46 protein-coding genes, 1 tRNA gene, 2 rRNA genes and 1 riboswitch (2 of these 50 cut by a window edge) are annotated in these 51675 nt (G+C 66.5%); of the genes, 22 read left to right on the top strand and 27 right to left on the bottom strand.

What is annotated here, in order from left to right:
• From D3877_RS22560 to D3877_RS22550, 3 genes are all read left to right on the top strand, one after another.
• Positions 1 to 1518, top strand: a 23S ribosomal RNA gene (locus D3877_RS22560) (it extends 1226 nt beyond the left edge of the window).
• A 208-nt stretch (positions 1519 to 1726) separates the two neighbouring features.
• Positions 1727 to 1842, top strand: a 5S ribosomal RNA gene (gene rrf, locus D3877_RS22555).
• 96 nt (positions 1843 to 1938) lie between these two features.
• Positions 1939 to 2015: transfer RNA gene (locus D3877_RS22550), tRNA-Met, on the top strand.
• Positions 2016 to 2385: 370 nt separating this feature from the next.
• Here D3877_RS22550 and D3877_RS22545 read toward each other — a convergent pair.
• Genes D3877_RS22545 through D3877_RS22530 form a run of 4 tightly spaced genes read right to left on the bottom strand, consistent with a single transcriptional unit; the run spans position 2386 to position 5945 of the window.
• Positions 2386 to 3081, bottom strand: a complete 696-nt coding sequence (locus D3877_RS22545; protein ID WP_199720894.1) for an ABC transporter ATP-binding protein — start codon at positions 3079 to 3081, stop codon at positions 2386 to 2388.
• On the bottom strand, positions 3074 to 4243 hold the full coding sequence (locus tag D3877_RS22540; protein WP_211100295.1) for an ABC transporter permease: 1170 nt from the start codon (positions 4241 to 4243) through the stop codon (positions 3074 to 3076). Before D3877_RS22540 ends, D3877_RS22545 begins: the two co-directional genes overlap by 8 nt.
• 56 nt (positions 4244 to 4299) lie before the next feature.
• Entirely contained in the window at positions 4300 to 5532 is a 1233-nt protein-coding gene (locus D3877_RS22535; RefSeq protein ID WP_119832999.1) for an efflux RND transporter periplasmic adaptor subunit, read from the bottom strand.
• Positions 5533 to 5567: 35 nt separating this feature from the next.
• Positions 5568 to 5945: a hypothetical protein gene (locus tag D3877_RS22530; protein WP_147395257.1), complete on the bottom strand. Its 378-nt coding sequence runs from the start codon at positions 5943 to 5945 to the stop codon at positions 5568 to 5570.
• A 307-nt stretch (positions 5946 to 6252) separates the two neighbouring features.
• Here D3877_RS22530 and D3877_RS22525 point away from each other — a divergent pair, with 307 nt between their 5' ends.
• A complete protein-coding gene (locus tag D3877_RS22525; protein ID WP_119832997.1) occupies positions 6253 to 7440 on the top strand; it encodes a cytochrome-c peroxidase in 1188 nt (395 codons plus the stop codon).
• An 82-nt stretch (positions 7441 to 7522) separates the two neighbouring features.
• Here the strand turns inward: D3877_RS22525 and D3877_RS22520 are convergent, their stop codons facing one another.
• The gene (locus tag D3877_RS22520) at positions 7523 to 8179 is read right to left on the bottom strand and encodes an energy-coupling factor ABC transporter permease (RefSeq protein ID WP_119832996.1); all 657 of its coding nucleotides are present in this window, start codon (positions 8177 to 8179) and stop codon (positions 7523 to 7525) included.
• 131 nt (positions 8180 to 8310) lie between these two features.
• A riboswitch (cobalamin riboswitch) is annotated at positions 8311 to 8519 on the bottom strand.
• A gap of 158 nt (positions 8520 to 8677) precedes the next feature.
• On the opposite strand from D3877_RS22520, the gene D3877_RS22515 reads away from it, so the two are divergent.
• The 9 genes from D3877_RS22515 to mbnM all read left to right on the top strand — a co-directional run bounded on the left by D3877_RS22515 (position 8678) and on the right by mbnM (position 17116).
• Positions 8678 to 9109, top strand: coding sequence for a DUF2946 domain-containing protein (locus D3877_RS22515; protein ID WP_119832995.1), 432 nt, complete (start codon positions 8678 to 8680; stop codon positions 9107 to 9109).
• Positions 9110 to 9182: 73 nt separating this feature from the next.
• Positions 9183 to 9761 (top strand): DUF2244 domain-containing protein, encoded by a 579-nt coding sequence (locus tag D3877_RS22510; RefSeq protein ID WP_119832994.1) that lies wholly within the window; start codon positions 9183 to 9185, stop codon positions 9759 to 9761.
• A 55-nt stretch (positions 9762 to 9816) separates the two neighbouring features.
• The gene (locus tag D3877_RS22505; RefSeq protein WP_238475031.1) at positions 9817 to 11901 is read left to right on the top strand and encodes a TonB-dependent hemoglobin/transferrin/lactoferrin family receptor; all 2085 of its coding nucleotides are present in this window, start codon (positions 9817 to 9819) and stop codon (positions 11899 to 11901) included.
• 47 nt (positions 11902 to 11948) lie between these two features.
• Positions 11949 to 12836 (top strand): MbnP family copper-binding protein, encoded by an 888-nt coding sequence (locus D3877_RS22500; protein ID WP_119832992.1) that lies wholly within the window; start codon positions 11949 to 11951, stop codon positions 12834 to 12836.
• The gene (locus D3877_RS22495) at positions 12833 to 14005 is read left to right on the top strand and encodes a methanobactin export MATE transporter MbnM (RefSeq protein WP_238475030.1); all 1173 of its coding nucleotides are present in this window, start codon (positions 12833 to 12835) and stop codon (positions 14003 to 14005) included. The genes D3877_RS22500 and D3877_RS22495 overlap by 4 nt, the downstream gene beginning before the upstream one ends.
• 201 nt (positions 14006 to 14206) lie before the next feature.
• Positions 14207 to 14302 carry a methanobactin gene (mbnA, locus tag D3877_RS22490; protein WP_119832990.1) on the top strand — a complete coding sequence of 32 codons (96 nt, stop codon included), beginning with the start codon at positions 14207 to 14209 and terminating at the stop codon, positions 14300 to 14302.
• A gap of 64 nt (positions 14303 to 14366) precedes the next feature.
• Complete coding sequence (mbnB, locus tag D3877_RS22485; RefSeq protein ID WP_119832989.1) at positions 14367 to 15218, top strand: methanobactin biosynthesis protein MbnB; 852 nt, start codon at positions 14367 to 14369, stop codon at positions 15216 to 15218.
• On the top strand, positions 15187 to 15765 hold the full coding sequence (gene mbnC / locus D3877_RS22480) for a methanobactin biosynthesis protein MbnC (RefSeq protein ID WP_119832988.1): 579 nt from the start codon (positions 15187 to 15189) through the stop codon (positions 15763 to 15765). The genes mbnB and mbnC overlap by 32 nt, the downstream gene beginning before the upstream one ends.
• 22 nt (positions 15766 to 15787) lie before the next feature.
• Positions 15788 to 17116, top strand: coding sequence for a multi antimicrobial extrusion protein MatE (gene mbnM / locus D3877_RS22475; protein ID WP_119832987.1), 1329 nt, complete (start codon positions 15788 to 15790; stop codon positions 17114 to 17116).
• 178 nt (positions 17117 to 17294) lie between these two features.
• On the opposite strand, the gene D3877_RS22470 is transcribed toward mbnM, so the two are convergent.
• The 15 genes from D3877_RS22470 to D3877_RS22405 all read right to left on the bottom strand — a co-directional run bounded on the left by D3877_RS22470 (position 17295) and on the right by D3877_RS22405 (position 34425).
• Positions 17295 to 19073 carry a hypothetical protein gene (locus D3877_RS22470; RefSeq protein WP_119832986.1) on the bottom strand — a complete coding sequence of 593 codons (1779 nt, stop codon included), beginning with the start codon at positions 19071 to 19073 and terminating at the stop codon, positions 17295 to 17297.
• Positions 19074 to 19098: 25 nt separating this feature from the next.
• Positions 19099 to 20214 carry a protein-glutamate methylesterase/protein-glutamine glutaminase gene (locus D3877_RS22465; protein ID WP_119832985.1) on the bottom strand — a complete coding sequence of 372 codons (1116 nt, stop codon included), beginning with the start codon at positions 20212 to 20214 and terminating at the stop codon, positions 19099 to 19101.
• Between the two features lie 3 nt (positions 20215 to 20217).
• Positions 20218 to 21081 (bottom strand): CheR family methyltransferase, encoded by an 864-nt coding sequence (locus D3877_RS22460; RefSeq protein ID WP_119832984.1) that lies wholly within the window; start codon positions 21079 to 21081, stop codon positions 20218 to 20220.
• Positions 21078 to 21572, bottom strand: a complete 495-nt coding sequence (locus tag D3877_RS22455) for a chemotaxis protein CheW (protein WP_119832983.1) — start codon at positions 21570 to 21572, stop codon at positions 21078 to 21080. Before D3877_RS22455 ends, D3877_RS22460 begins: the two co-directional genes overlap by 4 nt.
• A 109-nt stretch (positions 21573 to 21681) precedes the next feature.
• The gene (locus D3877_RS22450) at positions 21682 to 23934 is read right to left on the bottom strand and encodes a HAMP domain-containing methyl-accepting chemotaxis protein (protein WP_119832982.1); all 2253 of its coding nucleotides are present in this window, start codon (positions 23932 to 23934) and stop codon (positions 21682 to 21684) included.
• Between the two features lie 41 nt (positions 23935 to 23975).
• Positions 23976 to 24428, bottom strand: coding sequence for a chemotaxis protein CheW (locus D3877_RS22445; protein WP_119832981.1), 453 nt, complete (start codon positions 24426 to 24428; stop codon positions 23976 to 23978).
• A 21-nt stretch (positions 24429 to 24449) separates the two neighbouring features.
• Entirely contained in the window at positions 24450 to 26513 is a 2064-nt protein-coding gene (locus tag D3877_RS22440) for a chemotaxis protein CheA (protein WP_119832980.1), read from the bottom strand.
• A complete protein-coding gene (locus D3877_RS22435; protein ID WP_119832979.1) occupies positions 26510 to 26878 on the bottom strand; it encodes a response regulator in 369 nt (122 codons plus the stop codon). Before D3877_RS22435 ends, D3877_RS22440 begins: the two co-directional genes overlap by 4 nt.
• Positions 26879 to 26882: 4 nt before the next feature.
• Positions 26883 to 27194: an STAS domain-containing protein gene (locus D3877_RS22430; protein WP_119832978.1), complete on the bottom strand. Its 312-nt coding sequence runs from the start codon at positions 27192 to 27194 to the stop codon at positions 26883 to 26885.
• A gap of 225 nt (positions 27195 to 27419) precedes the next feature.
• Complete coding sequence (locus tag D3877_RS22425) at positions 27420 to 28451, bottom strand: HD-GYP domain-containing protein (RefSeq protein WP_119832977.1); 1032 nt, start codon at positions 28449 to 28451, stop codon at positions 27420 to 27422.
• Between the two features lie 424 nt (positions 28452 to 28875).
• Positions 28876 to 28968, bottom strand: coding sequence for a hypothetical protein (locus D3877_RS31060; protein ID WP_420796912.1), 93 nt, complete (start codon positions 28966 to 28968; stop codon positions 28876 to 28878).
• 78 nt (positions 28969 to 29046) lie between these two features.
• A complete protein-coding gene (locus tag D3877_RS22420; protein WP_119832976.1) occupies positions 29047 to 30195 on the bottom strand; it encodes an acyl-CoA dehydrogenase family protein in 1149 nt (382 codons plus the stop codon).
• Complete coding sequence (ssuD, locus tag D3877_RS22415; protein WP_119832975.1) at positions 30195 to 31325, bottom strand: FMNH2-dependent alkanesulfonate monooxygenase; 1131 nt, start codon at positions 31323 to 31325, stop codon at positions 30195 to 30197. Before ssuD ends, D3877_RS22420 begins: the two co-directional genes overlap by 1 nt.
• A 34-nt stretch (positions 31326 to 31359) precedes the next feature.
• The gene (locus D3877_RS22410) at positions 31360 to 32214 is read right to left on the bottom strand and encodes an amidohydrolase family protein (RefSeq protein WP_119833170.1); all 855 of its coding nucleotides are present in this window, start codon (positions 32212 to 32214) and stop codon (positions 31360 to 31362) included.
• 156 nt (positions 32215 to 32370) lie between these two features.
• Positions 32371 to 34425, bottom strand: coding sequence for a sigma-54-dependent Fis family transcriptional regulator (locus tag D3877_RS22405; RefSeq protein ID WP_238475029.1), 2055 nt, complete (start codon positions 34423 to 34425; stop codon positions 32371 to 32373).
• A 271-nt stretch (positions 34426 to 34696) separates the two neighbouring features.
• On the opposite strand from D3877_RS22405, the gene msuE reads away from it, so the two are divergent.
• From msuE to D3877_RS22365, 8 genes are all read left to right on the top strand, one after another.
• The gene (gene msuE, locus D3877_RS22400; protein WP_119833169.1) at positions 34697 to 35278 is read left to right on the top strand and encodes an FMN reductase; all 582 of its coding nucleotides are present in this window, start codon (positions 34697 to 34699) and stop codon (positions 35276 to 35278) included.
• 54 nt (positions 35279 to 35332) lie between these two features.
• Positions 35333 to 36433: a dimethylsulfone monooxygenase SfnG gene (sfnG, locus tag D3877_RS22395; protein WP_119832973.1), complete on the top strand. Its 1101-nt coding sequence runs from the start codon at positions 35333 to 35335 to the stop codon at positions 36431 to 36433.
• A 178-nt stretch (positions 36434 to 36611) separates the two neighbouring features.
• Positions 36612 to 37436, top strand: a complete 825-nt coding sequence (locus tag D3877_RS22390; protein WP_119832972.1) for an ABC transporter ATP-binding protein — start codon at positions 36612 to 36614, stop codon at positions 37434 to 37436.
• A gap of 3 nt (positions 37437 to 37439) precedes the next feature.
• The gene (locus D3877_RS22385; protein ID WP_119832971.1) at positions 37440 to 38327 is read left to right on the top strand and encodes a branched-chain amino acid ABC transporter permease; all 888 of its coding nucleotides are present in this window, start codon (positions 37440 to 37442) and stop codon (positions 38325 to 38327) included.
• A 4-nt stretch (positions 38328 to 38331) separates the two neighbouring features.
• Complete coding sequence (locus tag D3877_RS22380; protein WP_119832970.1) at positions 38332 to 39393, top strand: branched-chain amino acid ABC transporter permease; 1062 nt, start codon at positions 38332 to 38334, stop codon at positions 39391 to 39393.
• A gap of 47 nt (positions 39394 to 39440) precedes the next feature.
• Complete coding sequence (locus tag D3877_RS22375) at positions 39441 to 40778, top strand: ABC transporter substrate-binding protein (RefSeq protein WP_119832969.1); 1338 nt, start codon at positions 39441 to 39443, stop codon at positions 40776 to 40778.
• A 185-nt stretch (positions 40779 to 40963) separates the two neighbouring features.
• Complete coding sequence (locus D3877_RS22370; protein ID WP_119832968.1) at positions 40964 to 41728, top strand: ABC transporter ATP-binding protein; 765 nt, start codon at positions 40964 to 40966, stop codon at positions 41726 to 41728.
• Between the two features lie 48 nt (positions 41729 to 41776).
• The gene (locus D3877_RS22365) at positions 41777 to 43048 is read left to right on the top strand and encodes an SfnB family sulfur acquisition oxidoreductase (protein WP_119832967.1); all 1272 of its coding nucleotides are present in this window, start codon (positions 41777 to 41779) and stop codon (positions 43046 to 43048) included.
• A 94-nt stretch (positions 43049 to 43142) separates the two neighbouring features.
• Here the strand turns inward: D3877_RS22365 and D3877_RS22360 are convergent, their stop codons facing one another.
• The 4 genes from D3877_RS22360 to cobA all read right to left on the bottom strand — a co-directional run bounded on the left by D3877_RS22360 (position 43143) and on the right by cobA (position 48337).
• Positions 43143 to 45176, bottom strand: a complete 2034-nt coding sequence (locus D3877_RS22360) for a putative bifunctional diguanylate cyclase/phosphodiesterase (RefSeq protein ID WP_119832966.1) — start codon at positions 45174 to 45176, stop codon at positions 43143 to 43145.
• A gap of 328 nt (positions 45177 to 45504) precedes the next feature.
• A complete protein-coding gene (bluB, locus tag D3877_RS22355) occupies positions 45505 to 46173 on the bottom strand; it encodes a 5,6-dimethylbenzimidazole synthase (protein ID WP_119832965.1) in 669 nt (222 codons plus the stop codon).
• A 3-nt stretch (positions 46174 to 46176) separates the two neighbouring features.
• Positions 46177 to 47511, bottom strand: coding sequence for a cobyrinic acid a,c-diamide synthase CobB (locus D3877_RS22350; protein ID WP_119832964.1), 1335 nt, complete (start codon positions 47509 to 47511; stop codon positions 46177 to 46179).
• Entirely contained in the window at positions 47504 to 48337 is an 834-nt protein-coding gene (cobA, locus tag D3877_RS22345; RefSeq protein ID WP_119832963.1) for a uroporphyrinogen-III C-methyltransferase, read from the bottom strand. The genes D3877_RS22350 and cobA overlap by 8 nt, the downstream gene beginning before the upstream one ends.
• On the opposite strand from cobA, the gene D3877_RS22340 reads away from it, so the two are divergent.
• Entirely contained in the window at positions 48336 to 49502 is a 1167-nt protein-coding gene (locus D3877_RS22340; protein WP_119832962.1) for a cobalt-precorrin-5B (C(1))-methyltransferase, read from the top strand. The genes cobA and D3877_RS22340 overlap by 2 nt on opposite strands.
• Before the next feature lie 146 nt (positions 49503 to 49648).
• Here D3877_RS22340 and cobM read toward each other — a convergent pair whose 3' ends face one another.
• The 3 genes in view from cobM to cbiE are tightly spaced (each overlapping or abutting the next) and all read right to left on the bottom strand, a layout consistent with a single transcriptional unit that may run on beyond the window.
• Positions 49649 to 50410, bottom strand: coding sequence for a precorrin-4 C(11)-methyltransferase (gene cobM, locus D3877_RS22330; protein ID WP_119832961.1), 762 nt, complete (start codon positions 50408 to 50410; stop codon positions 49649 to 49651).
• On the bottom strand, positions 50407 to 50799 hold the full coding sequence (locus D3877_RS22325) for a cobalamin biosynthesis protein (protein ID WP_119832960.1): 393 nt from the start codon (positions 50797 to 50799) through the stop codon (positions 50407 to 50409). The genes cobM and D3877_RS22325 overlap by 4 nt, the downstream gene beginning before the upstream one ends.
• Positions 50796 to 51675 carry the 3' portion of a precorrin-6y C5,15-methyltransferase (decarboxylating) subunit CbiE gene (gene cbiE / locus D3877_RS22320; protein WP_119832959.1) on the bottom strand. It continues 344 nt past the right edge of the window, so only the last 880 of its 1224 coding nucleotides appear in the window; its start codon lies beyond the right edge, outside the window; it ends in the stop codon at positions 50796 to 50798. The genes D3877_RS22325 and cbiE overlap by 4 nt, the downstream gene beginning before the upstream one ends.

Raw genomic sequence — 51675 nt, 5'->3', positions numbered from 1 at the left:
TCGGAAGTGAGAATGCTGACATGAGTAGCGACAAAGAGTGTGAGAAACACTCTCGCCGAAAGTCCAAGGGTTCCTGCGCAAGGTTAATCCACGCAGGGTGAGCCGGCCCCTAAGGCGAGGCCGAAAGGCGTAGTCGATGGGAACCACGTTAATAATCGTGGGCCAGCGGGTGGTGACGGATGGGAAAGCGTGTAGGCTCTTATCGGATTGAGCCTGCTGTGGACCCGTTCCAGGAAATAGCCCCCGCGTTAGACCGTACCCCAAACCGACACAGGTGGACAGGTAGAGTATACCCAGGCGCTTGAGAGAATGGTGTTGAAGGAACTCGGCAAATTGCCCTCGTAACTTCGGAAGAAGAGGGCCCCGTTCATGCGCAAGCGTGGGCGGGGGGCACAGACCAGGGGGTAGCGACTGTTTACTAAAAACACAGGGCTCTGCGAAGCCACACAAGGCGACGTATAGGGTCTGACGCCTGCCCGGTGCCGGAAGGTTAAGAGGAGGGGTGCAAGCTCTGAATTGAAGCCCCGGTAAACGGCGGCCGTAACTATAACGGTCCTAAGGTAGCGAAATTCCTTGTCGGGTAAGTTCCGACCTGCACGAATGGCGTAACGACTTCCCCGCTGTCTCCAACACCAACTCAGCGAAATTGAACTCTCCGTGAAGATGCGGAGTTCCCGCGGTCAGACGGAAAGACCCCGTGCACCTTTACTACAGCTTTGCAGTGGTGCTAGGGATCTCATGTGTAGGATAGGTGGGAGGCTTGGAAACATGGGCGCCAGCTCGTGTGGAGCCAACCTTGAAATACCACCCTTGAGATCTCTGGCATCTAACCGCGCTCCGTCATCCGGGGCCGGGACCCTGCATGGCGGGTAGTTTGACTGGGGCGGTCGCCTCCCAAAGTGTAACGGAGGCGCGCGATGGTGGGCTCAGAGCGGTCGGAAATCGCTCGTCGAGTGCAATGGCATAAGCCCGCCTGACTGCAAGACTGACAAGTCGAGCAGAGACGAAAGTCGGCCATAGTGATCCGGTGGTTCCATGTGGACGGGCCATCGCTCAACGGATAAAAGGTACGCCGGGGATAACAGGCTGATGACTCCCAAGAGTCCATATCGACGGAGTCGTTTGGCACCTCGATGTCGGCTCATCACATCCTGGGGCTGGAGCAGGTCCCAAGGGTTCGGCTGTTCGCCGATTAAAGTGGTACGTGAGCTGGGTTTAGAACGTCGTGAGACAGTTCGGTCCCTATCTGCCGTGGGTGTAGGAGTTTTGCGAGGATCTGTCCCTAGTACGAGAGGACCGGGATGGACATACCTCTGGTGCACCGGTTGTCACGCCAGTGGCATGGCCGGGTAGCTAAGTATGGACGGGATAACCGCTGAAAGCATCTAAGCGGGAAACCCACCTCTAAACAAGAGCTCCCTTGAGAGCCGTGATAGACCATCACGTCGATAGGAGGCGTGTGGAAGGGCAGCAATGCCTGAAGCTAAGCCTTACTAATCGCTCGATCGGCTTGATCTCACACAACGAGACGCGCCGCGCGCAGCGGCAAGCCTGTTCAACGCACAGCCAACGTCAGTCAAAACAATGACTTGACACAATCCGCCGGTTCAGATACAAACATCCTCCGATCACTTGCACACAAAACAGCGCGAAACATTGTTGGTTCGGCTGCCCTCTCTGGAAACAGAAAAAGCAGCAGTTGGTTGTCGGTCTTGTGCCTGAGTGACCTGGTGGTCATGGCGAGGCGCCAAACACCCGATCCCATCCCGAACTCGGCCGTGAAAAGCCTCTGCGCCGATGGTACTGCGTCTTAAGGCGTGGGAGAGTAGGTCGCCGCCAGGTCGCTCAGGCACAAGAGACATCAACACCGTCCAACAAAACACGCGCCTTCATCTCACAACTCCATCTCCACACAGCACGCCACGCACAAAAGACACTCGCGGGGTGGAGCAGCCCGGTAGCTCGTCAGGCTCATAACCTGAAGGCCGCAGGTTCAAATCCTGCCCCCGCAACCACCGATGCTTGCGATCCTTGATCGCAGATAAGCCCAGTCTCCCCACGGAGGCCGGGCTTTTTCGTGTTTGCGGCGAAACTCAACATCGCCGCCAGATCGCCAGCCCTTTGCCTTGCGCCTTGCGCGTTTCCATCGACTCCATCTCCGCCTTCATCGACGGTACATACATGCCGTCCTTGATCGCGCTGATGATCTCCCGAATCTGCTTCTCGATCTTGGGCAGTTCGCGGCGCCATGCGTCCTGGTCGGTCCGCTGCTCAGCGCATTTGGTTCATCTCGCGCATGGCCGAGGCTTTGAGCAATCCGTGACATCACGCGTGATTGCTTCGCGCGGTTGAGAACGCGACCGCGCCTGCGTTTCACCAACATCCTTACGGCGGCGTCACGATCCGACCATCGACGACCTCGATGATGCGGTCGCAGCGGCGCGCAAGATCGTTGTTGTGGGTCACGATCAAAAAGCTGGCGCCGTTGTCGGCGTTGATCTTGCGCATCATGTCGAACACGGTGTCGGCGGATTTGGTGTCGAGATTGCCGGTCGGCTCGTCGGCCAGGATCAGCGGCGGGTTCATGGCGAGCGCGCGCGCGATGGCGACCCGCTGCTGCTGCCCCCCCGACAGGTTGTTGGCCAGATTGTTCTCCCATTTGGCGAGGCCCATCTCCGACAGCAGGGCGTGCGCGCGCTCCCGCATGGCCTCATTGGGGAATTCCCGGTCGGCCAGCATCGGCATCATCACGTTTTCCAGCGCCGTGAAGGCGGACAGCAGATAGTGATGCTGAAACACGAAGCCGATGCTGTGGCCCCGCAGCCGGGTCAGTTCCGCATCGCCATAAGCGCTGGTTTCGCGATTGTCGATGAACAGCTTGCCGGTGGTGGGCCGATCAAGCAGGCCGACGATGTTGAGCAAGGTGCTTTTGCCCGACCCCGAAGGCCCGGTCAACGCCACGAATTCGCGCCGTTGCAGAATCAGATCAATGCCGTGCAGAACCTCGACCGCCGCCGCCGTGTCGGCGTTGTAGGTCTTGGTCACGCCTTCAAGGCGCAAGACGGGAACGGTTTCAGCCACGGATCGCCACCACCGGATCGAGTTTTGCCGCGCGGATCGCCGGAACCGCCGCCGCCACGACGCCGGTGACGGAGGCCAGGGCGACGGCGGCGACGAACAAGGACGGCTCGAGGATCAACGGAAACAGCTCGCTGCCGTCGGCCTGACGCAGGAAACTGTGCAGGAACACCAACGACTGGCGCCCGACCAGGGAGCCGACCAGCGACCCCAAAAACCCAAGCAAGGCGCCCTGCAACAGAAAGATCCGCAGAATTTGGTTCTGCGAGGCGCCCATGGCGCGCAGAATGCCGATGTCCTTGGATCGCTGAATCACCGAGACCACCAGGACGCTGGCGATGCCGAAGGCGACCGAAAGGCCGACGAAGCCACGGATCGCCGTGTTGGATATTTTTTGCGCGTTCACGGCGGTGAAGAACTGAGCGTTGGTCTTGATCCAACTGTCGACCTGCATCCCGACCTCGGCCTGCACCGACGCCGCGATGGTGTCGGCGGCGTAGACGTCCTGAATGGTGATGTCGATCGAGGTGACGCCGCCGACCAGATTCGACAATGCCTGGGCGGTCCTGAGCGCGACGAAGGTTGAACGCTCGTTGGCGCCCTTGTTGCCAAGGTCGAAGATGGCGCTGATGGTGAGCGCGCGCAGGGCGCCGCTGGCGGCGGTCACATTCACCTTGTCGCCCACAGAAACCCCAAGATCCTTGGCCAGTTCGGCGCCGATGATGATGTCTTCGCTGGTGACGCGGGGCTGACCGAGGATGATGTAGTCCGGCAGCTTGACGATGTTGAAATAGACCTCCGGATCAATGCCGGTCAGGGTGATCGAGCGGCTGGCGTCGCCACGAACCGCCAGAGCGGACGCCGTGACCGTCGGCGAGACGTTGGTGATGTCGGCTCGCCGCAGCAATTGCGTTCGGATCATCTGCCATTGGTCGATTGAGCGCAGCCTTTGGGCCGGGCGCTGGACAATTGACGCCACCACGACCCCGGACGGCGCGACGCGCAGCGGGCGGGCGACCTCGTCGGGGGCGATGATCTGGATGTGCGGCTGCGAGGTCAGCACCCGCCGGATGAAATTCGCCTGGAGAGACGACAACAGCCCGGACATGAACACGATGACGCCGACGCCGATCGCCACGCCCGCCAGAATGAACAGGGTCTGCATGCGGCCTTCCTTGAAGAACCGGATTGCGGCGATCCATTCGAACGGTGTCCAACGGTTCATGGTCCCCCATCACCGGATGGGCGCGGACGGATCGGGCCGCCATCGGTCAGGGGGCCTGCCGAGGCGCTCACCACGCGGTCGCCGACCTCCAGCCCGGACAAAATCTCCGCCTTGCCGGAACTGACGAGGCCGACCGAAACCGCCTGACGCCGGGCATGGCCGTCAATGGCTTTCAGCACCCAGGGATGGGCGCTGTTGATGTCCTTGATGTCGGCGGCGGCGACGATCAACGCCTGAGGGCGGCGGGCGACCTCGATGTCGACGGACACCGTCATGTCCTGACTGAGGTAAGCGGGCGGATCGGGAACGTCGAGCTTGACCTCGACGGACGCCCGCTGAAGGTCGACGCCGGGGTTGATGTAGACGATCTTGGCCGGGAACGTCTCCTTGGCGTAGGCGTCTGCGGAGGCGAGCGCCGACAGGCCAAGGGCGATCAGTCTGAGATTCCGTTCGTCAATCTGGACGATGATCTGCGCGTCGCCGCTCGGCGACACCAGCATCAACTGTTTGCCGGGCTGCACGACGTTGCCGACCTCGACGTCCCGCGCGATCAGAATCCCGTCCCTCGGCGTCTTGATCCTGTAGTCGCTCAGTCGGGACCGCGCGACGGCAAGCGTCGCCTGCGCTTGGGAAAGCTGCGACTCGGCAAGAACATAGTCGCTGCCGCCGACGCGATTCGTGAAAACCTGCAATTCCGCGCTGCGGAGCTGGGCGCGCGCCACGCGGAGATTCTTGGTCGCCTCCTCCAGCGCCGCCCGGCTGCCATTGCCGTTCGCCGTCAATGTTTTCTGTCGTTCATAGGCCTGCTGGACGCTCAATAGGGTTGCGGTCGCTTCGACCAGCGACTGCTCGGCCGATGGCAAGGTCAATTCGCGAATCTGGCGGATCCGGGCCTCCGCCTGCGCCACCTGTCCCTCCGCCTGCACGGTCGTCGCGCGGGCTTCGCTGTCGTCGAGCGTGAGCAGCGTGTCACCGGCCTGAACCCGCTGTCCTTCGGCCACCTGAATGCTGGCGACGACGCCGGTGATCTGGCTGCCGATGGTGACGCGGAACGGCGTTTCGACATGCCCGCTGGCGACCAACGTTTGCACGAAGTCGGCCCGCAGCACCGGCGTCACGGCAACCACGGGGCCAAAAACCAACGGCGCCCCGAAAATCCAAGCCAACGCGGCGACGCTGATCGCCGCCAACCCCGCCCAAATCCACGGTGATTTCCGACCTGGGATCATTGCCGGAACATCCTAGGCACTTTGCGCATACCTAACTATACAGGATCATGCGGAGTTTTGATCTCGCTCGTCAATGCTCCGTTCCGCTCGAACGCGCTCAAACTGGCAGCGTCGTTTCGGCGATGTCTTTGAACGCTTCCTCGGTCAGAAACCCGCTCGTAGACATCGATGTTCGCGCCAGGGGGTTGACCGGCTTTCAACGCCGCGATCAGAGCGTCGGTGTCGATCAGGCCACAACGCGCCCGAACCACACGCAGACCAATCCGTTCGGCGGCGACGATGACCGCGTCGGCTCCATGAGCGAGGTTCGCGGTGTCGAGGCTAAGCCGGGCGCGCACGAACGTGATGTCGTGGCTAAGGGCTTTGTTCGCAAGGGTGAAGGACTCTTCGTCGAATTCGTGCGTGCTGAACATGACCGATTTCATTGAGAACCCTTAGTTTTTGAGACACGGCGTCTTGGCCATTGGACGCGGCCATTGGGCGCAGCGACGGATTTCGGAACGACGCTAACGCGCGGTCAAGCGTCGGGGCAGCGTCGGGAAACACCCATCCCATGGTTCGCCCCGCCGTGACGGGACCGCTCAAATCCAAATCCGCAGACGCGGCGCAGGGGGCGACTTTTCGCCTCAGGTGAATGATATTGATTTTCATTAGCGATTGATCGTTGACTCGCGCCGAGACGCCGACCCGTCCGGGCTGGCGGTTGCCAGGAGCATCATCATGTTTGCGAATCGTCCGTTGGCCGTCCGCTGCGCTGCGGCCCTTGCCGTGCTGTTGGCTGCGGGCGCCGTGTCTCCCGCCGTCGCGTCCGCCGCCGACCTGCCGACCAAGGAAAAGCTGGGCGAGGCGTTGTTTTTTGACGTCGATCTGTCGGCCAACCGCAGCCAGTCTTGCGCCAACTGCCACAGCCCGCTCAACGGCTTTGCTGACCCGCGCACCGACGGGGCGGGTGGGGCGGTGTCGGTTGGCGACAACGGTCATTCGGTCGGCGACCGCAACGCGCCGACGGCGAGCTACGCGGCGTTCACCCCGGTCTTCCACATCAGGGCCGACGGCAAGGCGGTTGGGGGCCAGTTTCTCGACGGGCGGGCGGCGACGCTGAAGGAGCAGGCGGGCGGACCGCCGCTCAATCCGGCGGAGATGGGGTTGTCCTCCAAGGAGCAGGCGCGGGCGCGGCTGGCCGAGAATCCCGACTACGCGCGGGCTTTCGTGGCGCTCTATGGGGCGGGCGCGCTGGACAACGCCGACCGCGCCTATGACGCGATGACGGACAGCTTGGCCGCTTTCGAGAAAACCGCCGTCTTCGCGCCCTTCGATTCCAAATACGACCGCTCGCTGCGGGGTGAGTACAAGATGACGCCGGAGGAGGATTTGGGCATGACCCTGTTCTTTTCCACCCAGTTCACCAATTGCAACCAGTGCCACAAGCTGAAGGCGATGCCGGCGGCGCCGGGTGAGACCTTCACCAATTACGAACATCACAACATCGGCGTGCCGCCAAACCCGGCCCTTCGCGCCGCCACCGGCAAACCCGGATTTGTCGATCACGGCTTGCGCGACAACCCCGCCGCCGCCAAACCCATCCATGACGGGTTGTTCAAGACGCCAACCCTGCGCAACGTCGCCGTGACCGGCCCCTACATGCACAACGGCGTGTTCAAGGATTTGGAAACCGTCATCCGTTTCTACGATCACTTCAACAACCGGACGGCGGCGGCGGCGATCAACCCGGAAACCGGCCAGCCCTGGGGGGCGCCGGAGGTCGCGGCCAATCGGTCGATGAAGGAACTTGAATCGGCTCCCGCCCTGGACACGCGCCGCGTCAAGGCGCTGGTCGCTTTTCTCAAGACGCTGACAGACGCGCGCTATGAGCCGCTGCTGAAAGAGCGCTTTCCCGCAACTCCATGACGTCCGTGACGAAGATGGCCCCGCCTTCTGGTTCAGAAAGCGGGGCCATCGCGTCATCGGTTCCTCAATCGCCGATCTGCGCTCAGGCGAGCGCCAAACGGTCCAGCGCGGTGACGCGGCGCAGCGGGTTGTCGGCGGTCAGACGGTCAACGCCCTTCAGCGCCACCCAGGTGAAGATCGGCTCGCACAGAACCAGCGGCAGGTAGGAGGCGGCGAACAGCGCCCAATCGGCCAGCGGCGTCGCCTCTTCGCCCAGGAACAGCCAGAAGCCGACCATGGCGACCACGCCGGAATAATAAGCGGCGTCGAAGGCCATGATGCGTCGCCAGGTGACGGTGGCCTTGGCCGCGCCCTCGGCGAAGAAACGCTTGCCCACCGTTTCGTGGACGGCGACCAGCGGCACGATCAGCGACAGGCTGTTGACGCCCAGATGCAGCAGATCCTGCGGCTCGAACAGCGCGCCTTGCAGCAGCAGGCCGATGGCGAAGCCGAACAAAGTGGGCAGGAAGCCGAAGGTGAAATAGACGGCCGACGCGCCGATGAAATGCAGCTCCGACGGGCCGACCGGCAGATGGAAGATTTCCATGAAGACGGAGAAGAACAGCGCCGCGAAGGCGGTTTTGACCAGTTCCACCGGCTGGCGGACCAGCGCCGGGCTGTAGGCGGCCAGCGTGGCGAGCGCGGCGCCGTTGGCGGCGGTGACTTTGACGGCGTCGAGGATGCCGGGTTCGATGTGCATGTGCGGATGTCCTGAGCGATGAAAACGGAAATGCGGGCGGTTGCCGTCCAGACGCGCCGGACGGATTCAAGGCTCAGCCCGATGGATAAAACGTCATCGCCACCTCCCGGCCGTCCCACCGACGGCCTGCTGGGGTTGTTGGAACGGTGGCAGGTCTCCTGGCTTGCGGCGTTGCGCGTCGGGTCGCCTTCCCGGCTGGTTGGCCAGTGGCGTCGTGACCCGGCGCTTGCCGTTTACAGTTGCGGGGGCAGCCCCGGATTTGGCCCTGACGGGCCGCACCGGATTCCCTTTTCACGCGGCCATTCTTGGAACGCCACGCACCACCGAGACGCAGCGTAGCCCGGCGGTCTTTCCCGTTCCAAGTCTTTTTCCCGGCGCCGCCGGTGTTTGGCGATGGCCCACCCCTGCGTGAAAATGTCGCTCGTGTCGGGCGTGGCGCTTGGGGTAGTGTGTCGCGTTGCGTGTGACGCGCAACTTTTGGCGCAGCGATGGATCGGCATGATCGGGAACCGGGACAAGACGCGACGGACGCGACGGGGCAGCCTTTTGGCTGGCGCGGTCGCGTTGCTGTTGCAGATCGTCGCCTGGGCCTGGATGCCCGCCATGGCCGCGCCGACCAACGATTCTGGAAGCAACCGGATCGTTATTTGCACGCCCGACGGCTTCAAAACCGTGCTGCTCGATGATCGTGGCGCGCCGGTCGATCCTGATGGCGGTCAAACCGAAAGTGGTCAAACCGACGCGGCGATGTCCGGCGGCTCTTGCCCGCTCTGCCCGTTGATTGGCGGTTTGGCAATGCCGCCGCCCGTCACGCTGGTCATGCCCATCGACGCCGTGCGTCATGGGCCGGAAGCCTTGCCCGGCGACCGCATCGCCGCCGGTTGGTTCCTCTCCACCCTTCAGGCGCGCGCTCCCCCCTCCCTCGGCTGATCCCGTTCGCGACCGCGTTGGAGCAATCCCTCCGCGCGGTCTTGCCCCGTGATTGCCCGTGTGGAGTCTCCCCATGCCCGGAATCCATCCGATTCCTGCGGCTTCGGCCTTGTCCGACGCCGATCCGCTGTTTGACGCTCTTCTCACCCCAAACGACAGCGGCACCCGCCATGGCCGCGTGATTTTCGCGGCGGTTCTGGTCGCCTACGCCGCGATCACCCTGACCGCCTGGCTGTGGCTGGGGGCGTGGCCGATGGCGGCCTATGGGCTGTTGGTCGCCGCCTTCGTCGGCTGGTCGCTAATCGGCGATTCCCGCCGCCGTCGGATGAGCGAGCGAATCCGCGTCTGGCCCGACCGCACGCGGGTGGAGCAGACCGACAGCGCCGGTCGGCGCTCGGTCAGCGATTGGCAAACCAGTTGGCTGCGCGTCGCGGTCGAGGCGGACGGCTCCGCCGGTCCCCGGCTGACGCTGGGCAGCCATGGCCGCCGGATCAGCGTCGGCGGTTTTCTGACCGCCGACGAGCGGCTGGAGTTGGCCACCGCGCTGAAAGCGGAACTGGCGAAGGCGTCCAACCGACTGAACGGCGTTTGGACGCCTACTCCGGTCGCGCCCGTGGCCCACGCCGCCGCCCTGCCAGCGTCCGAGCGCTGAGCGTTCCCGCGCGTTCGCTTTTCATCATTCCATTGTTTCCAAAGGATTGTCCGACGTGACTCGTCTTTCGACGCGCCTGCGCGCCTCCTGGCTCGCCATCCCCGGTTTGCTGCTGTCGTCGGCGGCCCCCGCTTTTGCCCAACAGGTCGCCGCCCAAACCGGCGATTCCCGCGCGGCCTCGCCCATCTTTCAGTTGGAGGCCGTGACGGTCACGGCGACGCGCACCGCCAACAGCGGTTTTGACGTTCCGGCCTCGGTCTCCACCGTGGGGCGGGAGCAGTTGGACGACGCCCAGGCGAACACGCTGTCCACCGTGCTGCGCACCCTGCCCAACGTGAATTTCGGCGGCGGGCCGCGCCCGGCCTCGCAAAGCCCGGCGATTCGCGGCCTGCTCGGCCCGCGCGTGATCCTGTCGGTCGATGGCGCGCGCCGCAACAACGACGGCGGGGTGAACACGCCGCTGCTGCTCGATCCCGATTTCATCAAGCAGGTGGACGTCGTGCGCGGCCCGGTGTCGGCGGCCTATGGCAGCGGCGGCCTGGGCGGCGTCATGGCCTTTGAAACCATCGGGGTGGAGGATGTCCTCGCCCCCGGCAAGACGGTCGGCGGACGGATCAAGGCGGGTTACCGCAGCGCCAACGGCGAAGCCTCCACCAACCTGACCGGCGCGGCGCGGACGCAGGGCGTCGATCTGTTGGCCAGCGTGACCTACCGCGATTACAACACCATTCACACTGGGGCGGGCCACACCGGCACGGGCGGTTCCGGCTCGACCCTGCCGAACGACGGCCAGTTGAAAAGCGCGCTGGTCAAAAGCACGATCACGCCGAACGAACAGAACAGGTTCCAACTCGGCTACCAGAAATTCGCCGACGATCTGACCGGGCCGAACAACCCCGGCGGCAACACGCTGTTCCCCTTCTCGCAAAAGCTCAAGCGGCGGCAGGAGCAGTACAACGCCGCCTGGGCCTTCCAGGACGCCGACAAGCGCCTGTTGGACGGCAAGCTGTCGGCCTATTACACCAAGTTTAAGCTCGACAGCGAAAGCCGCGTGGTTCCGGCGCTGGATCCGACCTCGGCGATGACGGCGACCTTCGGGGCCAGCCTTCAGAACAGCACGTCGTTTGAAACGGCGTCCTGGATGAAGCACCGCGTCACCTACGGGCTGGATTTTTACCGCGACACCGCCAAGAACCAATCGGCGGGCAGCCCGAACAGCGTGTTGCCCGACGGCGCGTTGCAGGCGTTCGGCGGCTTTATCCAGGATGAAATCCGCATCCTGAACGACTGGACGCTGACCGGCGCGCTGCGCCAGGACAGCTACCGCCTGTCGCCGTCCGGCCAAGCGTCGTCCAGCAACGACCGTCTGTCGCCGAAGATCGCCCTGAAGTATCAGCCCTGGAGCTTCCTGGGCGTTTACGCCAGCTATGGCGAGGCGTTCCGCGCGCCGACCCTGACCGAGATGTTCGGCAATCTGAACACCACCCGCGCGCTGTTCAACTTCCGGCCCAACCCGTCGCTGAAGCCGGAAACCAGCAAGACCAAGGAAGCGGGCCTGACGCTGGCCTTCGACGATCTGCTCGCCAAGGGCGACAGCCTGCGCGCCAAGGCGACCATCTTCACCGAGGACGTCAAGGATCTCATCAGCCAGCAGACCATTGGAACCTACCGCCGCGTCGCCCCCTTCTCCGGCACTGGGCTGATCTTCCAACAGCGCAACGTCGCCAACGCCGAACGCTGGGGCGGGGAGGCGGAAATCGCCTACACGCTGGATGATCTGACGCTGGGGCTGGCCTATTCGCGGCTGCGGGCGAAGGATTCCGCCACCGGGGCCAACCTCTACGCCCCGCCGGACAAGGCGTCGTTGGGCGTGCAGTACCGGCTGGGCGACAATTGGACCCTGCGCTATGTCGGGCAGGCCGCCGCCGCCCAGCATTATGATTCGACCGCGCTGCGCCGCCGCGACGCCTATGTGACCCACGACGTCGGCGTCGCCTATGACCGCGACTGGTATCGCGTCGATCTGGGCGTCACCAACCTGTTCGACAAGGCTTACGTCACCTACCAGCAATCGCAGGCCGACACCTACAGCTACGAGGAAGGGCGCAGCGTGAACATGACCTTCACCGCCCGCTTCTGACCGTCCGCTTTTGACTGTTGACCGAATCCGCTTCTCAGGAGGACCGCATGCGCCTGTTTTCCACCCTCGTTACGCTGGCTGCCGCCGCTGGATTGGCGGGCTGCGCCAGCACGGCGCCGGAGGTGGCGACCCAGCCGGTCGCCATCAACTTCGCCCTGACCGCCAACGGCAAGGCGGCCCGTTGCGGCGTTCCGCTGGGGCCGTTGGGCGTCGGCAAGACGGCGGCGATTCTGCGCGACGCCCGTTTCTACGTGCAGGACGTCGCCCTGATCGACGCGGCGGGCAAGCCGGTTCCGCTGACCCTGACCGTCAACGACTGGCAGACGGCCAACGTCGCCCTGCTGGATTTTGAGGATGGCAGCGGCGGTTGCGTCGGCGGGACCAAGGCGACCAACGTCACGGTGACGGGCGCGGTTCCGGCGGGAACCGCCTACGCCGGGCTGTCCTTCACCGTCGGCGTGCCGCCCGCCCTCAACCACAGCAGCACGGAAAAGGCCCCGCCGCCGCTGGACATCGCGGCGCTGGGCTGGAGCTGGCAGGCCGGGCGCAAGTTTGTGAAGGTGGAGGTCGATCCGGCGGGCGGCGTCGCCAAGCCGGACGGCGGCAAAGCGCCAAGCTGGTACGTGCATCTCGGCTCCACCGGCTGTTCGGGCAACCCGGCGACCGGCGAAAACGTCGTCTGCACCCGGTCCAACCGCGTGCCGGTGACGCTTGCCGCCTTTGACCCGCGCGCCCAAGCGGTGGCGCTGGATCTGTCGTCGCTGTTCCAGGGCAGCGCCCTGAACAAGGACCAGGGCGGGGCGGTCGGCTGCATGAGCGGCCCGACCGACGCCGATTGCGGGCCGATCTTCGCCCGGCTGGGCCTGTCGCTCAGCGACGGCAAGCCGGTGGAGTCCGGTCGTTCTCCCGCCTTCGCCCTGGTGGCGAAGCCGTGAGCGGGCGGGCGTCGGCTGTGTCCGGGGTGCGTCTTCGGGCCATGATCGTCGGCCTGTCCGCGTTGGTTTCCGCGTTGGTTTTGGCGCCCCCGTCGGTTCTGGCCGACGGGTGGGCGTGGGGTTTGCCGTCCCACGTCCCCGAACCGCGCGTTCCCGCCGACAACCCGATGTCGGAGACCAAGGTCGAGCTTGGCCGACGCCTGTTCTACGACGCCCGTTTGTCGGGCAACGGCACGATCACCTGCGCGTCGTGCCATCTCCAATCCCGCGCCTTCACCGACGGGCGGTCGCGGTCGCCGGGGTCCACCGGCGGCCTGACCCACCGCAGCGCGCAACCTTTGGCGAACAGCGCCTGGAACGCCACCTACACTTGGGCGAATCCGGCGCTGGTGTCGCTGGAGCGGCAAATGGAGGTGCCGCTGTTCGGCGACGATCCGGTGGAAATGGGCGTCACCGACGCCAACCGGCCTGTCATTTTGGAACGGTTGCGCGCGGAACCGCTCTACCCGCCGCTGTTCCGCGCGGCGTTCCCGGACGAGGCCGAGCCGCTGACCATGGCGACCGTCATCAAGGCCATCGCCGCCTTTCAGCGCGGCATTGTGTCGGTGGACAGCCGCTATGACCGCTATCTTCAAGGCAAAACCAGTCTGACCGAGCCGGAAACGCGCGGCATGGCGCTGTTTTTCGGCGAACGGGCGGAATGCCACCATTGCCACGGCAGCTTCAATTTCAACGATCAGGTCGTCCACGCCGGCAGCCGCGAGGTGGAGACGCCGTTCCACAACACCGGCCTTTACAACATCGACGGCGCGGGCGGCTTTCCCTTTCCCAACCGGGGCCTGTTCGAGTTCACCGCCAACCTCGCCGACATGGGAGCGTTCCGCGCGCCCAGCCTGCGCAACGTCGCCGTCACCGCGCCTTACATGCATGATGGCGGCGTCGCCACCCTGGCCGAGGTGATCGACCTCTATTCCGACGGCGGGCGGCGGGTGACGACCGGACCGCACAAGGGCGACGGGCGGCTGAACCCGCACAAGAGCGGCTTGATCGCCCGCATCGGCCTGACGCCGACGGAAAAGCGCGATCTGTTGGCCTTCCTTGGCGCGTTGACCGACGACGGCTTGTTGACCAACCCGCGCTGGTCCAACCCATGGGCGGCGGCGCGGTGAGGGCAGCAAATCATGCGGGCGCGTGCAAGACGCAGAAAATAGTCGCGCAATAGAATGAATCATTTTGGACTCTCGAAGCATTGTATGATACAAACTCGCTCACATCAGCGAAAAATCAAAGTAATATCCTAGAATATTTCCGGGATTTACTTTTGTGCGCGCGATGTGTTTTCAGAAAATCATCCCAATCAGGAGCATCTCATGAGCATCAAGATTGCGAAGAAGCAGGTCATGACCATCGCTGGCCGCGCCGGTGTCTGCTGTGGTTCGTGCTGCGCCCCGGTCGGCGTGAACTGAGTCGGCGGCCGTCCCCGCGCCTGCGGGCGTGGGGACGGCTTCCCAGGGTGGAAAGGGCGCGGCCATGCGCATCGGGTTCAATTTTACGCTGGGGGACACCGCGCCCCTGGTGCGGCGGCTGTTGGCGGCGGGCCGGATCGACTATGTGGAATTGCTGATCGACAATTTTCTGGCGGTTCCGCCCGACGATCTGGCCGACGAGTTGGCCGGGCATTTCACGGTCCCGGTCGGCTTCCACATCATGTTTTCCAAATTCATCGAGACTGACGAGGCGGCGCTGGACAGCCTGGCCCGGCGTTTGCGCGGCTTGATCGACCGGCTGAAACCGCTCTACGTCTCCGACCATGTGGCGCGCTTCACCCATGACGGGCGGCAGCTCTACCATCTGGCCGAAATTGATTACGCCAGCGATTACGACCGGGTGCGCCGCCGGGTGGATGGGTGGCAGGACCGTTTGGGCCAGCGGCTGTTTCTGGAAAATTACCCGTCGATCATGGATGGCGGTCACGACGCTCCGGCTTTTTACGAGCGGCTGGTCCGCGACACCGGCTGCGGCGTGCTGTTCGACGCGTCCAACGCGGTTTGCGCCCATCTGAATTGCGGCGTTCCGTTGGAAGCGTGGGAGGGCGTGATCGCGGCGACCCCACATTTCCACACCGCCGGTTACAATTTGTCGATCCTGCAACCGCATCTGGTGCTCGACACCCACGACCGCGCGCTGTCGGAGGCGACGATGGCGTTTCTGGAACGCTGCCGCGACCGCTTCGACAAGCCCGGCGCCACCATGACCTACGAGCGCGACGACAATTTCGACGAGGACGACATCGTCGCCGATCTCGACCGGCTGCGCGCCGTTTTCGCCCCCCGGATACAGGACAGGGACCATGGCCGCATCGCTTGCCTTGCCCAGAATTGACGCCGACCTGCTCGACGCGCTGACCGTTCCGGCGCGCCAGGGCGATTACCCGCGCGACTCCCGCGCCTTTGTCCGAATCGACACCAGCCTGCGCATCTATTGGCACACGCTGTTCGACATCTGCCCCGGCCTGCTCGACCTGTCGGGGCCGGACGGGTTGGCGATCTTCCGCCCCTTTATGGCCTGGGCGGCGGCGGAAAAGCTCTCCCTGAACTGGACCTATTATCTGTGGGTAGACGTCTGGCTGGCCCAATCGGCCTTTCGCGACCGGGTGACGCCGGAACTGCGCCTGTCGCTGATGGGGGCGTCGGCGGCGCGCTGGGCCACCGGCGACCGATCGGAAGCGGGCGGAATCGCGCTGGGCTGCGCCGGTCTGCCCGATCTGGTCTGCGGCTGGAAAACCCGCTCGATCCTGAGCGGGCGGCGGATTGAGCAATTCACGTTGGAGGAGCCGTTGCCGCCGCCCGATGGGCCGTTCGGCTTTTTCACCATCGCGGGGGATGATCTGCCCGACGGTTTCCCCGGCTGGACTCCGATTCCCCGATGATTTTTTCACCGGCCAACGGGCCATGACGGCGGGCGGCGACGCGTCCGGCCAGCGGGTGGACCGCGCGTTTTGGCGCGGCTTTCCGGCGCTGCTGCTGGCCTTCGCGGTGGCGCAGCTCATGCAGCAGATCGACGTCGGCATGCTGGCGCGGATCGATCCGCAGGCCCCCGCCGCTTATGTGCTGTTGCTGCGGATCGCCGTCGCCGATCTGGTGGCGATGATGGCCTTCGGCGCGGTGGCGTCCGTCACCGTCGCTCAAGCGACGCGCGACGGCGATCCGGGGCCGACGATCCGCCGGGCGTTGGGGCTGGCCGCGCTGCTTGGCGCGGGGCTGGGCGGGCTTGGCCTTGTCCTTTATGGACCGGCGGCGCGGGCCATCGTTGGAACCGACGGCCCCGCCGCGCTGGTTGCCGCCGCCGTTCCCTGGTTCGCCGCCGCCGCTCCGCTCCGTCTGGTCAACGCCTGCGCCGCCTTCGCCCTGCACGCGACCGGGGCCGGGGGCGTGGTCGTGCGCTGGAAGCTGGGCGAGTTGGCCGGAAAGGCCGCGCTCAACGGCCTGTTCCTGTTTGTGCTGGACGGCGGGTTTGTCGGTTGCTTCGTTGCTGGGCTGCTTTTGAACCTGTTGTCGGTCGGCTGGGTGCTGCGGTATTTGCGCCAGACGGCGGGGGGTGGCCTCGGTTGGCCGGGGCGCCGTTGGGCGCTGGATCTTGTGCGCAAGACCGCTTGGGAGGCGCAGCGCGTGGCCTCCGGGCAAATTCTGGCGCTGGTGACGGTCACTTTGTTCGCCTCGCCGCTGATCGGGGCGGCGGAGTCCGGGCGATTCAACGCCTTCGCCGCCGGGTCGGTGCTGGCGATGCTGGTCTTCGCGCCCTTCGTCGCCTTTCTGCGTTTTCTGGCGATGCGGTTCGCTGGGCGCTCCGCCTCGGACGTCGCCGCGCTGGCGGGCGTTCTGTGGCGGCGCGGCGCGCCGGTGGCGCTGGCGCTGGCCGCCGCGTTGATCCTAAGCGGCGACTGGCTTGGCGCGGCGCTGTACGGGCAATCGGGGCCGTGGTGGTCGGGGTTGGTCACGGCGGTGGCGGTGTCGCTGCCGATCCGGCTGGCCGCGAACATCCTGCGCGCGGCGTCGCAAGCCAGCGGCGCGTTCGCCGAAGTCGCCCGCATCGACGCCCTGCTGGGCTGGGCCGTCGGCGGGCCGTTGATCCTGCTTGGCCTGCATTGGAACCAGCCCGCCGTCGCCTACGCCCATCTGGTCGCGCCGGAGGCGCTGGCCCTGCTGTGGCTGTGGCGGCGTTGGGCCGCCGTCAACCGGCAAGGCTGGCCGCTGCGGCGGGTTGATCGAGCGGCGCGGTAATAAAAGGCGCCGCCGGACAGCCGCGCCGTGTTCGGCGACAGGACCAGCACGAAGAAGCGGGTCTCTGTGACGTTGCGCAGGAAGTCGCCGTCTTCGGCCTTCTGATCCTCGTTGTCTTTTCAAGAAGGCTCCCCACTTTTCCAGGGCAACCCCAGTTTCAGATTTAGCGCGCGGCGCTCTAAAAGAAATCCACGTCGCCCACATCGTCGGCTTGAGCCGTTGGTCCAGCGTCGCCGTCGGCGAACAGATCGTGGATGATCCGTTCGCTGGCCATGGTGTATTTGCCCTCCAGCATCCGCAACACATCCTCCCGCACGCTGTCCACCGAGGCGTGGTGCGGGGCGATGGCGATGATCGTGGACAGGCGTTCGGCAAGATCGGTCCCGAAGGCGTCCAACCTCTGTTCCAGGGTCAGGCTTTGGGCGGTTTTCGTCAGCAACGTCGCCGCTTTGCCGCAACGGGCGGTCAAGCCGGTCAGCGCGCGCTTTTGCTCGCCTTCCAACCCGCCCAGGGCGGCCATTGAATCGGCCATGCAGGCGGTCAGTTCGGCGGCGGATTCATGATCGCGCGCGGAATGGTCATTGAGGCTTGACGCTTGCGCCGTGGCCCCGCCGATGGCCTCGGCGATGGCGCGCGACGCCTCTTCGGTGCGGCGGCTGCACGCGCGCAGCTCTTGCGCGACCACCCCCAGCGCCTTGCCAGCCTCGCCCAAACGGGCGCATTTGAAGGTGGTGTTCAGGCCCATGATGCGCATGTCGGCGTCGATGGAGTTGATCGCCGTCACCCCGCGCTTCATGGCGGCGAAGCCATCGGACACCAGGATGATCTGCTCGCGGATGCGCTCGTCGGCTTGGCGGTAGCTGTTCAGCAGTTGGGTGGCGCGGTCCACGTCCGCCGCCACCGCGCCGACGAAGGAGCGGTCGCCGCCCTCGTTCAGGAACAGCCGCCGGGCGTCGGTCGCGATGGCCTCGGCGTCCCGCGCCAAGGCCTGAAGATTGCCGCGCAGCCCCTGGATTTGCGCGGTGAAATCATGGGTGGTGCGGGCGTATTGCTGGGCCTGGAGGTCGCACACGGCGGCGAGCAGGGCGGCTTTGCGCTCCTCGCTCAACGCCGCCAGCCAATCCATGTCCGTGGCGGCGCCTGCCCTCGGTTCCAGCATGGCGGCCAGCAGATCCAGCGCGTGGCCGATGTGCTCCAGGCGTTGGCGGGTCAGGTCGCCCGCTTGCAAACCCATGATGCATTGGGCGGTGCGCGCGCTGATCTCGGAAACGCGGGCGGAAAATTTGCGGGTGGAATCGCGGGCGGTCGCCCGGCGCGCCGACAATTCTTGCAGGCTGGCTTTCAGCCGCGCGCCGATGGCGTCGAGATCCCGCGCGTTGTCGGCGTGGAACTGGTTGGCCGTCTGATGCGCCGTGGCGATGGCGGCGCGCAGCGCCGTCAACCGATCCGATGCCTGCTGCGTGGTGCTGTTGGCCAAACCGTGCAGCCGGTCGATTTCCTGGTTGAACACGCTGAAATCGACGCTGGTCGTCCGGATTTGCGCCGCCTGCACCTTCGCGTTGGTGGCCAGCGCGGTGATTTCGCCGATGATCCGGCTGAGCGTCGCCAGCAAATGTTCCAACCCGACGCTGCTCTGATCCAGGTCGCTCAGAAACCCAAGCATCCGCTGCGCGTTGGCCGCGAGTTCCAGCGTGTCGTGACGTGCCCGCGTCAGGGCCGTCACCGCGTTGACGCCGTCGGCGTTTTCAAGCAGCGCGGACAGACAGCGGAAATCCTCGGCAACCCCGTCCATCACCGTCAAGGCCTCGCCCAAGGCGCCGCCAACCGCCGTGAAGCTTCCCTCGATCGGCGCGGCGGCGTCCGCCAATCCGGCGGCCAGCGCGCGCAGCGCGGCGGCGGTTCCCGCCGGAATCTGCGACGCTTGCGCCCATTGATCGGACCATTGACGGACGTCCATCGCTCAACCCTCTGCCTGATGTCTGTTAGGCCACATGCGCGCGGCCGCCGTATCGGAGGATTTCCCGCGCGATGGCGGACAGGGCGACGATCTTTTCGGCGGCGCCCCGGTTGATCGCCTCTTTCGGCATGCCGAAGACGACGCAACTGTCCTCGTCCTGGGCGATGGTGAAGGCCCCGGCGTTGCGCATCTCCAACAGGCCGTTGGCGCCGTCGTCGCCCATGCCGGTCATGATGATGCCCACCGCGTTCGCGCCCGCGCAGTGGGCGGCGGAGCGAAACAGAACATCGACCGAGGGGCGATGGCGCGACACCAGCGGTCCATCCTTCACCGTCACGAAATACCGGGCGCCGCTGCGCTGCAACAGGGTGTGGCGGTTGCCGGGCGCGATGAGCACCTGACCGCGCAGCACGGTGTCGCCGTCCTTGGCCTCGCGCACCGCCACCTCGCACAGGCTGTCGAGCCGCCGGGCGAAGGCGGCGGTGAAGCTTTCCGGCATGTGCTGCACGATGACGATGCCGGGGCTGTCGGCGGGAAGCTGTTCCAGCACCTCGCGCAGCGCCTCGGTTCCGCCGGTGGACGCGCCGACGCAGATGATTTTTTCGGTGGTCTTGGCCATGGCGTGGCCGCTCGGGGCCGGCATCATGACGTCGGCGTTCAGCTTTGGCTCGGGGCGCAGGGTGCGCGCTGGGGCCGCCGCCTTGCGTTCGGTCGCTCGGGGCCGCGCCCGCGCCGCCGCCTTCACGGTGTCGCAGATCAACACCTGCGCCTCCAGCAGCATTTGGCGGGTGTCCACGCGGGGTTTGACGATGATGTCCACCGCCCCGGCCTCCAGCGCCTGCATCAGCGTTTCCGATCCTTCCTCCACCAGCGAGGAGCACATCACCACCGGGATCGGGTGCTGGCTCATCAGCTTGCGCAGAAAGGTGATGCCGTCCATGCGCGGCATTTCGACGTCCAACGTGATGACGTCGGGGGCCTCCTCGGCGATGCGGCGGACGGCGGCGAAGGGGTCGGCGGCGCTGCCCATCACCTCGATCTCGGGGTCGGAGGACAGGATGGCGGACAGGGTTTGCCGCACCGTCGCCGAATCGTCGATGATGAGAACGCGGATTTTTCCGGAACCCCGAGTTTGGCCCATGATTCAGCTCCGCACGAAAATGGCCGAGGCGACTTGGGTCAGCGGCAAATCCATGTTGGCGATGGTTTCGCTGTGACCGACGAACAGAAAACCGCCGGGCCGCAGATGGCGGCACAGCCGATGCAGAACCGCCTTCTGCGTTGGTTTGTCGAAATAGATCAGGATGTTGCGGAAAAAGATCACATCCATGTCGGTCGCCACCGGATAGTCCGCGTCCATCAAATTGAGATGGCCGAAACGAACGGATTGGCGGATCTGCGGGACCAACCGGATGGTCGGGTCCTCCCGGTCGCGCGACCGGCGGACGTAGCGGGACGCGATGGCTTTGGGAATCATCCCGGCCATGTCGGCGGGATAGATCCCCAGCTTGGCCGTCGCCAACACTTCGGTGCAGATGTCGGTGGCGATGATGTCGAAACGGAAGGAAGACTGCGCGCGGGCGTGTTCGTGCAGCAGCATCGCCAGCGTGTAGGGTTCGGCCCCGGTGGAGCACGCGGCGCTCCAGCATTTCAGCGGACGGTCTTTGCCGGGGTGGTGCGGCAGACGCGACAGCGCGTCCAACCCGCGCTCGTTCAAAAAGCGGAAATGCTCGATTTCCCGGAAGAAGTCCGTCTTGTTGGTGGTGACGGCGTCGATCAGGTTGACCAGTTCGCTGTCCAACGCCCCTTCATCCAGCACATAGCGGCAATAATCATGCATGCTGGCCAGCTTCAACGCCCGCACCCGCCGACGCAGGCGGCCTTCGACCATCGTGCGTTTGGTCGGCGGCATGCGGATGCCGCAATGATCCTGAATGATCGCGCCCAAGCGGGAGAAATCATGCGGGCTGAGGCTGTCGTTGATGACGCGGGGAGCGGTGTCGTTCATGCCGCCTCGCAGGGCTGTTCCAAGAGGGCGGCCTCGTCGCTGGAAAACAGGCGGGCCACGTCGAAGACGATGACGAAAGCGCCGTTGGCGCGGCCAATCGCCTGGATGTAATCCGAACGCCAACGCCCGCCGACGCGGGGCGGCGCTTCCAGCGCGTGGTCGGCCAGGGCCGTCACCTCGATCACCCGGTCGGCGATCACCCCCATGGTCAGCGGCGTTCCGTCAATCGGCACGTCCAGAACCAAAATGCGCGTGTGTTCCGTCACGGGAATCGCTGGCAGCCCCAGCTTGACCCGCAAATCGATGGTGGGAACCCCCTGACCGCGCACGTCGATCATGCCGACCATGAAGGCGGGCGCGTGCGGCAGGCGGGCGATTGGCTGCATGTCCAGAATCTCGCGGACGTTGCCGACCTCGACGGCGAAGATTTCACGGTCGATGCCGATGGTGACGTACTGCGCCGGATCGCGTGGGGCCGTTGTGTTGGTCATGAAGCACCATCGAGGTCTGGGTGGTGAGGTCAAAGTGGCGAGGCCGGTTTGGTGGAGAGCGCGGGGGGCCGCTGGTCCAGCCCCCGCGCCCGGTCAATCGGTCAAAGGGTCAGAACTCGGTGTAGCGGGCGTCGAGGTCATCCGCCCCTTTTCCTCCTTCCAAGTTGATCTTTGGGCCATGCCCCTTGCCGTTCAGCTTGGAGGTTTTGGCCGAACCGTTGAGCTTCACCGGCGACAGTTTGGGTTTGGCGACGGCCACAGGGCGTTTCACCGGCGCCGGCGCCATGCGGGCCATTGCGGGCGCGCGGCGCGGAGCCGAGGCGGCGGCGGCCTCGACGGGCGCGCGGCGTTCGTCCGCTTGGTCGATTTCGAAATAGGAGATGGTGTCTTGCAGTTGCGCGGCCATCGAGGACAGCTCTTCCGAGGTCGCCGCCATTTCCTCCGACGCGCTGGAATTCTGCTGAGTCACCTTGTCCAACTGCTGGATCGCCTGGTTGATCTGTTCGGCGCCGATGTCCTGTTCGCGGCAGGCGGCGCTGATTTCCTCGACCAGTTCGGCGGTCTTGCGGATGTCGGGCACCAGACGGGCCAGCATGTGGCCAGCCTCTTGCGCGATCTTCGTGGATTCCGTGGACAGCGCGCTGATTTCCGCCGCCGCGCCCTGGCTGCGTTCGGCCAGCTTGCGCACCTCCGACGCCACCACGGCGAAGCCCTTGCCATGCTCCCCGGCGCGGGCCGCTTCGACGGCGGCGTTCAGGGCCAGCAGGTCGGTCTGGCGGGCGATTTCCTGCACGATGCTGATCTTTTCGGCGATGGTCTGCATCGCCTGCACGGTGCGGCTGACCGCCTCGCCCGACGCCTGGGCGTCCTTGGCCGATTGGCGGGCGATCTTTTCGGTTTGCGTGGCGTTTTCGGCGTTTTGCTTGATGTTGGCGGCCATCTCCTCCATCGAGGCCGAGGCCTCCTCCGCCGCCGAGGCCTGTTCGGTGGCGCCCTGCGACAGCTCTTCGGAGCTGGCCGACAGCTCTTGGCTGCCCGCCGCGACGTTGTCGGCGGCGCTGGAGGCGTCGGCCACCACGGTGCGCAGCTTCTCCAGCATGGTTTCCAGCGCGATGCCCAGCGCGTCCCGGTCGGACAGGCGTTGCGCCTCGACCGTCAGGTTGCCTTGGGCAATCTGGTTGGCGACGGCGGCGGTGGCCCGCAGATTGGCGGTCATGCTGTTCAGCGCGGTGATGAGATCGCGGATTTCGTCGTCCGTCGTCACATCCACCCGTTGATCCAAATCGCCCAGCGCCACCGCGTTGGCCAGTTCCACCGCCTTGGTCAGACCGCGCGCGACGGAGATGGCGATGTAAGCGCCCGAGCCAACGGCGAGGAGGATGGAGGCGACCACCGCCGCGATCATCAAGGCGCGCAACGTGGCGTAGGTCTGGTCGGCCTTCAGCTTGTCGTCGGCCATGCCCTTTTCGGCCTGCGCGACCATCTCGTCGGCGGCGGCCGCCAGCTTGGTGGCGGCGGCGCGCACCTCACCGATGGACAGGGTGAGCGCCTTGACTTCCGTGTTTTGCCGCGACAACGCCGCCGTTTCATCGCGCTGCTTGGCATAAACGCTGTAGCGGTCGAGAAAGACCGTGAAGGCGCGCGCATCCTCGTCCGTCGTCAATTGGCCCCGGATGGCGTCTTGAAGAGCGCGGGTTTTCTCCAGAACGGGAGGGAGCGTTTGCAACATGCGCTCGGTTCCGGCATCGTCGCTGACAAGCAGAGAATTGCGGACGATCACCTGCTCTTGGCCCATGGTGGTGGTCATCTGGCGGATCAACTGCGCGATTCGGAGCTGTTGCACCGTGACCTCGCCACCAGCCTCAACCCGATCCAGCAAGGGCCGCAGGGCATCTGTGGCTGATCGATAGGATTCGGAGGACGCGCCATTGGCGAGGTCGGCGGCCTTGCTGTTGGAATGGATGCGGCCCACGGTCCGCACCTTGTCCTGAGCGGTCGTGAACTCGGAGGTCATCGCTTCGACCTGAGCCAGCTTCTTCAGCCCGTCCGCGTCGGAGATCCGACGGAACTGCTCATAGAGTCCCTTCAACTCCTCGCGTCGGGTCAGCATCGCCTTGTCAAAGCGGTCGATGTCGGCGTCCTCGCTGGACAGCAGGAAGTTCTTTTCTTCGCGCTGGATCAGGAACACCTGTTTTGGGATCTGACGGACAACGCTGACGCGCTGGGCCGATTGGTTGACCAACTCGTTGATTTTGTCGTTCAACTCGCCCAGCCCGTTGACGGCCAGCCCGGCGGTGATGGCCGACAACAGGATCACGGCGCTGAAGGCGACGATGATTTTGCTTTTGATGGTGATGCGCATGGTGGTTCCTCGCTGGGCGAGCCGCGTGTGGGCTGTTCCGGTCAATGGACCGAGAAAATCCGGACGATGTCGGGGATGACGATGAAATCCTGGCCGCGCTTGCCGATTCCCTTGATGAAGTCGGGGCGCCAGCGCATGCCGATGTCGGGCGTGTCTTCGATGGAGGCGCCGCCGATGGTCGTCACCTCGTACACTTTGTCGGCCAGCAGCCCGACCACCGTCGGCTCGTCGTCCAACAGGATTTCGACGACGACGATCCGGGTGTCGATGGTCGGGGGCGTGCGCTCCATCTCGAACTTGATGCGCAAATCGGCCAGCGGCACCACCTTGCCCCGGACGTTGATGAGACGGTCCACGAAGGGGTGCGCGCCCGGCACGTCGGTTTGCGGGATCATGTCGAGGATCTCGTGCACGCAATTGGCGTCGATGGCGAACACCTCGCCACCCAGGTTGAGCGTCAGCGCTTCGAAAGACGGGTTGTCGTTTGCGGCCATGCTTGTGCTCCTCTTCAGCCGTCAGGACGCGTCGCGTTGCGGCTCGAACGACTGACCGACGGCGACCAGTTGGCCGATGTCGAGAATCAGCGCGACCGACCCGTCGCCCAGGATGGTGGCGCCGGAAAAATTGGCGACGTCGGCGTGCAGCTTCGACATCGACTTGATGACCGTCTGATGGTCGCCCAGCACCTGATCGACCACCAGCCCGACCCGGCGTTCGCCGGTGGAGATGATGACCACCTTTTGATAGGCGTCGGGCGGGTGGCTTACGGCGAAGCTTTCGCGCAAGCGGATGAAGGGCACCAGCGCGCCGCGAATGTTCAGGAAATTGCGGCCCAGATGGCGGCGATCCTCGCCCGGCGGCAGTTCCACGCATTCCTCGACCGCGAACAGCGGGATGACGTAACGGCCTTTGCCGACGCGGACCAGCAGCCCGTCGATGATCGCCAGGGTCAGCGGCAGGCCCAGCGTGATCTCGGTTCCCCGGTTGGGGGTGCTGGCGATGTCGATGGCGCCGCGCAGCGAATCGATGGCGCGCTTGACCACATCCATGCCGACGCCGCGCCCGGACAGGCTGGTCAGCGTCTTGGCGGTGGAAAAGCCGGGGTGAAAGATCAGTTGGAACAGATCGGCGTCCGACAGCTTGGCGCCGGGTTGAATCAGCTCCTGCTCTTCGGCCTTGGCGCGGATGCGATCGCGGTCCAGGCCGCGCCCGTCGTCGCGGATGGTGATGAGCACCCGCGTTCCGGCGTGGCGGGCTGACAGATGGATCTGGCCCTGTGGCGGCTTGCCCTGGGCGACGCGCTCTTCCGCCGTTTCCAGCCCGTGATCCAGGCTGTTGCGGATGATGTGGACCAGCGGGTCGTTCAACCGCTCGATCATCGTCTTGTCGAGTTCGGTGTCCTCGCCCGACATGGTCAGGGTGACGCCCTTGCCCAGCTCCTGCGACAGATCGCGGACCAGTCGGCGAAAACGCCCGAACAGCGTGCCAATGGGCACCATGCGGATGCCCATGGTGATGTCCCGCAGACCGTTGGACAGCCGTTCGATTTCCTCGGCCACCGACTTGATCTGAAGGTCGGCGCTGCCGCCGATCAACTGCTTCAGCCGGGCGTGGGCGATGACCAGCTCGCCGACCTGATCCATCAGATCGTCCAGCCGCTCCGCCGGAACCCGGATGGAGCTGGCGGCGTTGGCGGCGACCTTGGCGGCGTCGGCGTCGCTTTGGCCGGACGGGGCCGACGGCGCGGGTTTGGCGGCTTCGGCGACCAAGGCGAGCGTCGGAGCGTCCGCGCGCGGGGCGGGCGGCGGCGACACGTCGGCGGGCGGCTGCGCCACGGTGGCGGGCGCGTTGGCGGGCGGCGCCTCTGGGCGGTCGTCCATCGCCACCGGCTCGATGGTCAGATCGGCGTCGTCCATCACGAAGATGAAGACGTCCTGGATCATCGCCAACGGCTGAGTCGTGGTCAGCGTGACATCCCAAGCCAGACAGCAGCGGTTGGGGTCCAGCTCTTCAATCGGCGGCACCGCGTCGGTCAGGGCGGTGATGGTGGCGTCGCCCAGGCCGCTCAGCTCGTCGAGCAGCAGCAGCGGGTTCGTGCCGCGCTCCACCGCGTCGGGGGCCAGACGGAAACGGACGCGCCACGTCGTCGGGCGCTCCGCCTCATCCGCAAGGTCCGGGGCGCTGGCGGGACTCGCGGCGGGCGCGGCGCCGGTCTGTGCGGCGACCAGCGCCAACAGCCGTTCGCCCTCCGCCGGGTCGGCGTGGGCGGGGGATTCGATCAGGGCGCGGATGTGGTCCTTCGCGGCCAGCGCGACGCCGATCAGGGCGGAGTTCGGGGCGATCTTGCCCGTCCGCATCTGGTCGAAGGCGCTTTCCAGATGATGGGTGAAGGCCGCCGCCGCGTCGAAGCCGAACATCGACCCCGACCCCTTGATGGTGTGCAGGGCGCGAAAGGCGGTGTCGAGCAGATCACGGTCCGCCGGGCGGGTTTCCAAACGCAACAGCGTCGATTCCAGCTCGGTCAGCAGATCGGCGGCTTCCTCGCGGAAGATTTGCGCGGGGTCGTTGCGGCCCGTCATGCCCCGATGACCTTGCGCACCACGCCCAGAAGCTGGTCTTGCTGGAAGGGCTTGACGATCCAGGCGGTGGCCCCGGCGGCCTTGGCCTCGTTCTTCTTCCCAGCGTCGGATTCGGTGGTCAGGAAGACGATGGGCACGCCGCGATAGGCGGGCAGGCCGCGCAGTTCACGGATCAGCGACAACCCGTCCATGTTGGGCATGTTCAGATCGGTCAGGACCATGTTGAAGGCGCCAGCCTTGGCCTTGGCCAGGGCTTCCCGCCCATCGGCGGCCTCGACCACCTGATAACCGGCGGTCGACAGGGTCAGCTTGACCATCTGCCGCATGCTGGCCGAATCATCAACGCTGAGAATGGTCTTCGCCATGCTGTTAAACTCCCCCGGTCCAGAAATCGGCGTGCTGCGGATCGTTGAGAAAGCCACCGCGCCGCAACACGTCGAGCAGCGGTTCGGCCAATGGTTGTTTGAGGCTGAAGGCGACGTCGCGCCGCCGCGCGCTGACCCGCGCCGCGATCAGGGTTTGAACAAAGCCGAGGTCGGTTTCGGCCAATTGATCGCAATCGACCGCAACCGACGCCTGCCCGAACAACGCGTCGCGCAGACGGTCATAGGCGTCTTCGACCTGCGAGAAGGTCACGCTTCCTGAAAAGCGTATGGTTGTGTGATTGGAGCGATCAACCATTTGAAACACCTCATCCGGCCGAAAAGCGTGAACATCGTCTTCGGCGACAAAAGAGAGTGTAGGCGCTGAGAAATAGAAGCGCGATACGGGGAGATCCTAGATTTTAGGCTTTACAAATAAAAATGGGAAAAACGGAATGGCCACGCCAATCATTTAATTGGCGCGTTCTCATTTATCAGGACGCAGAAATCGAAATAATGTTTTGGTTAAAAACTGCAAACTCTTCTAATCCCGATGCGCGTCATACACGTCATGAATGTCGCTCAGCACCGCGCCGAACGCGGCCAAGCAAGTTGGGTCGAAATGACTCCCGGCCCCATCGCGCAGATGATCGTAGGCGTCGTCGAAGCTCCAGGCTTTCTTGTAAGGGCGCGTGGTGGTCAGCGCGTCGAACACGTCGGCCACGGCGACGATCCGGCCCGACAGGGGGATGTCGTCGCCCTTCAAGCCGTTGGGGTATCCGCTGCCGTCAAACCATTCGTGATGGGACAGGGCGATTTCGCAGGCGAGTTGCAGCAGCGGGGATTGGCTGCCCGCCAGAATGTTGGCGCCATGTTGGGCGTGGCCCTTCATGATGGCGAATTCTTCCGGGGTCAGTTTGCCGGGTTTGAGCAGGATGTGGTCGGGGATCGCCACCTTGCCGACATCGTGCAGCGGGCTGGCCACCTTGATCCGGTTCGCCTGTTCGGCGGGCAGCCCCAGCGACAGGGCGATCAGCCAGGAATAAGTGGACATGCGCGTCAGATGACGCCCGGTTTCCGGATCGCGATGCTCGGCGGTGCGGCCCAAAAACAGCAGGGCTTCGCGTTCGCGCTCCACCAGCCTTTCGGTGGCGCGCGCGACTTCGCTGGCAAGCCAGGCGGATTTATCAGCCAGCGCCTTGTGCGCCTGGTAGGCGTCCAGCGTGTTGCTGACCCGCGCGGTGAATTCGACCGGATCAATCGGCTTGGTCAGAAAATCCGTGGCGCCCAGTTGCAGCGCCATGTAACGGACATCCTTTGAATCGGACGACGTCACCATGATGATCGGAATCGCCGTCTGATTGGGATCCCGCCGGAAAAGCTCAAGGAAGCCAAGCCCGTTCAGAGACGGCATCAGGTAATCGACGATGACCAGATCAACCGGATTCTGCCCAAGCCACATCAGCGCCGCCAGCGAACTTGGGAAGGTCACAGCCTCCACGTCGCGCAGACCGAGGACCAGCTCCGACATCAAGGACAGGGAGCTTTCGCTGTCGTCGATAATGGCAATTTTCATCGCAAACCCAACAGTTCGACAATCAAATAATAAGGATGATTGTCGAGCACGAAAAGTTGGGAGAAACCCGATCTCCACCGGGCCACGGTCGTGTCACTGTGGCGGCGGCGCCGAAGTCGCGCGAACGTCCACGCCCAAAGGCGGGTTTTCAGCCAGAAAATTCCGCCGACGAGACGTGGCGGTCGCTGCTGAAACTTTTGCCCGGCGTCGCCGTGAATTCGGCGCGGCGCTATGACAGCAACAGCTTTTTGCTGAACCAGCGCTGGGCCGATTGCGGCGCGCGGATCAGTTGGAGCCTCATCCCATGCCCTGCCCAAACCCGTTGGCGCCATCGAGTTGGCGGCGCCAGCCGGGCCGAGGGAAACCACACGCGGATGTGGCGGTCTTGGGCATGGTTTCCCTCCCAAACAGAGCGGTCCTCCTTTCAGAGATCAGGGATTTCCATGGCGAGAAGGGCCGACCCCAGGCATTTGCCATGGGCGACGAGCGCCAGGGAGCGCGTCACCCCGCCGCCCAGCGCGCGCGACGGTCCGTGACGCGTGGCCCTCTCTCCTCTCCGTCACGGATCATCGGTCGACGCAGACCGCTCAAACCCTTACGAATAAAAACCCGGTTCCGGCAGGGCGCCGGTCAGCGCCCAGGCCCCCAACTCCTTCAGCTTGTAGTCGATGGGGTCGTGCAGGGAATGGGTCCGCACGTTGCGCCAAAAACGGTCGAAGCCGTGGCGGGCGGCGGTGGCCCGCGCGCCCGTCACCTCGAACAGGCGGTTGCTGACGTCCAGCGCGGCCCGCGCGGCGGCGACCTTGAAGGTGGCGATGGCGAGCGCCGCCGCGCCGCGCTGCTCCGGCGTCAGCGTCGCCCGCCCGTCCCAGGCCTGTTGCAGTTGGGCGAGCGCGCGTTCCGCCAGCGCGTCGGCCCCGGCGACGGCGACGTGAAACTCCCCGTAATGGCGCAGCACATAGGGATCCTCGGCGGCGCTGGCCACGCCGGAGGTTCGCCAGGGGCGGGACTGGTCGCGGGTGAAGGCCGCCGCTTCAGCCAAGGCGCCTTCGGCGATGCCCAGGTAAACGCTGGCGAGGATCGCTTGGGCGACGCAAGCGCGCAGGCTGGCGGCCGGGCCGCCATAGGGGCCGGGCGGTCCCAACAGATCGTCCGCCTCGACCCGCAAGTCGGTGAAGGTGACGGTTCCGCTGTCGGTCTGGCGCTGCCCCATATTGTCCCAATCACCGAGCACGGCGACGCCGGGCCGGGCCGTCGGCAGGGCCAGGACGCGCAAGACGCCGTCGGCGTCGTCCGCCGAGACCAGCAGCAGATCGGAATCGCTGGCCCCGGAGCAGAAGCTCTTGACCCCGTTCAGGCGGAATCCGTCGCCGTCCGCCGTCAGACGGGTGCGGCGGTCCAGCGGGTTCAGCGCGTTGCCCCAGAACAGCGGGCCGTTCGCCGTCGCCGTCAACAGCCGCTCCTGCTGCCCCGGATGGCCGTAGAGCAGGACGGAGGCGACCATCAGATGCTGAAAGGCGAAGAGATGGGCCAGCGAGGAATCGACCCGCGCGAGACTCCGCACCGCCCCCAGAATCTCCGGCCACCCGGCCCCCTGCCCGCCAAACGCGGTCGGAACCGCCAGGGTCAGCAGGCCGGACCGGCGGATGGCGTCGCGTTCGGCCTTGGCGGTTCCCCCGGCCCGGTCGCGCGCCACCGCCGTCGCGGCGAGGGCGCGCGTCAACTCGTCCAGCGCCGCGCTCATCAGGACGCGCTGCGCACGGGTTGCAGGCCGCCGAACGGGCTGACGAAGGCGACGGTCGGGGCCGGTTGGGCGGCGGGCGGTTGGGCGTTGACCGGCAGCAGCGGGAACAGCAGATCGGCGACGCGGTGCGCCTCCTCCAGATGCGGATAGCCGGACAGGATGAAGGAATCGATGCCAAGGTCGCGGTATTCCAGCAGCCGGTCGGCGACCTGACGCGGGGTGCCGACCAGCGCGGTTCCAGCGCCGCCGCGCACCAGCCCGACCCCGGCCCACAGGTTGGGCGACACCACCAGATCGGCGCGCGAGGCCAATTCGGTCATCCGCCGCTGGCCTTCGGATTCAAAGCGGCGGAAGGCGCTGTGGGCGCTGTCCACCGCCTTGCGGTCGATCTTGCTGATGAGATGGTCGGCGGCGGCCCAGGCTTCGGCCTCCGTCTCGCGGACGATGATGTTGACGCGCAGGCCGTAGGTCAGCGTCCGGCCATGGCGGGCGGCGCGGGCGCGCACGTCGGCGATCTTGGCCGCCACCGCGTCGGGCGGCTCGGCCCAGGTCAGATAGGTGTCGAAATGCTCGGCCACCGCCGCGTGACCGGCGGGGGAGGAGCCGCCGAAGAACAGCGGCGGGTGCGGGCGCTGCACCGGGGTCAAGGGCGCTTCGGCCCCGCGCACCGTGACGTGCGCGCCCGCGAAATCGACCCGCTCGCCGCTCAGCGCCCGTTTCCAGACGGTGAAGAACTCCGCCGCGTGGGCGTAGCGCGCGTCATGGTCCAGGAACACGCCGTCGCCCGCCAACTCGTCGGCGTCGCCGCCAGCGACGACGTTCAGGTAAAAGCGCCCGCCCGACAGCCGGTCCAGGCTGGCGGCCAGCCGCGCGGCGAAGGTCGGCGTCAGCGCCGATGGGCGGGTGGCGACCAGAAAGCGCAACCGCTCCGTCGCCGCGATCAGCGCCGCCGACACGATGTAGGGTTCCTCGCAGGTCTTGCCGCAGGGCACCAGCACGCCGTGATAGCCGCGCTGGTCGGCGGCGACCGCGATCTGTTTCAGATAATCCAGGGTCGCCGGGCGGGAGTCCACCTGACTGCCGAGGAAGGGACCGTCGCCGTGCACCGGCAGGAACCAGAAAACATCCATGGCGGAATATCCTGAAAAGGCGGGGAGGGGGCGGTCAGAGATCGAGCTTCAGCAGGCGCGCGGCGTTGCCGGACAGAACCCCGTCCAACACGGCCTCGTCGAAGCCCAGCGCCAGGAAATCATCGACCGTCTGTTTCATCGCCCGGAAGGGGAAGGAGGTGCCGAACAGCAACTGGTCGCGCAGGAAGCCGTTGGCGGCCTCGACGTACAAACGGCTGCCTGGCAGGAAGATGTACATGTCCGGCACGATGTGGACGTTGGCGTAGCGGAAGGCGATGCCGATGATCTCGTTCACATGCGGCCAAAAGCCGTGGTGGCAGACGATGGTGAGATTGGGGAAGTTGCGGGCGACGCGCCCGACCGCCGCCGGATCGTTGAAACGCGGGTCGGGCGTGGTCGGCCCGCTCATCAGGAAGACCGGAACGCCCAACTGGTCGCACGCCTCATAGACCGGCAGCAGCAGCGGATCGTCGAAGGCGATGGCGGGGTCGAGGAATCCCGGCTCGACGTTGATCCCTTTCAGGCCAAGCTTGGTGATCGCCCGCTCAACCTCCGCCACGGCGGCCTTGACGCCCTGTCGCTGCGGATCGACGGAGCCGACGCCGATCAATTCCCGCCGCCCGTCGATCAACGACACGACCTGATCGTTGCTGGTGCTGACGCCCGGGGTGTCGCGCCCGATCAACGCCGCCGCCGTGATGCCCGCGTCGCGGATCTCGGCGATGAAGCCGTCCAGCGTGTAGGAGCGGGTGAAGTGATCGTCTTCTTTGGAGCCGACGCGACGGTTCAACCATTTCGCGGCGTCATAGGCCGGTGTGCCGGGGGTGGCGCCGTAAAAGTCATGCAGGAAGGCGGGGCGGCTGCGCAGGTCGATGATGGGGCGGGTCACGGTCAAAGGCTCCGAATGTAGTGTGACCCGGTCAAAGGCAACATCGATGCCAAGCGGACCTTCTTTTGTTTTCAACAACTTGTCGCGTGCGCCCGCCGGTTGCGCCGTTGCCAATGCAGCACCCCCGCCGGGGCGGTGCTGCATTGGCAACGGGCGTCACGCCCGCATCCACACCGCGTCGCGGACGGAGATGCTGGAGCGCAGCATGCCCAGCGCGTGGAAGCTGTCGGCCACGCCCTGCTGTTGGCGCACCGTCCGGTCGTCCAGCGGCTTGGCCCCATAGGTCAGGCGGCTGAAGGCCAGTTCCAGGGCCGACGCCTCGATGCCGAAGGCGCGGGTCATGCTGCGCGCGGCCTCGGCGGCGTGCAGGGCGGCGTATTCCCCGGCCTTGCCCAACTCTTCCAACAGGATGGCGACGGCCTCCGGGTTGCGGTCGGCGAAGGATTGGTTGGTCAGGTAGAATTGATGGTTGGGGACCAGCCCGTGGCCGTCGGTCAGCACGCGGGTGTCGCTGCGGATCTGCGCCGACGACAGCAGGGGATCCCAGATGGCCCAGGCGTCGATCCGGCCATCGACCAGCGCCTCAAGCGCGTCGGACGGGCGCATGTGGACCGGCTGGATGTCGTCAAAGGACAGTCCTTGCGCCTGCAAGGCGCGCAGCAGGAAGTAATGGACGTTCGACCCCTTGTGCAGGGCGACCGTGCGTCCGCGCAGATCGCCGGTTCCCTGAAAGGGGCTGTCGCGGCGCACCAGCAGCGCTTCGCCGCTGGGGGCGGGCGGTTCGTGGCCGACATAGACCAGCGGCACGCCCGCCGCCTGGGCGAACACCGGCGGCGCTTCGCCGGTGGCGACGAACTCCACCCGCATGGTGTCCAGCGCGTCCATCAATTGCGGGCCGGACAGGAACTCGGTCCAGGTGACGCGGTAGCCATGGGCGGCCAACCGCTGCTCCAGCGCGCCGCGCATCTTCAGAATGTTCGACGTGCCGTATTTTTGATAGCCGATGGGCAGGTCGGTCAGGCGGCGGATGGGCCGCTGGATCGCGGGCGGTTGCGTCGGTTTGGGCAGTTGCGGCGCGTCGCTGCGGCGGCGCGGGGCGATGGCGCCGAGATGGGCCAATTGGGTGCGGAAGGCGTTGCGCGTCAGCCCCAGACTGTCGGCGGCGCGGACCTGATTGCCCTCGGCCAGATCGAAGGCGGCGCGGATGACGCTGCGGGTCACGCGCTCGTGGATGTCGGATTCACCATCGGCGATGGCGCGTTCGGTCAGAATCTTGACCGCGCTTTCCAGATCGACCGCTTCGGCGGCGGCCTCGGCGCGCGCGTGGCCTTGGCTGCGCTGGCGGATGTCGTCGGGGCCGATGACGGGGCCAGGGGCCAGCAGCACCGCGTTGTGCAGGGTGTTTTCCAACTGGCGGATGTTGCCGGGCCAGGCGCAGTGAACCAACCGGCGCAGCGCCTCGTCCCCGATGGTCAGATCCGGGCGGTTCAGCCGCTCCTTGTAGAGATCCAGGAAATGGTCGGCCAGCGTCGGGATGTCGCCGGGCCGTTCGCGCAGCGGGGCCAACCGGACGGAGGCGACGTTCAGGCGGAAATAGAGATCCTCGCGGAACCGCTTGGCCTGGACGGCGGCCTCCAGATCCACGTTGGTGGCGGCGATGACGCGGACGTCGACCGGAATGGGGCGGCGCGAGCCAACCCGCACCACCTCGCGCTCTTGCAGGACGCGCAGCAGCTTGACCTGGAGCGTCGGCGGCAGGTCGCCGATTTCGTCCAACAGCAGGGTGCCGCCGTTGGCCGCCTCGAACCAGCCCGCTTGCGTCTTCAACGCGCCGGTGAAGGCGCCCTTCTCGTAACCGAACAGCTCGGCCTCGGCCAACGTGTCGCTGAAGGCCCCGCAATTGACGGCGACGAACGGCCCGGAGCGGCGCAGGCTGTTGGCGTGGATGTAGCGGGACACCAGCTCTTTCCCGGTGCCGGTTTCGCCGATCACCAGCAGGGTGGCGTCCGACGGCGCGATGCGGTCCAGATTGGCGCGCAACCGCTGCGACACCGGATCCTGAAACACCATGGCGGTGGCGCGGATGGTCGTCTGACAGCGCTTCCGGGCTTCCGGGTCGAAGGACACGATCCGGCGCTGGTCGCGATCCGACGCGCGGATCCCCGGCCCCTGAAGGCTGGACCAATCGGCAAGCGGGCTGTCTTTGCTCATGACGACACCAAGGCTGTGAACGGCGCTCTGTAATCCCACTGTATGAATATGCATTAGTGTTATAAACAACAAAATTATTTGGTTTATATGGTTTTATCCACGCGCGTTCCTGTTGCATGTGCAGCAGTCTTCCGGCGGCGCTGTTGCGTATGAAGCCCCGCGCCGGGGCCGCATTGTTCAGTAAATCTATAAAAAACAAACAGTTGAATGAATGGCACGCGGCTTGCCAAGGAGGGTGTGGATCGCTGCAAACAACAAACGGATGCGCAAGATGGGTAAGATCAAGGTCGTCGCGGTGTCGGGCAATCTCGGCGGTCGGTCGCGGACGCGGGCGCTGGTGGACGCCGTGACGCGGGAGATCGCCGCGCTGGCCCAGGAATCGGGAACCGGCGTCGCGCTGACTGACATCATTGTCGGCGATCTGGCCCCGGAGCTTGGCGCCCTGACCAACCCCAACGCCATTCCCCCGGGCGTGGCGGCGGCGCTGGACGCCATCGTCGGCGCCGATCTGCTGGTCGTCGGGTCGCCCGTCTACAAGGGATCCTACACCGGCCTGTTCAAGCATCTGATCGACTTCATCGACCCCAACGCTTTGATCGGCCTGCCCGTCGTGCTGACCGCGACCGGCGGCAGCCCGCGCCACGCGCTGGTGATCGAGCATCAACTGCGCCCGCTGTTCGGCTTTTTCCAGGCCCAGACGGCGCCGACCGGCGTCTTCGCGCTCGACAGCGATTTCGTCGATTACCGGCTGACCAGCCCGGAGATCGCGGCGCGGGTGCGCAAGGCCGCCGACGAGGCGGTGCGTCTGGCCGCGCTGGGCCGTTTGACGGCGCGCGAACCCATCGCCGCCTGACCCGCCGCAAGAATCCGCACCCTTTCTCATCCTTCCGTCTGGAGACGACGCATCATGACCGACACTCCGGCCCAGCCCGTGAAATTCGCCTATTGGGTTCCCAACGTGTCCGGCGGTCTTGTCATCAGCAAGATCGAACAGCGCACGAGCTGGGACATCGATTACAACCGCAAGCTCGCCCAGATCGCCGAGAAGGCCGGGTTCGACTACGCGCTGAGCCAGATTCGTTTCACCGCCGGGTACGGCGCCGACAACCAGCATGAATCGGTGTCCTTCACCCACGCCCTGCTGGCGGCGACGGACAAACTGAACGTCATCGCCGCCGTGCTGCCCGGCCCGTGGCATCCGGCCCTGCTGGCCAAGCAGATCGCCACCATCAGCCACCTGACCAAGGGCCGCGTCGCCGTCAACGTCGTCAGCGGCTGGTTCCGGGGCGAGTTCCAGGCGATTGGCGAGCCGTGGCTGGACCATGACGAGCGTTACCGCCGGTCCGAGGAGTTCATCCGCGTGGTGCGCGGGATCTGGTCGCAGGACAATTTCTCCTTCAACGGCGATTTCTACCGCTTCCATGAGTACACGCTGAAGCCCAAGCCGCTGGCCCCGTTGCCGGAAATCTTCCAGGGCGGCAGCTCGCGCGCGGCGCGCGACATGGCGGCGCGGGTGTCGGATTGGTACTTCACCAACGGCAACACGCCCGACGGCATCAAGGCGCAGATCGACGACATCCGCGCCAAAGAGGCCGGGACCGACCACAAGGCCAAGATCGGCGTCAACGCCTTCGCCATCGTCCGCGACACCGAGGAGGAGGCCCGCGCCGTGCTGGCCGAAATCCTGGAAAAGGCCGATCCCGACGCGGTCAAGGGCTTCCACCACGAGGTCCAGAACGCCGGCAACGCCTCGCCCGAGCGCGAAGGCAATTGGGCGAAATCGACCTTGGAGGATCTGGTCCAGTACAACGACGGCTTCAAAACCAACCTGATCGGCACGCCGCGCCAGGTGGCCGAGCGCATCGTCGCCCTGAAGGCCATCGGCGTCGATCTGGTGCTGCTGGGCTTCCTGCATTTCCAGGAAGAGGTCGAGTATTTCGGCAAGCACGTCGTGCCGCTGGTCCGCGAGCTGGAAGAAGCGGCGGCGCGCGTGGCGGTTCCGGCCTGATCGGGCGGGATTTCCTCAAGCGTTGTCGCCTTGTTTTTCCCCCTCCCTAACCCTCCCCCGCGTTGCGGGAGAGGGGATGGAACGCGCCTTTCCGCAAGGCCCCCTCTCCCGCTGGCAAGCGGGGGAGGGTCGGGGAGGGGGCAACCGTTCGCCGAACCATGTCATCGGAGCCACCCCCATGCCCGCCGCCGCCCTCGCCCCATCTCCTGACACGCCCGCCGCGCTGGCGGTGGAACGGGTGTCGCTGTCGTTCGGCGGCGTCGTCGCGCTCAGCGAGGTTGACCTGTCGGTGGCGCCGGGGGAAATCCGCGCCATCATCGGGCCGAACGGGGCGGGGAAAAGCTCGCTGCTGAACGTCGTCAGCGGGCTGTACAAGCCCGATCAGGGGCGGGTCTGGCTGTCGGGCCACAGCTTCGCCCAGACGCCGACCGACCGGCTGGCCCATCTGGGCGTCGCCCGGACCTTCCAGAATCTGGCGCTGTTCAAGGGGTTGTCGGTGCTCGACAACGTGGCGAGCGGCTTGACCCACAGCCTGCGGGCCGGGGTGTTGGCGCAGATCGTCGGCTCGCCGCTGGCCCGGCGCGAAAAGCGGGCGGTGGAGGAGCGGGCCGAGGAGGCCATCGCCTTCTTCCATCTGGACTCCTACCGCGACCGTCCCGTCGGCGGCCTGCCCTATGGCGTGCAAAAGCGGGTGGAGCTGGCCCGCGCCCTGATCGCCCGCCCGCATCTGCTGCTGTTGGACGAGCCGATGGCCGGGATGACGCTGACCGAAAAGCGCGAGCTGACCGGCTACATCCGCGCCGTCCGCGACCGTCACAACACCACCATCGTCCTGATCGAACACGACATCGGCGTGGTGATGGGGCTGTCCGACCGCATCGCCGTTCTGGATTACGGGCGGCGCATCGCCGACGGCACGCCCGAGGAGATCCGCAACAACCAGACGGTCATCGACGCCTATCTCGGCGTCGCCCACGACCTGGAAGCGGGGGAGGGCATCTGAGCCATGGATTGGCCGTTTTTCACCGAGGTGCTGGTCGGCGGCCTGCTGTCGGGGGTGATGTACTCCCTGGTCGCCATCGGATTCGTGCTGATTTACAAAACCTCCGGCGTGCTGAATTTCGCCCAGGGCGCGATGCTGCTGTTCGCCGCGCTGACCTTCGTCAGCCTGACCGAGCGCGGCTTGCCCTTTTGGGCGGCGCTGCTGCTGACGCTGGCGGCGATGGTCGCCATCGGGGCGACGATTGAGCGGACGGTGCTGCGCCCGCTGGTCAACCAGCCGCCGATCACCCTGTTCATGGCGACGCTCGGCGTCTCCTACGTCATCGAAGGGGCGGCGCAATTGCTCTGGGGAACCCAGGTGCATGGGCTGGATCTCGGCATCGACGACCGGCCGCTGGAGATTTCCGGCGTGCTCATCAGCATTTTCGACCTGTTCGCGGCGGCGGTGGCCGGGGCGATGGTCGCGGCGCTGACGCTGTTCTTCCGCTACACCCGCATCGGTTTGGGCTTTCGCGCCGTGGCCGACGATCAATTGGCGGCGCTGGCGGTCGGCCTCAGCCTGGACCGGATTTGGACCAGCGTGTGGACCGCCGCCGGGGTGGTGGCGCTGGTCGCCGGGCTGCTGTGGGGCGCGCGGCTGGGGGTGCAATTCTCGCTGTCGCTGGTGGTGTTGAAGGCGCTGCCGGTGCTGGTGCTCGGCGGTTTCGATTCCATCGCCGGGGCGATCGTCGGCGGCCTGATCGTCGGCGCGGTCGAAAAGCTGGCCGAGGTTTACATCGGTCCTTTCTTCGGCGGCGGGATCGAGGGGTGGATCGCCTATGTCGCCGCCCTGGGCTTCCTGTTGATCCGCCCCGCCGGTCTGTTCGGCGCCAAGCTGGTCGAAAGGGTCTGACATCATGACCGACGCTGTTCTGAAACCGTCCGAAACCTCCGCCAGCGGCCTGCCGCTGACCGCGCTTGGCGTTGGCGCGTTGCTGGTGGTCGCCTTCGGCGTGCTGCCGCTGGTCGGCGGCGAGTATCTGTTCGACGCCATCCTGACGCCCTTTCTGGCGCTGGCGTTGGCCGGGTTGGGGCTGAACATCCTGACCGGCTACACCGGGCAGGTGTCGTTGGGATCGTCGGCCTTCATGGCGGTCGGCGCCTACGCCGCCTACAATCTGTCGCTTCGCCTGCCGGGGTTGCCCTTCCTGCTCGACATTCTGCTGGCGGGCGTCGTCGCGGCGGCGGTGGGGTTGGTGTTCGGACTGCCGAGCCTGCGGCTGCGCGGCTTCTATCTGGCGGTTTCGACGCTGGCCGCGCAGTTCTTCGTCCAATGGGTGTTCAACAAGTTCGGCTGGTTTTCCAACGGCAGCGCGTCGGGCGTCATCACCGTGCCGCCGTTGACCATCGCGGGCGTCGCCCTGGACGGATCGGTCGGGCGTTACCTGTTTTCGCTGAGCGTCGTCACGCTGGTGACGCTGCTGGTCTGGCGGATCACCCGGTCGGCGACCGGGCGCAGCCTGATCGCGGTGCGCGACCATGAGACGGCGGCCCGGGTGATCGGCGTGCCGGTGTTGCGCGTCAAGCTGTTCGCCTTTGGCCTGTCATCCTTCGTCATCGGCGTCGCCGGGGTGCTGTGGGCCTTCGCCTATCTGCGCACCATCGAACCGGCGGGCTTCAACCTCGACCGTTCCTTTCAAATCCTCTTCATCGTCATCATCGGCGGCTTGGCCTCCATCCGGGGGGCCTTTCTGGGGGCCGGTCTCATCGTCGTCTTCCCGCTGGTTCTGGCCCGGCTGGGCGAGGCGCTGCTGGGCGGGCTGTTCGATTCCGGCGTGCTGGAAATGAGCCAGCGCATCGTGCTGGGCCTGCTCATCATCGGCTTTTTGATCGCCGAACCGGCGGGGCTGTCGGCCCTGCTGGACCGGGCCCTGCTGAACCGGGGGTGGCGGCGTCTGACCGCGCGCGCGCGTCCCTGAACCCATTCCTTCCCATTCCTGACTGTTCATCAACGGAGACTCTCCCGATGTCGCTTCCGACCGCCCTTAAATCGGCCTTTTTCGCGGCCCTGCTTGGGACCGCCGCCCTCACCCCGCTGGCGGGCGCGCAGGCGGACGAGCAGTATTTCCCGCTGCAAAGCTACCGCGTCGGTCCCTACGCCGCTGGCGGCACCGGCTTTTTCGGCGGGTTCATCGACTATTTGAATTTGGTCAACACGCGGGACGGCGGCGTCAACGGCGTCAAGCTGACCTGGGACGAGTGCGAAACCCAGTATGAGGTCGAACGCGGCGTCGAATGCTACAAGCGGCAGAAGAGCAAGCCGGGCGTCGCCGCCTGGAATCCGCTGTCGGTCGGCATCGCCTACGCCATGATCGACGATGTCGGGCGCGACAAGGCGCCGCTCATCACCGTCAACCATGGCCGCACCGATTCGACCGACGGGCGCGTGTTCAAATACGTCTTCCCGCTGCTGCTGAACCCCTACAGCGAAACCTCCGGCATCGTGAATTACATTGCGGCGAAGGAAGGCGGCCTTGAGAAGCTGAAGGGCAAGAAGCTGGCGGTGCTCCACCACGGCTCGCCCTATGGCAAGGAAACCATCCCGGTCTATCAACTGCTGGCCGAAAAATACGGCTTCAGCGTCGAACAGATCGAGGTGCCGCATCCGGGCAACGAGCAGCAATCGCAATGGCTGTCGATCCGCCGCTCCAAGCCGGATTACGTGGTGCTGCGCGGCTGGGGCGTGATGAATCCGGTGGCCTTGAAGACGGCGCAGAAGGTCGGCTTCCCGGTTGACCACATCATCGGCAACGTCTGGTCCAATTCGGAAGAGGACGTGATCCCGGCGGGCGAAGCGGCCAAGGGCTACACCGCCATCACCACCCAGGCGTCGGGCGCCGAATACCCGGTGCTTCAGGAGATCGTGAAAACGGTCTATGGCGCGAACAAGGGCAATCTGGACGACAAGAAGCGCATCGGCAGCGTTTACCACAATCTCGGCATCGTCAACGGCATCCTGAACGTCGAGGCGGTGCGCATCGCCCAGGCCAAATTCGGCAAGCGCGCCCTGACCGGCGACGAGGTGCGCTGGGGCTTCGAGCATCTGAAGCTGGACGCCGCGCGGGTCGAGGCGCTGGGGGCCAAGGGCCTGTTCCATTCCATCAACGTCAGCGTCGCCAACCACGAGGGCGAAGGACGGGTGACGTTCCAGCAATGGGACGGCGGCAAATGGAAGGTGGTGTCCGATTGGATCGCGCCGGATTGGGCCTTGCTGCGCCCGATCATCGAAAAATCCTCGCTGGCCTACGCCGCCGAACACGGGATCACGGTGCGCGACCCGGCGGCGGAAGAGGCGAGCAACTGAGGGATCCGCTTTTTAAGCGTGCTCCGCATGCCCCCTCCCTAGCCCTCCCCCGCTTCGCGGGAGAGGGGACCGTTCCCACTCCATGGATCGCTCCCTCTCCCGCGTGAGCGGGGGAGGGTCGGGGAGGGGGCGAACGTGACGACACCTCTCCAACCATCCCCGCACCAACCCTGAGGATCCCCGCCATGACGATCCACGAGGTTCTTCTGTCGCTGACCGGCGTCGAGGCGACCTACAACCACGCCATCCGCGCGTTGTCGGGCGTCAGCCTGACGGTGCGGACGGGGGAAATCGTCGCCCTGCTCGGCGCCAACGGGGCCGGGAAAAGCACGGCGTTGAAAGCGCTGTCGGGCCTGCTGGGGGCCGAGCGCGGCCAGATCACCGCCGGAACCATCGTCTATGACGGCGAGGATTCGGCGCGCCGCTCCCCGGCGGATCTGGTGCGGCGCGGGCTGGTCCAGGTGTTGGAGGGGCGGCACTGCTTCCGCTCGCTGACGGTCGAGGAGAATTTGATCGTCGGCGGGCTGGGGCGGAAGGCGGGGCGGGGCGAGCTGCGGCGCGAGTTGGACCGCGTCTACAGCCTGTTCCCCCGGCTGCGCGACAAGCGCGGGGCGCTGTCCGGCCTGACCTCCGGCGGGGAGCAGCAGATGACGGCCATCGGGCGGGCGTTGATGGCGCGGCCCCGGCTGCTGGTGCTCGACGAGCCGTCGATGGGGCTGGCCCCGCTGGTGGTCGAAAGCATCTTCGCCGCCCTGAAGGCCCTGAACAGGGACGACGGCCTGTCGATCCTGGTGGCCGAACAGAACTCCACCGTCGCCCTGCGCCACGCCGACCGCGCCACCGTTCTGGAAAACGGCCGCACGGTGTTGGAGGGCGCGGCGGCGGAACTGCGCGAACGCGACGACGTGAAGGCCTTCTACCTCGGTTTTGGCGTCGCCGACGCCGCCTGAACCGTTTCGAACCAACCCAAAACGACACCAAATCAAGGACACGACGCAATGACCACCACCACACTTGAAAAGGCCCCGCTTGAAAAGACTCCGCCCGCAGAGGCTTTAAAAGGGGTTCCCGGCCTGACGCGCCCCAGCCAACCCGCCCACATCATCAAGGACGACGCCGAAGCCATCGCGGTGGCCGAGGCGCTGGCCCGCGACGTCATCGGCACGGCGTCGCAGCGCGATCAGAACCGCGACCTGCCGGTCGCCGAACTGAACGCCTTCTCGCAAAGCGGCCTGTGGTCGATCAACGTGCCCAAGGCGTTCGGCGGGCCGGAGGTGTCCTACGCCACGCTGACGCGGGTGGTGCAGATCCTGTCCGCCGCCGATCCGTCGCTGGCCCAGATCTCGCAAAACCACCTGGGCGTCGTCGCCGCCATCCGCACCGTGTCGGACGAGGCGCAGCAGTGCCTGCTGTTCGGCGAGGTGTTGAAGGGCGTGCGCTTCGGCAACGCCTTTTCCGAATTCGGCAGCAAGCGCGCGGTCGATTTCGAGACGCGCTTCACCGACGCGGGCGACCATGTGATCGTCACCGGGCGGAAATTCTATTCGACCGGCGCGCTGTTGGCCCACCGCGTTCCCATCGTCGCCTTGGACGATCAGGGCCGCGCCTGGTACGCCATCGCCGACCGCGACGCGCCCGGCCTGACGGTCATCAACGACTGGTCGGGCTTCGGCCAGCGCACCACCGCCAGCGGCACCGTCATCCTCGATCAGGTCAAGGTGCCGAAAACCCATCTGGTGCCGGGCTACAAGGGCTATGAAACCCCGACCGCCGACGGCGCGATCTTCCAGATCATCCAGGTGTCGGTCGACATCGGCATCGCCGAGGCGGCGATCAAGGACACCATCGAGTTCGTCCGCACCCGCACCCGGCCCTGGGTGGATAGTGGGTTGGACCGCGCGTCGGACGATCCCTACACCATCCAGGCGATTGGCGGGCTGACGCTGCGCCTGCACGCCGCCGAAGCCTTGCAGGAAAAGGCCGGTCTGGCGGTGGACGCCGCCGTCGCCGCGCCCAGCGCTGAGTCCGTCGCCAAGGCGCAAATCGCGGTGGCCGAAGCCAAGGTGCTCAGCACCGAAATCGCCATCGAGGCGACGAACAAGCTGTTCGAACTGGCGGGCACACGGTCCACCCTGGCCGAACACAATTTCGACCGCCATTGGCGCAACGCGCGCGTCCACACGCTGCACGATCCGGTGCGTTGGAAATACGCGATCCTCGGCAACTACGCGCTGAACGGGGTGAACCCGCCGCTGCACGCCTGGAGCTGAGGCGTCGTCGGCTGCGGCGGCTCTGTTAAACGCACAGAACTCGCATTGGCGGAGATCCCGCCGCAGCCGATTCGCGTGAAAGGCCCTTCTCTCCTCACGCCGTCAGCGCCATGTCCTCGCGGGCGAAGGCGCCCATCACCATGGCTTCGGCGGCGTCGGCGGAGACGGGGCGGGAAATCAGATAGCCTTGCAGGCTGTCGCACCCGGCTTCGGCCAGCCAGCGCTGTTGTTCGATGGTTTCCACCCCCTCGGCCACCGTGGACAGCATCAGCCGTTGGGCGAGCGCGATGACGGTGGACGCGATGTCCGGCGCGTGCGGCAGATCGTTGACGAAGCTGCGGTCGATTTTCAGCACGTCCACCGGCAATTGCCGCAGATAGGCCAGCGACGAATAGCCGGTGCCGAAATCGTCGATGGCGATGCGCACGCCCAAGGCCCGCAGACGGTTCAGCGTCGGCAGATGGTGCAGCACATTCTTCATGATGACGGTTTCGGTGATCTCGATTTCCAGCAACTCCGCCGGCGTGCCGTTGCGGCGCAGGGTGCTTTCCACCAAGTCGGCGAATCCGGCGTCGGCCAGTTGGCGGGCCGACACGTTGACGGCGACCGGCAGCGGGCCGTGATCCAGCGACCAGCGCGTCGCCGTGCGGCAGGCCTCGTCCAACACCCAGGCGCCGATTTCGATGATGAGGCCGGTGTCCTCGGCGACGGGAATGAACTCCATCGGCGGGATCAACGCGCCGTCGAGACGCCAGCGGATCAGCGCCTCGAACCCGGTCAGCCGCCCGCTGGCGGCGTTGATCTTCGGCTGATAGGCCAGCTCGAAATCATGGCGTTCGGCAGCGGCGCGCAGGCTGGCTTCCAACCGCAGGCGGGCCATCGCCCGTTCGGTCATCTCGCGGGTGTAGAAGACAAATTGCCCGCCGCCATCGGCCTTGGCCGCCTGCATCGCCGCGTCGGCCATCCGCATCAAGGCCTGCTCGTCCGTCCCGTCGTTGGGGTAGAGCGCGATGCCGACGCTGGCGGTGATGTGGATGTGGTGGCCGTCCACCTCGGACAAGCGATGCACCGCGCTGAGCAGCCGCCCAGCCACCATCGCCGCCTCATCCGATCCGGCCACCCGCTCCAGGATCACCAGAAACTCGTCGCTGCCCAACCGCCCGACGGTGTCGCAGCGGCGCACGCAGTCGTTCAGCCGTTCGGCGACGCGAATCAGCAGGGCGTCGCCGATGTCATGCCCCAGGCTTTCGTTGACCCGCTTGAAACGGTCAAGATCGACGTGGAGCACGGCCAGCTTGCCCTGAGTCCGGTTGACCACCTCGATGGCGTGGCCCAAGCGGTCGATCAGCAGGGTGCGGTTGGCCAGCCCTGTCAGGGTGCAGCGCGTCACCAGCCGCCGCAACTCGGCGTGCTCGCGCTCCAGCAGGACCAGCGTGTCGTTGAAGCGGGAGACGAGATAGCCCAACTCGTCGTCGGCGTGGCCGCGTGGCACCGTCAAAATTTGGCTTTGCGGCTTGGCCGGATCGATCTGGGCGACGGCGTAACCGATGCGGACCAGCGGGCGGGTCAGCAGCCGGTGAAACACCAGCGCCATCGCCAACCCGATCAACAGATTGCGCAGAACCCCGGCGGCCAGCGTCGTCGCCGCGTAATCCAAAAAGCCGCCAGCCACCGCCGCCGGGTCGACGCCGATGCGCAGATGGGCGAAGGTCGCGCGAGGAAGAGAATCGGCGGGCGTCAACAAGGGGCGGTCGATCTGCGGGCGATCCACGAACAGCAGGGCCGTCGCCGCGCGCTCCAGAAACCCGCCCTGCGCCGTGGAGCGTTCCCGGCGGATGAACACACGGCCATTGTCGAGCGTGATGTCGGCCCAGCCCACGGTGCGCACGGCCATGACGCCGGTCAGCACCTGTTCAGCCAAGCTTTGATCCAGCGTCCAGGCGGCGGTGGTCGCGGTCCCTTCCATCAGCATCGCCACCTCGGCGACCCGATCCAGGGCGATGGCGCGCTCCCGCGTCGCGGTCCAGCCGAACTCCACCGCCGTGATGGCGAAGCCAATCACGAACGCGGCGAAGATGGCGTGGATCGCCTGCTTCAGCGTCAGGCTGCGCAGGAGCGGAATCGACATTGGCGCACACCCTTTGCGGACTTTGCCGGTCGCCCAGCACGGTTCATCACCGACCGCAGCGGCGGTTGTGACGAAAGGCAACATAGTGGGGTGTTCGATGACTCCGACGCTGCGGAATTGTGAAATTTTTGAAACAGTGACGGGATGGTTTGCTACAACTTGTACGCATACAAGAGCATAGGACCATGCGCCCGTCGCATGGCTCCCATTCAGCAATGGTAATACCAGTTTATGTGCGACGCAGCATATCTTGTGAGCGCCCATTCTCGGGGCGTTTCCTCCCTAGACTTTCAAGGGCCGCAGCTTTCTGCGGCCCTTTTCTTTGCCCTTAGTCCGGGGGCGAGTCGCGGTTGTCCCAACGGTCGCGGAAAATCAGATCGTCCAGATCCAACCGCTGCCGCCAGCCTTTGATCGCCAATTCCGGCGTCGATTCGAAATGGCTGACGCGGCCAAGGCAGAGATAGGCGATGGGAACGATGCGCTCGGGAACCCCCAAAATCGCCTTCAGCGCCGACTCGTGCAGGATGCTGACCCAGCCCACGCCCAGCCCCTCGGCCCGCGCCGCCAGCCAGAGATTTTGCACGGCGCAGACGCAACTGTACAAATCCATCGTCGGCATGTGGGTGCGGCCCAGCACCACCGGCCCGGCGCGTTCGCGGTCGCAGGTGACGAGCAGATTGACCGGGGCCTCGCGGATTCCTTCCAACTTCAAGCGGCTGTAGAGGTCGCGGCGTTCGCCGTCAAACTGATTGGCCGCTTCCTCGTTGGCCGTGGCGAAATCGGCGTGAATCCGGGCCTTCACCGCAGGGTCGGTGATGACCAGGAAGTTCCAGGGCTGCATGAAGCCGACCGACGGGGCGTGATGGGCGGCCAGCAGGATCCGGCGCAACACGTCTTCGGGGATCGGATCGGGCAGGAATTGGCCGCGCACGTCGCGGCGGGAAAAGATCGCCTTATACAGCGCGTCGCGCTCCGCCCCGGTGAAGGCGTCGTCCATGGCTCAGTTCCCCCCGCCCGGCGGGTTGAAGCGGGCGATCAGGTGGAAGAAGGATCCCAGCGCGTGGCCGCGCCGTCCGCCCAACGCCCCCAGATCGCCGCCGTCCGCCGCGCGGGCCGTCACCAGCGGCGCGTCGTCGCCGCGCGACAGGGTGGAGGCGTAATGGAACTCATGCCCCATCAACACCGTCCCCGCCGCCCCCAACGGCCCGTCAGCCAGCAACGTCGCCCGGCGGTAGCCAAGATGCAGCTTGCGCTTGGCGAAGCTGGTCCGCACGCCCAGCAGCCCGGCCATCGGGTGGATGGTTCCCTCGGCGTCTTCCAGCGTTTCGCCCATCGCCATGTAGCCGCCGCACTCGCCGTAAACCGGCTTGCCGCGCGCCGCCGCGACCAGACCGGCGCGGAAACGGGCGGCGGCGGACAGGCGTCCGGCGTGCAGTTCGGGATAGCCGCCCGGCAAATACACCGCGTCGCAGTCGGCGGGCGGCGGCTCGTCGGCCAAGGGCGAAAAGAAGCTCAACTCGGCCCCGCTGGCCCGCCAACCGTCGAGCAGATGCGGGTAGGCGAAGGTGAAGGCCGCGTCGCGGGCAATGGCGACGCGCTGCCCCAAGGGCGGCATGGCGGGCGCGGCGCTGCCCAACCCGGCGCGCGACGGGGTGGCGAGCGCCGCGACCCGATCCACATCGACATGGGCGGCGACAAAACGGCCCAAGCCCGCCAGCCGCTCGGCCAACCCGGCGGTTTCCCCCGCCTGGACCAGCCCGAGATGCCGTTCGGGAAGCGCCACGTCGGGGGAGCGGGGCAGGGATCCCAGCACGGGAATCCCCAACGCCTCGATGGCGCCGCCCGCCAGGGCGGTGTGGCGCGGGCTGCCGACGTTGTTCAGGATGACGCCGCCGATCCGCACATCGTCGCGGTAGCTGGCGAAGCCCTTGACCAGCGCCGCCGCCGATTGCGATTGACCCTTGGCGTTGACCACCAGCAGAACCGGCCAGCCGGTGCGCGCCGCGATCTCGGCGGTGGAGCCGGTTCCGGTCGCGCCCACCCCGGCGACGCCGTCGAACAGGCCCATCAACGCCTCGCACACCAGCAGATCGGCCCCTTCGGCGGCGCGGGCGGCCAGCCCATCGAGCAAATCCGGCCCCATCGCCCAGTTGTCGAGGTTGACGCTGGGCCGCCCGGTCGCCGCCTGATGAAAGGCCGGGTCGATGTAGTCCGGCCCCGCCTTCAGCGCGCCGACGCGCACGCCGCGTTCCCGCAGGGCGACCAGCAGCCCCAGCGTCACCGTGGTCTTGCCGGTTCCCGACGCCGGGGCGGCGACGATCAGCCCGTTAGCCATGGTGTGGCAACCATTCCAGTTGCGGGCGCAGCCGAACCACCTCGCCCACCACGATGATGGCGGGCGGCTCCAGACCGCTGGCGGCCAGATCGGCGACGCAGGCGCCCAGGCTGCTGACCAGGGTTTGTTGATCGGGCGTCGTCGCCTTCGTCACCACGCCCACCGGCGTGTCGGCGGGCAGGCCGCCCGCCATCAGTTCGGCGGCGATCTCCGGCAGCGCCTTCCACGCCATGTAGAGGATCAGCGGCGCGCCGGTGGCGGCCAGCGCCCGCCAATCCGGCCCGCCGCCCAGCGAATGGCCGGTCGCCAGAATGACCGCCTGGTTGGCGCTGCGGTGCGTCGCCGGGATTCCGGCGTAGGCCAAACCGGCGATGCCCGCCGTCACGCCCGGCACGATGCGGAAGGGGATGCCCTGTTCGGCCAACGCCTGCGCCTCTTCCCCGCCGCGCCCGAAGACGAAGGGGTCGCCGCCCTTCAGCCGCAACACCCGATGGCCCTCGCGCGCCAGCTCGATCAGGCGGCTGGTGATGTCGTCCTGATGGGCCGATGGGCGCCCGCCGCGTTTTCCGGCGAACTCCAGCCTTGCCGTCGGCGACGCCAGCGCCATGATCCGTTCGCCGACCAGCGCGTCGTGGACGATGACGTCGGCTTGCCGTAGACCTTGCAACGCCAGCAGGGTCAGCAAGCCGGGGTCGCCGGGACCGGCCCCGGCCAACCAGACGCTGCCGGGGGCGAAGGGGACCTGAAGCGATTCGGGCAGCGGTTCGGCCAGGGATTCGGGCGAGGATTCGGGCGACGGGCCAAGGGATGACGGCGTGGTGGGCATGGACGAAGACTCTGAATCAGGCATCGAAGAGAACGGCGCCGAGGGCGACGACGGAACGGACGGCGGAGCGGACCATGCTACACCCCTGCGGCGTGGCTGGACGACGGGAACCTGCGCGACCGCCGCCGCGCGGGCGGCGACCGAGGCGCTGTTCGGCGGCGGCTTCCCCGATCCGGTGACGGTGACGCTGCCGGGCGGGCAAACCCCGGCCTTCGCGCTCGCCTGGACCGACCAGGGAGACGGTGAACAGGGGCCATGGGCGGCGGCGGGGATCGTCAAGGACGCGGGCGACGATCCCGACGTGACGCACGGCGCGCTGGTCCGCGCGCGGGTGTGGCGCGGCCCGGCGGGATCCGGCGTGACCTACCGCGCGGGCGAGGGGGTCGGCACGGTGACGTTGCCCGGCCTGCCCTTGGCGGTCGGCGAACCGGCGATCAACCCGGTTCCCCGCGCCATGATCGCCCAAGCGGTGACGGAGGCCGCGAATCTGGCCAGACAACCCGCCGATCTGGTGGTCGAGATCGGGGTGGAGAATGGCGCCGTCCTGGCGAAGCGGACGATGAACGGGCGGCTGGGCATTCTGGGCGGGCTGTCGATTTTGGGAACGACTGGCATCGTCGTGCCTTATTCCTGCGCGGCCTGGATCGCGTCGATCCAGCGCGGCATCGACGTGGCGCGGGCGGCGGGTTTGACCCATGTCGCCGCCTGCACCGGCGATCTGTCGGAAAAGGCGGTGACGGCGCGCTACGGCCTGCCCGAACAGGCGTTGATCGACATGGGCGATTTCGCGGGCGGCACGCTCAAGCATCTGCGCCGCCAGCCGATCGCGCGGCTCAGCCTGTGCGGGGGCTTCGCCAAATTCGGCAAGCTGGCGCGCGGGTTGATGGATCTGCACTCCAAACGCCACAGCGTCGATCTGGATTGGCTGGCGGAGCGGCTGGCCGCGTTGGGCGCCTCCGCCGACCTGATCGCCCAGGCGCGCACGGCCAACACCGCCGCCCAAGTGCTGGGCATGGCGCGCGACGCCGGGTTGCCGCTGGCCGACCATGTGGCCGAGCTGGCCCGCGCCGCCGCGCTCGCCACACTGGACGGCGCGCCGGTGGCGGTCGAGGTGCTCATCACCGACCGCCAGGGCGTGATCGTGGGGTGTGCGCCTGGTTGGTGAGCGCAGGCGCTCCCCCCTATGAACCCTCTCCCCCCCGGGGAGAGGGCTGGGTGAGGGGGAGGCAAGGCGACGGGATCGGCGTCCGGCGGGCGCGTCCCCCTCACCCCAACCCTCTCCCCGGGGGGGAGAGGGAGTTCTCGCAATCCTCACTCCCCCAACCCCCGATAGCGGCGGATGTGGCTGCCGTCATACAGCGCGCTGCACCGGAAATCCTCCGTGCCCAGCGCCGGGCCGACCAGGATCAGCGCGGTGCGCTCCATCGGCGACTCCGCCACCCGCTGGGCGATGTCGGACAGCGCGCCGCGCAACACCCGCTCGTCGGGCCAACTCGCCCGGTAGACCACCGCCGCCGGACAGTCCGCGCCATAGAGCGGGGTCAAGCGTTCCACCACCCGCTCGATCACATGGATCGACAGATGGATCGCCAGCGTCGCCCCGGAGGCGCCCAACACCTCCAAGGTTTCGTTGGCGGGCATGGCCGACGCCCGCCCGTCGGTTCGGGTGAGGATGAGGGTTTGGCTGACCTCCGGCAGGGTCAATTCCCGGCCCAGCGCCGCTGCCGCCGCTGCAAAGGCGGGAACGCCGGGGGTGATGCTGTAGGGGATGCCCAACTCCCGCAGCGCGCGGGTTTGCTCGCCCAACGCGCTGTAGACCGACAGATCGCCGGAATGCAGCCGCGCCACGTCCAGCCCCGCCGCGTGCGCCGCCTGGAACTCGGCGACGATCTCCGCCAGCGTCAGCGGCGCGGTGTCGATCACGCGGGCGTCCTTGGGCGCGTGGGCGATGATCTCCACTGGCACCAGCGACCCGGCGTAAAGGCAGACCGGGCAGGCGGCGATCAGGTCGCGCCCGCGCAGGGTCAGCAGATCGGGGGCGCCCGGCCCGGCGCCGATGAAGTGAACGGTCATGAGCGGATCTCCGAAACGGCGAGGGCGACGGTGGCGCGGGGGGTGGAGCGGCGGGGCAGCAGCAGGCGGCCGCCCGGCCCGACGGCGGCGAGCGCGGCGGCCTCCGCCACGCTCGCCAGCCCGACCGCCGCCTGAACCACCGCCGACCGGGTGACGGCGCGGCTTTGCGCGGCGGCGAGCGCGTCGGCGTCGATGAGCACGATGGGCAGGTTCAGCGCGCGCGCAGCCTCGATCATTCCGGCCTCGTCGCGTTTCATCTCCGGCACGGCCAGTTGCACGGCGGCGCGCTGGTCGGCGGTCAACGCCGCTTCGTCGAAGGCGGCGAGGGCCAGAGCGGCGATTTCCGCCCCGTCGCAGCCCTTGCGGCAGCCCAAACCGGCGGCGATCATGGCTTGTCCACCCGCCACAGCGTCACCGGCATGAAGGGGCGCCAGCCCCGGAAGCCGCCAACCGGAACGGCGCGGCTGACGGCGATCTGCGACAGCTCGCCCCCCAAGCGTGTCTGCGCGTCGAACAACAGGGCTTCGCTTTCCAGCGTCACCGCGTTGGCGACTAGCCGTCCGCCCGGCTTCAGCGCCGCCCAACAGGCGTCCAACACCCCGTCGTTGGTCAGGCCGCCGCCGATGAACAGCGCGTCGGGAGCGGGCAGACCGGCCAAGGCGGCGGGGGCCTTGCCGCGCGCCAGCTCCAGCCCCGGCACACCCAGCGCGGCGGCGTTGGCGAGGATGCGGGCTTGGCGGTCGGCGTGATGCTCCACGGCGATGGCGCGGTTGCTGGGGTCGGACAGCATCCATTCGATGCCGATGGAGCCGGACCCGGCCCCGACGTCCCACAGCAATTCCCCCCGGCGGGGAGCCAGGAAGGACAGGGTGACGGCGCGGACCTCCCGCTTGGTGATCTGGCCGTCATGGTCGAACCAATCGTCGGGCAGGCCGGGGGTGAGCGGCAGAACGCGGGCGTCGGCGTCGGCGACGCACTCCACCGCCAGCGTGTTGAGATCGGCGACGCGCTCCACGCTCCAGGAATCGGCGACGGCGCTGACACGGGCCTCGCGCGGACCGCCCATCGCCTCCAGCGCCGTCAGCGTGGACGCGCCAAAGCCACGCGACCGCAGCAGCGCCGCCAGCTTGGCCGGAGTTGTTCCGTCCCACGATAGAATCAGCAATTTCGCCTTTGGTTGCAGATGCGGAATGACCAACTCCAGCGGGCGGCCATGCGCGGTCAGGCAACAGACCTCCTGCAACGGCCAGCCAAGCCGGGCGCAG

Origin of the sequence: Azospirillum cavernae (genome assembly GCF_003590795.1) — a bacterium.
In the GTDB taxonomy this organism is placed as follows: domain Bacteria; phylum Pseudomonadota; class Alphaproteobacteria; order Azospirillales; family Azospirillaceae; genus Azospirillum; species Azospirillum cavernae.
This window is presented reverse-complemented; position numbering and strand designations above follow the sequence as displayed.

What these genes read in the sequence shown, in the direction of transcription:
- D3877_RS22540 (WP_211100295.1), bottom strand. Translation starts at nt 4,243, where the DNA reads ATGCAGACCCTGTTCATTCTGGCGGGCGTGGCGATCGGCGTCGGCGTC.
- D3877_RS22535 (WP_119832999.1), bottom strand. Translation starts at nt 5,532, where the DNA reads ATGATCCCAGGTCGGAAATCACCGTGGATTTGGGCGGGGTTGGCGGCG.
- D3877_RS22530 (WP_147395257.1), bottom strand. Translation starts at nt 5,945, where the DNA reads ATGTTCAGCACGCACGAATTCGACGAAGAGTCCTTCACCCTTGCGAAC.
- D3877_RS22525 (WP_119832997.1), top strand. Translation starts at nt 6,253, where the DNA reads ATGTTTGCGAATCGTCCGTTGGCCGTCCGCTGCGCTGCGGCCCTTGCC.
- D3877_RS22520 (WP_119832996.1), bottom strand. Translation starts at nt 8,179, where the DNA reads ATGCACATCGAACCCGGCATCCTCGACGCCGTCAAAGTCACCGCCGCC.
- D3877_RS22515 (WP_119832995.1), top strand. Translation starts at nt 8,678, where the DNA reads ATGATCGGGAACCGGGACAAGACGCGACGGACGCGACGGGGCAGCCTT.
- D3877_RS22510 (WP_119832994.1), top strand. Translation starts at nt 9,183, where the DNA reads ATGCCCGGAATCCATCCGATTCCTGCGGCTTCGGCCTTGTCCGACGCC.
- D3877_RS22500 (WP_119832992.1), top strand. Translation starts at nt 11,949, where the DNA reads ATGCGCCTGTTTTCCACCCTCGTTACGCTGGCTGCCGCCGCTGGATTG.
- mbnA (WP_119832990.1), top strand. Translation starts at nt 14,207, where the DNA reads ATGAGCATCAAGATTGCGAAGAAGCAGGTCATGACCATCGCTGGCCGC.
- mbnB (WP_119832989.1), top strand. Translation starts at nt 14,367, where the DNA reads ATGCGCATCGGGTTCAATTTTACGCTGGGGGACACCGCGCCCCTGGTG.
- mbnC (WP_119832988.1), top strand. Translation starts at nt 15,187, where the DNA reads ATGGCCGCATCGCTTGCCTTGCCCAGAATTGACGCCGACCTGCTCGAC.
- mbnM (WP_119832987.1), top strand. Translation starts at nt 15,788, where the DNA reads ATGACGGCGGGCGGCGACGCGTCCGGCCAGCGGGTGGACCGCGCGTTT.
- D3877_RS22470 (WP_119832986.1), bottom strand. Translation starts at nt 19,073, where the DNA reads ATGGACGTCCGTCAATGGTCCGATCAATGGGCGCAAGCGTCGCAGATT.
- D3877_RS22465 (WP_119832985.1), bottom strand. Translation starts at nt 20,214, where the DNA reads ATGGGCCAAACTCGGGGTTCCGGAAAAATCCGCGTTCTCATCATCGAC.
- D3877_RS22460 (WP_119832984.1), bottom strand. Translation starts at nt 21,081, where the DNA reads ATGAACGACACCGCTCCCCGCGTCATCAACGACAGCCTCAGCCCGCAT.
- D3877_RS22455 (WP_119832983.1), bottom strand. Translation starts at nt 21,572, where the DNA reads ATGACCAACACAACGGCCCCACGCGATCCGGCGCAGTACGTCACCATC.
- D3877_RS22450 (WP_119832982.1), bottom strand. Translation starts at nt 23,934, where the DNA reads ATGCGCATCACCATCAAAAGCAAAATCATCGTCGCCTTCAGCGCCGTG.
- D3877_RS22445 (WP_119832981.1), bottom strand. Translation starts at nt 24,428, where the DNA reads ATGGCCGCAAACGACAACCCGTCTTTCGAAGCGCTGACGCTCAACCTG.
- D3877_RS22440 (WP_119832980.1), bottom strand. Translation starts at nt 26,513, where the DNA reads ATGACGGGCCGCAACGACCCCGCGCAAATCTTCCGCGAGGAAGCCGCC.
- D3877_RS22435 (WP_119832979.1), bottom strand. Translation starts at nt 26,878, where the DNA reads ATGGCGAAGACCATTCTCAGCGTTGATGATTCGGCCAGCATGCGGCAG.
- D3877_RS22430 (WP_119832978.1), bottom strand. Translation starts at nt 27,194, where the DNA reads ATGGTTGATCGCTCCAATCACACAACCATACGCTTTTCAGGAAGCGTG.
- D3877_RS22425 (WP_119832977.1), bottom strand. Translation starts at nt 28,451, where the DNA reads ATGAAAATTGCCATTATCGACGACAGCGAAAGCTCCCTGTCCTTGATG.
- D3877_RS22420 (WP_119832976.1), bottom strand. Translation starts at nt 30,195, where the DNA reads ATGAGCGCGGCGCTGGACGAGTTGACGCGCGCCCTCGCCGCGACGGCG.
- ssuD (WP_119832975.1), bottom strand. Translation starts at nt 31,325, where the DNA reads ATGGATGTTTTCTGGTTCCTGCCGGTGCACGGCGACGGTCCCTTCCTC.
- D3877_RS22405 (WP_238475029.1), bottom strand. Translation starts at nt 34,425, where the DNA reads ATGAGCAAAGACAGCCCGCTTGCCGATTGGTCCAGCCTTCAGGGGCCG.
- msuE (WP_119833169.1), top strand. Translation starts at nt 34,697, where the DNA reads ATGGGTAAGATCAAGGTCGTCGCGGTGTCGGGCAATCTCGGCGGTCGG.
- sfnG (WP_119832973.1), top strand. Translation starts at nt 35,333, where the DNA reads ATGACCGACACTCCGGCCCAGCCCGTGAAATTCGCCTATTGGGTTCCC.
- D3877_RS22390 (WP_119832972.1), top strand. Translation starts at nt 36,612, where the DNA reads ATGCCCGCCGCCGCCCTCGCCCCATCTCCTGACACGCCCGCCGCGCTG.
- D3877_RS22385 (WP_119832971.1), top strand. Translation starts at nt 37,440, where the DNA reads ATGGATTGGCCGTTTTTCACCGAGGTGCTGGTCGGCGGCCTGCTGTCG.
- D3877_RS22380 (WP_119832970.1), top strand. Translation starts at nt 38,332, where the DNA reads ATGACCGACGCTGTTCTGAAACCGTCCGAAACCTCCGCCAGCGGCCTG.
- D3877_RS22375 (WP_119832969.1), top strand. Translation starts at nt 39,441, where the DNA reads ATGTCGCTTCCGACCGCCCTTAAATCGGCCTTTTTCGCGGCCCTGCTT.
- D3877_RS22370 (WP_119832968.1), top strand. Translation starts at nt 40,964, where the DNA reads ATGACGATCCACGAGGTTCTTCTGTCGCTGACCGGCGTCGAGGCGACC.
- D3877_RS22365 (WP_119832967.1), top strand. Translation starts at nt 41,777, where the DNA reads ATGACCACCACCACACTTGAAAAGGCCCCGCTTGAAAAGACTCCGCCC.
- D3877_RS22360 (WP_119832966.1), bottom strand. Translation starts at nt 45,176, where the DNA reads ATGTCGATTCCGCTCCTGCGCAGCCTGACGCTGAAGCAGGCGATCCAC.
- bluB (WP_119832965.1), bottom strand. Translation starts at nt 46,173, where the DNA reads ATGGACGACGCCTTCACCGGGGCGGAGCGCGACGCGCTGTATAAGGCG.
- D3877_RS22350 (WP_119832964.1), bottom strand. Translation starts at nt 47,511, where the DNA reads ATGGCTAACGGGCTGATCGTCGCCGCCCCGGCGTCGGGAACCGGCAAG.
- D3877_RS22340 (WP_119832962.1), top strand. Translation starts at nt 48,336, where the DNA reads ATGGACGAAGACTCTGAATCAGGCATCGAAGAGAACGGCGCCGAGGGC.
- cobA (WP_119832963.1), bottom strand. Translation starts at nt 48,337, where the DNA reads ATGCCCACCACGCCGTCATCCCTTGGCCCGTCGCCCGAATCCTCGCCC.
- cobM (WP_119832961.1), bottom strand. Translation starts at nt 50,410, where the DNA reads ATGACCGTTCACTTCATCGGCGCCGGGCCGGGCGCCCCCGATCTGCTG.
- D3877_RS22325 (WP_119832960.1), bottom strand. Translation starts at nt 50,799, where the DNA reads ATGATCGCCGCCGGTTTGGGCTGCCGCAAGGGCTGCGACGGGGCGGAA.